Annotated in this window: 51 protein-coding genes, 21 tRNA genes and 1 riboswitch (1 of these 73 running past the window's edge); of the genes, 63 read left to right on the top strand and 9 right to left on the bottom strand. The window is 28.7% G+C overall.

Annotated features, from left to right (window positions below):
- The 9 genes from J2Z25_RS13955 to J2Z25_RS13915 form a co-directional block, all read left to right on the top strand.
- On the top strand, nucleotides 1-137 hold the 3' portion of the coding sequence (locus J2Z25_RS13955) for an amino acid ABC transporter ATP-binding protein (RefSeq protein ID WP_097033538.1). 604 nt of this gene lie to the left of the window's left edge; only the last 137 of its 741 coding nucleotides appear in the window; the start codon falls outside the window, past its left edge; it ends in the stop codon at nucleotides 135-137.
- Between the two features lie 187 nt (nucleotides 138-324).
- Nucleotides 325-2319, top strand: coding sequence for a methyl-accepting chemotaxis protein (locus J2Z25_RS13950; RefSeq protein WP_209741039.1), 1995 nt, complete (start codon nucleotides 325-327; stop codon nucleotides 2317-2319).
- A gap of 224 nt (nucleotides 2320-2543) precedes the next feature.
- Nucleotides 2544-3434 (top strand): SDR family oxidoreductase, encoded by an 891-nt coding sequence (locus tag J2Z25_RS13945; protein ID WP_209741038.1) that lies wholly within the window; start codon nucleotides 2544-2546, stop codon nucleotides 3432-3434.
- A gap of 135 nt (nucleotides 3435-3569) precedes the next feature.
- Nucleotides 3570-4136, top strand: a complete 567-nt coding sequence (gene dhaS, locus J2Z25_RS13940) for a dihydroxyacetone kinase transcriptional activator DhaS (RefSeq protein WP_097034167.1) — start codon at nucleotides 3570-3572, stop codon at nucleotides 4134-4136.
- A gap of 203 nt (nucleotides 4137-4339) precedes the next feature.
- Complete coding sequence (locus J2Z25_RS13935; protein ID WP_209741037.1) at nucleotides 4340-4711, top strand: rhodanese-like domain-containing protein; 372 nt, start codon at nucleotides 4340-4342, stop codon at nucleotides 4709-4711.
- Between the two features lie 269 nt (nucleotides 4712-4980).
- Nucleotides 4981-5769, top strand: a complete 789-nt coding sequence (locus J2Z25_RS13930; RefSeq protein WP_209741036.1) for an electron transfer flavoprotein subunit beta/FixA family protein — start codon at nucleotides 4981-4983, stop codon at nucleotides 5767-5769.
- A gap of 11 nt (nucleotides 5770-5780) precedes the next feature.
- The gene (locus tag J2Z25_RS13925) at nucleotides 5781-6983 is read left to right on the top strand and encodes an electron transfer flavoprotein subunit alpha (RefSeq protein WP_209741035.1); all 1203 of its coding nucleotides are present in this window, start codon (nucleotides 5781-5783) and stop codon (nucleotides 6981-6983) included.
- On the top strand, nucleotides 6973-8373 hold the full coding sequence (locus J2Z25_RS13920; protein WP_209741034.1) for an FAD-binding oxidoreductase: 1401 nt from the start codon (nucleotides 6973-6975) through the stop codon (nucleotides 8371-8373). Before J2Z25_RS13925 ends, J2Z25_RS13920 begins: the two co-directional genes overlap by 11 nt.
- Nucleotides 8374-8850: 477 nt before the next feature.
- Nucleotides 8851-9123 (top strand): hypothetical protein, encoded by a 273-nt coding sequence (locus J2Z25_RS13915; RefSeq protein WP_209741033.1) that lies wholly within the window; start codon nucleotides 8851-8853, stop codon nucleotides 9121-9123.
- Nucleotides 9124-9240: 117 nt separating this feature from the next.
- Here the strand turns inward: J2Z25_RS13915 and feoB are convergent, their stop codons facing one another.
- Together feoB and J2Z25_RS13905 are read right to left on the bottom strand one after the other, a co-directional pair.
- A complete protein-coding gene (gene feoB / locus J2Z25_RS13910; protein WP_209741032.1) occupies nucleotides 9241-11352 on the bottom strand; it encodes a ferrous iron transport protein B in 2112 nt (703 codons plus the stop codon).
- Between the two features lie 21 nt (nucleotides 11353-11373).
- The gene (locus tag J2Z25_RS13905; RefSeq protein ID WP_008676327.1) at nucleotides 11374-11601 is read right to left on the bottom strand and encodes a FeoA family protein; all 228 of its coding nucleotides are present in this window, start codon (nucleotides 11599-11601) and stop codon (nucleotides 11374-11376) included.
- 173 nt (nucleotides 11602-11774) lie between these two features.
- Here J2Z25_RS13905 and J2Z25_RS13900 point away from each other — a divergent pair, with 173 nt between their 5' ends.
- From J2Z25_RS13900 to J2Z25_RS13890, 3 genes are all read left to right on the top strand, one after another.
- Nucleotides 11775-12248 carry a metal-dependent transcriptional regulator gene (locus J2Z25_RS13900; RefSeq protein ID WP_209741031.1) on the top strand — a complete coding sequence of 158 codons (474 nt, stop codon included), beginning with the start codon at nucleotides 11775-11777 and terminating at the stop codon, nucleotides 12246-12248.
- 90 nt (nucleotides 12249-12338) lie between these two features.
- Nucleotides 12339-13781, top strand: coding sequence for an FAD-dependent oxidoreductase (locus tag J2Z25_RS13895; RefSeq protein WP_209741030.1), 1443 nt, complete (start codon nucleotides 12339-12341; stop codon nucleotides 13779-13781).
- Nucleotides 13771-14655, top strand: coding sequence for a tocopherol cyclase family protein (locus J2Z25_RS13890; protein WP_209741029.1), 885 nt, complete (start codon nucleotides 13771-13773; stop codon nucleotides 14653-14655). The genes J2Z25_RS13895 and J2Z25_RS13890 overlap by 11 nt, the downstream gene beginning before the upstream one ends.
- Before the next feature lie 35 nt (nucleotides 14656-14690).
- On the opposite strand, the gene pflB is transcribed toward J2Z25_RS13890, so the two are convergent.
- Nucleotides 14691-16922, bottom strand: coding sequence for a formate C-acetyltransferase (gene pflB / locus J2Z25_RS13885; RefSeq protein WP_209741028.1), 2232 nt, complete (start codon nucleotides 16920-16922; stop codon nucleotides 14691-14693).
- Nucleotides 16923-17150: 228 nt separating this feature from the next.
- On the opposite strand from pflB, the gene J2Z25_RS13880 reads away from it, so the two are divergent.
- From J2Z25_RS13880 to J2Z25_RS13815, 14 genes are all read left to right on the top strand, one after another.
- Nucleotides 17151-17471, top strand: a complete 321-nt coding sequence (locus tag J2Z25_RS13880; protein ID WP_008676339.1) for a (2Fe-2S)-binding protein — start codon at nucleotides 17151-17153, stop codon at nucleotides 17469-17471.
- A 233-nt stretch (nucleotides 17472-17704) separates the two neighbouring features.
- Complete coding sequence (locus J2Z25_RS13875; protein ID WP_111931556.1) at nucleotides 17705-18457, top strand: DeoR/GlpR family DNA-binding transcription regulator; 753 nt, start codon at nucleotides 17705-17707, stop codon at nucleotides 18455-18457.
- Complete coding sequence (gene pfkB, locus J2Z25_RS13870) at nucleotides 18454-19359, top strand: 1-phosphofructokinase (RefSeq protein WP_209741027.1); 906 nt, start codon at nucleotides 18454-18456, stop codon at nucleotides 19357-19359. Before J2Z25_RS13875 ends, pfkB begins: the two co-directional genes overlap by 4 nt.
- 14 nt (nucleotides 19360-19373) lie before the next feature.
- Nucleotides 19374-21245, top strand: a complete 1872-nt coding sequence (locus J2Z25_RS13865; RefSeq protein WP_209741026.1) for a PTS fructose transporter subunit IIABC — start codon at nucleotides 19374-19376, stop codon at nucleotides 21243-21245.
- Nucleotides 21246-21479: 234 nt separating this feature from the next.
- Nucleotides 21480-22067, top strand: coding sequence for a rubrerythrin (gene rbr / locus J2Z25_RS13860; protein ID WP_008676349.1), 588 nt, complete (start codon nucleotides 21480-21482; stop codon nucleotides 22065-22067).
- A 313-nt stretch (nucleotides 22068-22380) separates the two neighbouring features.
- Nucleotides 22381-24207, top strand: a complete 1827-nt coding sequence (locus tag J2Z25_RS13855; RefSeq protein ID WP_209741025.1) for a sensor histidine kinase — start codon at nucleotides 22381-22383, stop codon at nucleotides 24205-24207.
- Between the two features lie 23 nt (nucleotides 24208-24230).
- Nucleotides 24231-24827 (top strand): response regulator, encoded by a 597-nt coding sequence (locus J2Z25_RS13850; protein WP_209741024.1) that lies wholly within the window; start codon nucleotides 24231-24233, stop codon nucleotides 24825-24827.
- A gap of 42 nt (nucleotides 24828-24869) precedes the next feature.
- A complete protein-coding gene (locus J2Z25_RS13845; RefSeq protein WP_209741023.1) occupies nucleotides 24870-26576 on the top strand; it encodes a methyl-accepting chemotaxis protein in 1707 nt (568 codons plus the stop codon).
- A gap of 109 nt (nucleotides 26577-26685) precedes the next feature.
- Nucleotides 26686-27126 carry a hypothetical protein gene (locus tag J2Z25_RS13840; RefSeq protein ID WP_209741022.1) on the top strand — a complete coding sequence of 147 codons (441 nt, stop codon included), beginning with the start codon at nucleotides 26686-26688 and terminating at the stop codon, nucleotides 27124-27126.
- 72 nt (nucleotides 27127-27198) lie between these two features.
- Nucleotides 27199-27498 carry a DUF3892 domain-containing protein gene (locus tag J2Z25_RS13835; protein ID WP_209741021.1) on the top strand — a complete coding sequence of 100 codons (300 nt, stop codon included), beginning with the start codon at nucleotides 27199-27201 and terminating at the stop codon, nucleotides 27496-27498.
- A 209-nt stretch (nucleotides 27499-27707) separates the two neighbouring features.
- The gene (locus J2Z25_RS13830) at nucleotides 27708-27887 is read left to right on the top strand and encodes a hypothetical protein (protein WP_008676362.1); all 180 of its coding nucleotides are present in this window, start codon (nucleotides 27708-27710) and stop codon (nucleotides 27885-27887) included.
- 792 nt (nucleotides 27888-28679) lie between these two features.
- The gene (gene sfsA, locus J2Z25_RS13825) at nucleotides 28680-29375 is read left to right on the top strand and encodes a DNA/RNA nuclease SfsA (protein ID WP_209741020.1); all 696 of its coding nucleotides are present in this window, start codon (nucleotides 28680-28682) and stop codon (nucleotides 29373-29375) included.
- A gap of 163 nt (nucleotides 29376-29538) precedes the next feature.
- The gene (locus J2Z25_RS13820; protein ID WP_142419345.1) at nucleotides 29539-30042 is read left to right on the top strand and encodes an NAD(+) diphosphatase; all 504 of its coding nucleotides are present in this window, start codon (nucleotides 29539-29541) and stop codon (nucleotides 30040-30042) included.
- Between the two features lie 117 nt (nucleotides 30043-30159).
- Entirely contained in the window at nucleotides 30160-30660 is a 501-nt protein-coding gene (locus J2Z25_RS13815) for a peptidoglycan recognition protein family protein (protein ID WP_209741019.1), read from the top strand.
- Nucleotides 30661-30729: 69 nt separating this feature from the next.
- On the opposite strand, the gene J2Z25_RS13810 is transcribed toward J2Z25_RS13815, so the two are convergent.
- Both J2Z25_RS13810 and J2Z25_RS13805 read right to left on the bottom strand, forming a co-directional pair.
- Nucleotides 30730-31074: a hypothetical protein gene (locus J2Z25_RS13810; RefSeq protein ID WP_209741018.1), complete on the bottom strand. Its 345-nt coding sequence runs from the start codon at nucleotides 31072-31074 to the stop codon at nucleotides 30730-30732.
- A 3-nt stretch (nucleotides 31075-31077) separates the two neighbouring features.
- Nucleotides 31078-32274 (bottom strand): DUF1576 domain-containing protein, encoded by a 1197-nt coding sequence (locus J2Z25_RS13805; RefSeq protein ID WP_209741017.1) that lies wholly within the window; start codon nucleotides 32272-32274, stop codon nucleotides 31078-31080.
- 226 nt (nucleotides 32275-32500) lie between these two features.
- On the opposite strand from J2Z25_RS13805, the gene J2Z25_RS13800 reads away from it, so the two are divergent.
- The 8 genes from J2Z25_RS13800 to J2Z25_RS13765 all read left to right on the top strand — a co-directional run bounded on the left by J2Z25_RS13800 (nucleotide 32501) and on the right by J2Z25_RS13765 (nucleotide 41780).
- Complete coding sequence (locus J2Z25_RS13800; protein WP_008676374.1) at nucleotides 32501-33178, top strand: beta/alpha barrel domain-containing protein; 678 nt, start codon at nucleotides 32501-32503, stop codon at nucleotides 33176-33178.
- A gap of 70 nt (nucleotides 33179-33248) precedes the next feature.
- Nucleotides 33249-33417, top strand: a riboswitch (Lysine riboswitch).
- Nucleotides 33418-33550: 133 nt separating this feature from the next.
- Entirely contained in the window at nucleotides 33551-34843 is a 1293-nt protein-coding gene (gene lysA / locus J2Z25_RS13795; protein WP_209741016.1) for a diaminopimelate decarboxylase, read from the top strand.
- A gap of 136 nt (nucleotides 34844-34979) precedes the next feature.
- Nucleotides 34980-35204 (top strand): DUF3006 domain-containing protein, encoded by a 225-nt coding sequence (locus J2Z25_RS13790; protein ID WP_097034181.1) that lies wholly within the window; start codon nucleotides 34980-34982, stop codon nucleotides 35202-35204.
- The gene (lepB, locus tag J2Z25_RS13785; protein WP_209741073.1) at nucleotides 35201-35770 is read left to right on the top strand and encodes a signal peptidase I; all 570 of its coding nucleotides are present in this window, start codon (nucleotides 35201-35203) and stop codon (nucleotides 35768-35770) included. Before J2Z25_RS13790 ends, lepB begins: the two co-directional genes overlap by 4 nt.
- Nucleotides 35771-35792: 22 nt before the next feature.
- The gene (gene ftsH, locus J2Z25_RS13780) at nucleotides 35793-37709 is read left to right on the top strand and encodes an ATP-dependent zinc metalloprotease FtsH (protein ID WP_209741015.1); all 1917 of its coding nucleotides are present in this window, start codon (nucleotides 35793-35795) and stop codon (nucleotides 37707-37709) included.
- A 98-nt stretch (nucleotides 37710-37807) separates the two neighbouring features.
- A complete protein-coding gene (locus J2Z25_RS13775) occupies nucleotides 37808-39907 on the top strand; it encodes a HelD family protein (RefSeq protein WP_209741014.1) in 2100 nt (699 codons plus the stop codon).
- Between the two features lie 262 nt (nucleotides 39908-40169).
- The gene (locus J2Z25_RS13770) at nucleotides 40170-40646 is read left to right on the top strand and encodes a hypothetical protein (RefSeq protein WP_209741013.1); all 477 of its coding nucleotides are present in this window, start codon (nucleotides 40170-40172) and stop codon (nucleotides 40644-40646) included.
- 24 nt (nucleotides 40647-40670) lie between these two features.
- Nucleotides 40671-41780 (top strand): ABC transporter ATP-binding protein, encoded by a 1110-nt coding sequence (locus J2Z25_RS13765; RefSeq protein ID WP_097034185.1) that lies wholly within the window; start codon nucleotides 40671-40673, stop codon nucleotides 41778-41780.
- 542 nt (nucleotides 41781-42322) lie between these two features.
- Here the strand turns inward: J2Z25_RS13765 and J2Z25_RS13760 are convergent.
- Nucleotides 42323-43042: a superoxide dismutase gene (locus J2Z25_RS13760; RefSeq protein ID WP_245173401.1), complete on the bottom strand. Its 720-nt coding sequence runs from the start codon at nucleotides 43040-43042 to the stop codon at nucleotides 42323-42325.
- Nucleotides 43043-43157: 115 nt separating this feature from the next.
- Here J2Z25_RS13760 and J2Z25_RS13755 point away from each other — a divergent pair, with 115 nt between their 5' ends.
- The 3 genes from J2Z25_RS13755 to J2Z25_RS13745 all read left to right on the top strand — a co-directional run bounded on the left by J2Z25_RS13755 (nucleotide 43158) and on the right by J2Z25_RS13745 (nucleotide 46436).
- On the top strand, nucleotides 43158-43457 hold the full coding sequence (locus J2Z25_RS13755) for a thioredoxin family protein (RefSeq protein WP_097034187.1): 300 nt from the start codon (nucleotides 43158-43160) through the stop codon (nucleotides 43455-43457).
- A gap of 152 nt (nucleotides 43458-43609) precedes the next feature.
- Nucleotides 43610-44308: a response regulator transcription factor gene (locus tag J2Z25_RS13750; RefSeq protein WP_209741012.1), complete on the top strand. Its 699-nt coding sequence runs from the start codon at nucleotides 43610-43612 to the stop codon at nucleotides 44306-44308.
- Nucleotides 44283-46436: a sensor histidine kinase gene (locus J2Z25_RS13745; protein WP_209741011.1), complete on the top strand. Its 2154-nt coding sequence runs from the start codon at nucleotides 44283-44285 to the stop codon at nucleotides 46434-46436. The genes J2Z25_RS13750 and J2Z25_RS13745 overlap by 26 nt, the downstream gene beginning before the upstream one ends.
- 46 nt (nucleotides 46437-46482) lie before the next feature.
- Here the strand turns inward: J2Z25_RS13745 and J2Z25_RS13740 are convergent, their stop codons facing one another.
- Nucleotides 46483-46743 (bottom strand): Vpu, encoded by a 261-nt coding sequence (locus J2Z25_RS13740; RefSeq protein WP_209741010.1) that lies wholly within the window; start codon nucleotides 46741-46743, stop codon nucleotides 46483-46485.
- 159 nt (nucleotides 46744-46902) lie between these two features.
- On the opposite strand from J2Z25_RS13740, the gene J2Z25_RS13735 reads away from it, so the two are divergent.
- Nucleotides 46903-48405: an ABC transporter substrate-binding protein gene (locus J2Z25_RS13735; protein ID WP_142691429.1), complete on the top strand. Its 1503-nt coding sequence runs from the start codon at nucleotides 46903-46905 to the stop codon at nucleotides 48403-48405.
- A 41-nt stretch (nucleotides 48406-48446) separates the two neighbouring features.
- Here the strand turns inward: J2Z25_RS13735 and J2Z25_RS13730 are convergent, their stop codons facing one another.
- On the bottom strand, nucleotides 48447-49979 hold the full coding sequence (locus tag J2Z25_RS13730; protein ID WP_245173399.1) for a hypothetical protein: 1533 nt from the start codon (nucleotides 49977-49979) through the stop codon (nucleotides 48447-48449).
- Between the two features lie 124 nt (nucleotides 49980-50103).
- On the opposite strand from J2Z25_RS13730, the gene rph reads away from it, so the two are divergent.
- The 25 genes from rph (at nucleotide 50104) to pulA (ending at nucleotide 56869) form a co-directional block, all read left to right on the top strand.
- A complete protein-coding gene (rph, locus tag J2Z25_RS13725) occupies nucleotides 50104-50850 on the top strand; it encodes a ribonuclease PH (RefSeq protein ID WP_209741008.1) in 747 nt (248 codons plus the stop codon).
- A gap of 4 nt (nucleotides 50851-50854) precedes the next feature.
- Nucleotides 50855-51466, top strand: coding sequence for an XTP/dITP diphosphatase (locus J2Z25_RS13720; protein WP_209741007.1), 612 nt, complete (start codon nucleotides 50855-50857; stop codon nucleotides 51464-51466).
- Between the two features lie 9 nt (nucleotides 51467-51475).
- On the top strand, nucleotides 51476-51955 hold the full coding sequence (locus tag J2Z25_RS13715; protein ID WP_209741006.1) for a metallophosphoesterase: 480 nt from the start codon (nucleotides 51476-51478) through the stop codon (nucleotides 51953-51955).
- A 155-nt stretch (nucleotides 51956-52110) separates the two neighbouring features.
- A tRNA-Pro gene (locus J2Z25_RS13710) sits at nucleotides 52111-52186 on the top strand.
- A gap of 16 nt (nucleotides 52187-52202) precedes the next feature.
- Nucleotides 52203-52276, top strand: a tRNA-Gly gene (locus tag J2Z25_RS13705).
- Nucleotides 52277-52350: 74 nt separating this feature from the next.
- A tRNA-Arg gene (locus J2Z25_RS13700) sits at nucleotides 52351-52427 on the top strand.
- A 7-nt stretch (nucleotides 52428-52434) separates the two neighbouring features.
- Nucleotides 52435-52510, top strand: a tRNA-Pro gene (locus tag J2Z25_RS13695).
- A gap of 16 nt (nucleotides 52511-52526) precedes the next feature.
- Nucleotides 52527-52600: transfer RNA gene (locus J2Z25_RS13690), tRNA-Gly, on the top strand.
- A 27-nt stretch (nucleotides 52601-52627) separates the two neighbouring features.
- Nucleotides 52628-52704: transfer RNA gene (locus J2Z25_RS13685), tRNA-Arg, on the top strand.
- A 5-nt stretch (nucleotides 52705-52709) separates the two neighbouring features.
- Nucleotides 52710-52785: transfer RNA gene (locus J2Z25_RS13680), tRNA-Lys, on the top strand.
- Nucleotides 52786-52790: 5 nt separating this feature from the next.
- A tRNA-His gene (locus tag J2Z25_RS13675) sits at nucleotides 52791-52866 on the top strand.
- Nucleotides 52867-52871: 5 nt separating this feature from the next.
- Nucleotides 52872-52946: transfer RNA gene (locus J2Z25_RS13670), tRNA-Gln, on the top strand.
- 4 nt (nucleotides 52947-52950) lie between these two features.
- Nucleotides 52951-53026, top strand: a tRNA-Lys gene (locus J2Z25_RS13665).
- Nucleotides 53027-53034: 8 nt separating this feature from the next.
- Nucleotides 53035-53118 (top strand) — tRNA-Leu (locus J2Z25_RS13660).
- Between the two features lie 26 nt (nucleotides 53119-53144).
- Nucleotides 53145-53219 (top strand) — tRNA-Gly (locus J2Z25_RS13655).
- A gap of 6 nt (nucleotides 53220-53225) precedes the next feature.
- A tRNA-Gly gene (locus tag J2Z25_RS13650) sits at nucleotides 53226-53299 on the top strand.
- Between the two features lie 3 nt (nucleotides 53300-53302).
- Nucleotides 53303-53379: transfer RNA gene (locus tag J2Z25_RS13645), tRNA-Arg, on the top strand.
- A 6-nt stretch (nucleotides 53380-53385) separates the two neighbouring features.
- Nucleotides 53386-53461: transfer RNA gene (locus J2Z25_RS13640), tRNA-His, on the top strand.
- A 5-nt stretch (nucleotides 53462-53466) separates the two neighbouring features.
- Nucleotides 53467-53541: transfer RNA gene (locus tag J2Z25_RS13635), tRNA-Gln, on the top strand.
- A gap of 4 nt (nucleotides 53542-53545) precedes the next feature.
- Nucleotides 53546-53621, top strand: a tRNA-Lys gene (locus J2Z25_RS13630).
- An 8-nt stretch (nucleotides 53622-53629) separates the two neighbouring features.
- A tRNA-Leu gene (locus J2Z25_RS13625) sits at nucleotides 53630-53713 on the top strand.
- Nucleotides 53714-53740: 27 nt separating this feature from the next.
- Nucleotides 53741-53815 (top strand) — tRNA-Gly (locus tag J2Z25_RS13620).
- A 6-nt stretch (nucleotides 53816-53821) separates the two neighbouring features.
- Nucleotides 53822-53895, top strand: a tRNA-Gly gene (locus tag J2Z25_RS13615).
- A gap of 169 nt (nucleotides 53896-54064) precedes the next feature.
- Nucleotides 54065-54673 carry a copper homeostasis protein CutC gene (locus J2Z25_RS13610; protein WP_008676398.1) on the top strand — a complete coding sequence of 203 codons (609 nt, stop codon included), beginning with the start codon at nucleotides 54065-54067 and terminating at the stop codon, nucleotides 54671-54673.
- A 198-nt stretch (nucleotides 54674-54871) separates the two neighbouring features.
- The gene (pulA, locus tag J2Z25_RS13605; RefSeq protein WP_209741071.1) at nucleotides 54872-56869 is read left to right on the top strand and encodes a type I pullulanase; all 1998 of its coding nucleotides are present in this window, start codon (nucleotides 54872-54874) and stop codon (nucleotides 56867-56869) included.
- A gap of 185 nt (nucleotides 56870-57054) precedes the next feature.
- Here pulA and J2Z25_RS13600 read toward each other — a convergent pair.
- Nucleotides 57055-57131, bottom strand: a tRNA-Arg gene (locus tag J2Z25_RS13600).
- Nucleotides 57132-57671 lie beyond the last annotated feature (540 nt).

The following is a 57671-nucleotide window of genomic DNA, read 5'->3' as shown; positions in this document are numbered from 1 at the left end:
CAAAAGAAGTATCTGATCGTGTAGTGTTTATGAACAATGGTATTATTGAAGAAGAAGGAACTCCAGAGCAAATATTTAATAATCCAGTAAAAGAACGCACACGTGAATTTTTAAAACGTACGTTAAATAATATCTAAAGAAAACTACTATCAAAAATTTGATAGTAGTTTTCCTTATTTTTAAAATAGATTTAAAAATGCAAATAAAATACATATATTAAATGATAAAATTTATCATCTTTTATCTAAATTTAGAATAAAAAAATACGATAACTTAATTATATAGAATAAAATAAAGTTTGTGTATAAGGGGGATAAAAGGAATATGAAAAAGACAATAAAGAAGGAAATAATTCAACTTTTAATTTTCACATCAATAATACCAATAATAGTAATTTTTATAGCAAATTTTTATTCACTTAATAAAAGTATTAATGAATTTACAGATTCAGCAATTAAAAGTAGTATTAATTTATTAAATGAGGAATTAGTAAATATTCATTTAAATAGTGATAGAGATGTTGATTATTTAGCATTAGATGCTAATGCTAAAGGAATAAAAGAAAATAAAAATAATGAAGCATTATGGTTTGAAAAAACTTTACAAAATTATACTAAAGTAAATGATGATGTTGTTTCAGCATATATTGGAAGTGAGGATGGAAAGTTTTTATTATCCCCTTATGAAGATATGGGAAGTGATTATGATCCGAGAAATAGAGAATGGTACAAAAAAGCTGTAAATAACCCATCAGAAGTTATAATGTCAGAGCCTTACGAAGATGCACTTAATAAGAGGATTGTAGTTACTTATTCTAGGGCTGTATTTAATGATATAGGAGAACTCCAAGGAGTAATAGCAATAGATAAAAATTTAGAAAAATTATCTGAGATAGTTAGAAATATCGATTTAGGAGAAGGAGCATTTACGACTATATTTAGTAAGGATGGAACTATTATTGCAAATAATGATTCTAGCTTAATTGGAAAAAATGCCAAGGATATTCCTTGGATAGAAAAGGTAGTTAATATTGAAAATAACACTAGTGAATATTTGAAATTGGATGGAATAACTTATCTAAGCTATAGATCTATAGAAAGTGAGAGCGGATTAAATATGGCTGCTTTTATTCCAGTTAGTGAGCTTATAAAATCATATGTGGAGGATCTTATATTATCAATAATAGTATTTATATCTATTGTAATACTTGTAATTATATCTTCAAAAATATATACAGGTAAATTAACTAAACCAATAAGACAAGTTGTAGATGTATTAAATAAGATAAAAAATGGAGATTTTACAGAAAAGGTAGAAAGTAAGATCCATTATAATAAGGAAATAGATTCAATGATTAATGGATTAAATACTCTAATAGAGGATATGGGAGTATTATTATCTGGAGTGAAGGAAGCATCGGAAAAAGTAAATTGTGGCTCTGAAACTTTATTTGGTATTATTTCAGAATCAAGTAATGTAGGAGAAGAAGTAGCAAAATCTGTTCAACAAATAGCAGAGGGGGCTACAAATCAAGCAGCCCAATTAGATGAAGGTGTAAGAGTAGTTGGAGAATTAGAGGATGAAGTAAATAGGTCAATAGAAAGCTCAGATAGGATGCTAAATACTTCAAAGGAAGTTAAAATATCTTCTACTGAAGGAATAGTTGCAATAGAAAATTTAAGTGAGATATATGAAAAAAATAAAGAAGCAAGTGAGAATATGGCTTTAAAGGTTGATATGCTATCAACTAAATCTGAAGAAATTGGAATTATAATTGATGCAATTAAGTCAATTACTGAACAAACAAACCTTTTGGCATTAAATGCAAGCATAGAGGCTGCAAGGGCTGGTGAAGTTGGGAGAGGATTTGCTGTTGTAGCTGAAGAAGTAAGAAAGCTTGCAGAAGAATCAGCAAAGTCAGCTACAGAAATAAATAGTGTTATAGGAGAAATAAAAGGAAATATAAAAGAGATTTATGAAGACACAGTAACAACTAGAAAATTAAACGATGATACTCAAGCGAGTTTATTAAAAACAAAAGAGAAATTTGGAGTAATAGATAATAATATAAATGAATTAGAAGAAAATATAAAAGAGGTTACTTATTCTTTAGATAAGATAACACAAAGTAAGGATACTGTGGTTTATAAAATTTCAGAGGTAGCTGCTGTGTCACAGGAAACAGCAGCAATTACAGAAGAAGTGAGTGCTGCTTCAGAAGAGCAGTCATCTGGGTTGCAGGAGATGGCTGGAGAAGCAGAAACATTAAAAGATTACTCAGAAATATTAAATAATTTAATCAAGAAATTTAAAATGTAATTTAAAAAGTGGTTCACGAAACGTGAGCCACTTTTTAAGGAAATAAAGCTTACTTGAAATTGAATAAATTTTATATTAAATAGATTTCTGAGACTGTGCCTTTTTTATTTCAAAATATAGAGTAAAGACAATAATACACAATATTTACAAGAAATTTGTACATGGAACCATATTTTAAATAATTCATAGTATAAATATTGTAATAAATAAATCTGGAGGGTTGCATGAATTCATTTTATATAGGTAACATGAGAAATGATAGTGAAGTTAGAAGTTTTCCACCACAACATCAAGATGTTCAACCAGGAATAGAGTCAATAATGAATCCAAGACCCATATTTGATAATCCTAATTATATGGGTTGTGGAAAGTTGAAGGATAAGGTTGCGATAATAACAGGTGGTGATAGTGGAATTGGAAGAGCTACAGCAGTTGCTTTTGCAAAAGAAGGGGCAGAAATAGTAATAGTATATTTATATGAAAAAGAAGATGCAGAAGAAACTAAAGAATATATAGAGAAATATGGTAGTGAGTGTTTAAATTTAGAAGGAGATATTAGTGAGGAGAGTTTTTGCAAGGAAATTGTAGAAAGAACAATTGAGAGATTTGGTAAAGTGGACATATTAGTAAATAATGCTGGCGTTCAATTTCCGCAAAAAAGTATAGAGGATATAACAGCTGAGCAGTTAGAGCTAACTTTTAAAGTTAATGTTTTTCCTATGTTTTATTTAACTAAAGCGGCATTACCGTATTTAAAAAGAGGAAGCTCTATTATAAATACTACATCTGTTACAGCATATCAAGGGCATAAAGAGCTCATAGATTATTCAGCTACAAAAGGAGCAATAACAGCTTTTACTAGGTCATTATCTCAATCTCTAGTGGATAAAGGAATAAGAGTTAATGGGGTAGCTCCAGGACCAATTTGGACTCCGTTAATAGTGTCGAGCTTTTCATCAGAAGAAGTAGCTACATTTGGTTCAGATACTCCAATGAAAAGAGCTGGTGAGCCATATGAATTAGCTCCAGCGTATGTATATTTAGCATCTGACGATTCAAGTTATGTGACTGGACAAGTTATTCATGTAAATGGGGGAACGATGGTGGAAAGTTAAATTACAGCTTTACTAATAAAGTTGAAGTAGTATATAAGTGATGTTATAATTTATGATATATTACATTAAAATGCTTCGAATTATGTCGAAGCTTTTTTAATATAAATAAAGATGCATCTAGGAGGAAATGAAAAAGTGTCGAGTTCTTTACAAACTAAAAAATCATTGGCAAAATCTTTGAAAAAATTAATGAGATCAACTCCATTACATAAAATATCAGTAAAAGATGTAGTTAAAGATTGCAATTTAAATAGACAAACGTTCTATTATCATTTTCATGATATATATGAGCTTGTAGAGTGGATATATAAAACAGAAGCTATTGAAAGTATAGCTGAATATAAAAGTTATAATACATGGATTGATGGTTTTTATAAAATATTTTTATATATAGAAGGCAATAAGGAATTTTGTTATAACACATTGAATTCATTAAGTAGAACTCACCTAGATATGTATCTTTTTTCTGTAATAAATGGTTTACTTATGGGAGTTATTAATGAAATATCTAGTGATATGATCATAAAAATAGAAGACAAAAAATTCATGGCAGATTTCTATACTCATGCATTTGCAGGGTTGGTGATACAGTGGATGAAAGATGGAATGAAGGAAGACCCTAAGGTGTTAATAGAGAAACTAAAAGAGTTAATAGAGGGGAATTTTGTAATAGCACTAAAGCGATATCAACAAATGATTTAAGAACTTATAAATTATTTTGCAATAATAGTTATAGATGTATTATTTATAACGATCTATTCATAATGGATAGATCGCTTTTTTATATTTTTAAATACTTTAAATTAGTTAATTTCTAAGTATGTATTATATAGAATAATCAAAGTATAGGAACAATGAATAAAGTATTACATATTATAGAAAAAACTATTATATAGAGGAAGAGAATGTTTATAAAATTTGAGGATATTAATAATATAAAGCTTATAGACGTTAGAACAAAATCAGAATTTTTAGAGATGAATATGACTCAATATAATATTCCAGTAATAAATGAGAAACAGCATCAAAGAATAAAAAGGTTCTATCCATTAGCTATCTTCATTATAGTTAAAAGTATAATAAAAAATAGAGAAGGAATAAAAGAACTATTAATAGAAGTATCTAATAATAAAAGTGAAGAAGTTATAATTGCATGCTCAAGAGGAAGACTAAGAAGCCCTATTACTTATATATATGCAAGGCTTATTGGAATAAAATGTAGGATTTTATGGGGTGGGTTAAAGAAAAGATATTTATTAAAGAAGGGTATTAGATAAAGTATTTTTATAATTATTTCTAATACCTTTCTAATATCCTTTATATTATAATATGTTATAAAAATAACTATTATAGACAAGGTGTATTAAAAGGTTTACAATTTATTTGGGGAATATTATATAAAAAATATAAATATTATTTACTAAAAGTAAAATAAATAGTATTTATATTTCAATATACAAAAATATGTATATTGAAATTGGAAAATAGATTTTTCTTAATTTATATAGAAGAATTTAAAACATAATAAATCATGGGAGATGAATATATGAATACTATAGTTTGTATCAAGCAGGTACCAGGAACATCAAAAGTTGAAGTTGATGAAAAAACAGGAGTCTTAAAAAGAGATGGAATAGATACAAAGATGAATCCATATGATCTTTATGCATTAGAAACTGCCTTTAATATTAAAGAAAAAAAGGGTGGAAGTATAAGTGTAATAAGTATGGGGCCACCTCAAGCTATGGAGGTAATAAGAGAAGCTTTTTCAATGGGAGCTGATAATGGGGTGTTAATATCAGATAGAAAATTTGCAGGTGCAGATGTTTTAGCAACATCATATACAATATCACAAGGAATAAGAAAAACAGGGGATTTTGATTTGATTATTTGTGGTAAGCAAACAACTGATGGAGATACAGCCCAAGTTGGACCAGAGATAGCTGAGTATTTAGGGATTCCACATGTAGCTAATGTTAGAAAAATATTAGAAATAGAAAATGATTATATAACAGTTGAGATGGACATGCCAAATACAGTAGAAATTGTTGAGGTTAAATATCCTTGTTTATTAACAGTAGAAAAGGATATATTTGAGCCAAGATTGCCTTCATACAGAAAAAAAATAGAATCAAAGGATAGAGAAATTAAAGTAATATCATTAAGTGATTTTGAAGATAAAGATGAAAATAAATATGGATTGAATGGTTCGCCAACTCAAGTTGAAAGAATTTTTCCTCCTGAATCTAATTCATATCATGAAAAATGGAATGAGAATTCAGATGAAATAAGTAAAAATATATTTAATAAGCTAAAAGAATTAAAGTTTATTTAGGAGGAATATATATGTCTAAGTTAGTTGTAAATCAAGATAAAGTAATAAATATAGATGAGATTATTAAAATTTGTCCATTTGGAGCTTTAGAAAATATTAATGGAAAATTAGATATTAATTCTAATTGTAAGATGTGTAAGTTGTGTGTGAAGAAGGGACCGAAAGGTGCTGTAGAATATATAGAAGAAGAAAAAGTATTGATAGACAAGAGTAAGTGGAATGGAATAGCAGTATATGTGGATCATGTTGATGGAGATATACATCCTGTTACATTTGAACTTATAGGAAAGGCTAGGGAGTTAGCTAGTAAAGTAAAACAAGAAGTATATTGCATATTTATAGGCCATAATATATCTGGAAAAGCAAAAGAATTATTGCACTATGGGGTAGATAAGGTATATGTATATGACGATGAAAGTCTAAACAATTTTAGAATAGAACCATATACGGCAATGTTTGAGAGTTTTATAGATGAAGTTAAACCATCTGTTATATTAGTTGGAGCAACTACTGTGGGAAGGTCATTAGCACCAAGAGTAGCAGCAAGATATAGAACTGGTTTGACAGCAGATTGTACAGTTTTAGATATAAAGGAAAATACAGATTTAATACAAATAAGACCAGCTTTTGGTGGAAATATTATGGCTCAAATAATTACACCTAATTCAAGGCCACAATTAGCTACAGTTAGGTATAAGGTTATGTCTGCGCCTATTAGAAGTGAAGAATCTACAGGAAAATTAATAATTTGTGATGTTAATAAAAATAAAATATCTTCAAATATTAATGTAAAAAGTATAGTTGATAAAAAGAAAGAGCATAGCATATCAGAAGCTGATGTTTTAGTTATAGCTGGAAGAGGAATAAAGTCAGAAAAAGATATGAGTATGATAAGGGAGTTAGCAGATTTGCTTGGGGGAGAAGTTGCTGTTACAAGGCCATTAATTGAATCTGGATGGGAAGATGCTAGTAAGCAAGTTGGATTAAGTGGAAGAACTGTTAGAGCTAAACTAATAATAACATGCGGAGTGTCTGGAGCAGTTCAATTTACTGCAGGTATGAATAACTCTGATTATATATTTGCTATAAATAACGATGAAAAGGCACCAATATTTAAGGTTGCACACTATGGAATAGTAGGAGATATATATGAAATAATTCCTAAGTTAATTCAAAAGATTAAGGGAGATGGAGGGGAAGAGCATGCAATATAATAAAGTATTAGAAAAAAATATAAAAGAAATAAAAGGCTTAATAAATGATAATGATAGAATTTTTTATGGAGAAAATATAAATGAAGATTATAGTCATGATGAATTAGGATTTGTTAGAAAGTTTCCAGAGATAGTAGTTAAGGTTTCTACTACTGAAGAAGTGTCAAATATCATGAAGTATGCTTATGAAAATAATATACCAGTTACAGCAAGAGGATCTGGAACTGGGTTAGTTGGAGCGTGTGTACCTCTTAATGGCGGAATAATCATAGATTTAAGCGGAATGAATAACATATTAGAGTTAGATGAAGAAAATTTAACTTTAACAGTAGAGCCAGGAGTTTTACTAATGGAAATAGGAAAGTTCGTTCAAGAGCATGATTTATTTTACCCACCAGATCCAGGGGAAAAGACAGCCACAATAGGTGGAAATATAAGTACTAATGCAGGCGGGATGAGAGCAGTAAAGTATGGAGTAACGAGAGATTACGTTAGGGGATTAGAAGTTGTAACTCCAAAAGGAGATATTCTAAATCTAGGGGGAAAGGTTGTTAAAAATAGCTCCGGATATAGTATTAAAGATTTAATAATTGGATCAGAGGGAACATTAGGAATAATAACTAAAGCAACATTAAAGTTATTACCACTACCTAAGAAGTCCATAAGCTTGCTAGTACCATTTAAAGAATTGGAAAATGCAATTGAAACTGTACCTAAAATAATTAAATCAAAATCAGTACCAACAGCTATTGAATTTATGCAAGGAGAAGTAATACTTGCAGCGGAAGAATATCTAGGCAAGAAATTCCCAGATCATAGTTCAGATGCTTATTTATTATTAACTTTTGATGGTAACTCAAAAGAGGAAATAGAGAAGAATTATGAAAAGGTTGCAGATATATGTTTAAATGAAGGAGCTATAGATGTATTTATATCAGATACAGAAGAAAGACAAGAGGCTATTTGGTCTGCAAGAGGAGCTTTTTTAGAAGCTATAAAGTCATCTACAACTGAAATGGATGAAGTAGATGTAGTAGTTCCAAGAAATAAGGTTGCTGGTTTTGTAAAATTTACTCATAAGCTTCAAGAAGAGTATGAAATAAGAATAAAGAGCTTTGGACATGCTGGAGATGGAAACTTACACGTTTATATATTAAAAGATGATTTAAGTGAAGATGAATGGCAAACAAAACTTAACGATGTAATGAAAAGAATGTATGATAAAGCTAAAGAATTATCAGGGCAAGTATCTGGAGAGCATGGTATAGGATATGCGAAAAAGAAATATTTGAGTGACTCTTTAAGTGAGGAAAATATAGAAATTATGAGAGGAATAAAATTAGTATTTGATCCTAAGAATATATTAAATCCAGGAAAAGTATGCTATTAATATCAAATTGTCTAGTAACACTATTGTTACTAGACAATTTAATTTTAATTAGAAAATAATCCTAATTAATTTGCTGTTTTATAATTATAAGGCTTTAGCCTTAGGGGGATCAACTTAAATAACATTAGTTGCTCTATATATTTTTTTCTAGTTCAATACTATATCTATTATAATCATTTAAAACTTTTTTATAGTATGTTTTTCTGTAATTTTTACTTAATATAATTTTTAGAAAATTTATCATTAGATTTTCTCCTTAAAAAGCTCATACTGCTTAAATTTAATTGAGTTAATAAGCCGCTATTAAGTTGACATGAGAATTATATTATATAAATATGAAGAAATTATGGAGATTAAATAAATATTATTAATAAACGAATTTTATAAATATGAAGTAAATTCATAAAATCTTCATTTAAAACGATTAATATTATTATAGGAAAAAAATTTATTAATTTTTATTAAGGAGGATTAAGAATGAATCATAATAATAAAGACAAATATGATTATAAACGTAGTTGTTTTAGACATGTGTTTCATATGAGTTTATGTTGTGCCTTGCCAATAGTTATAATATTATTATCACCAATAGTTTATAAATTTTCTCCTAAAGTTAGTGGGGTATTAGGATTAATAGCACCTTTTATATGTCCTTTAATTATGATAATAATGTTACTTATGATGTTCTTAAAAAGAAAAGAAGGAGGGTGTTGTGGAAAGGTGGAGAGTAGGGAAAAGAAGAAAATGTAATAGCTTAAAATAAAGATACAGCTGTGATATTTAGTTAAAAGCCAAGCATTATAATAACTATAAATAGCTTAATGGTATTTTATCATTAAGCTATTTATAGTTATTGGATAAAAATATTTATACAACTAATCTATATACTGATGTCGTTAAAAAGCATACCAAAAAGGCTATTGCAGTAGGAATTATAAACGATAGTATTGTCCATTTAATGCTACCAGTTTCTTTCTTTATTGTCCAAAGAGTGGTTGAACAAGGCCAATGAAGTAAACTAAATAGCATAGTATTTAGAGCAGTAAGTAAAGTCCAATTATTATTTATTAAAATTTCTCTTAGAGATTCTATGCTTGAAAAGTCAGTTAATGTTCCTGTAGCTAGGTATGCCATTAATAATACAGGAAGAACTATTTCGTTTGCTGGAAGGCCGACTAAAAAAGCAAGAAGTATAAATCCATCTAGACCAATGGCGTTGCCTAAAGGTTGCAAGAAGTTGGCTATATGGCTTATTATACTTAAATCTCCTATATAGATATTGGCTAATATCCATGTAATTGCACCAGCGGGAGCGGCAACTAGAACAGCTCTGCTTAAAACGAATATTGTTCTATCTATAATTGAAGTATATAATACTCTGCCTATTTGAGGCTTCCTATATGGTGGTAGCTCAAGTGTAAATGTTGAAGGTACACCTTTTAAAAGAGTCTTAGATAAAATAAATGAAACAAATAAAGTCATAGCTATACCTAATATAACCATAAATGTAATAGATAATGATGGAATTATATTATTTATTGTGTTGTTAGATGTAACAGCAAAGAATACTGTGGCTATTGCAATCAACGTAGGGAAGCGACCATTACAAGGAACAAAGTTATTAGTTATTATTGCTATAAGGCGTTCTCTTGGGGATTCTATTATTCTACATCCTATTACTCCAGCAGCATTACATCCGAATCCCATACACATAGTTAGGCATTGTTTACCATGCGCACAACATTTTTTAAACATATGATCTAAGTTAAAGGCTATTCTAGGTAAATATCCTGAATCTTCTAGTAAAGTGAAGAGAGGGAAAAATATAGCCATAGGGGGAAGCATTACAGCTATAACCCAAGCTAAAGTTCTATATAAGCCTAAAACTAAAATTCCATGTAACCAATCTGGAGCTCCTAGAAAATTAAATAATTCAGTTAATTTATCTTGAAATGAAAACAGGATGTCAGATAAAAGCTGTGAAGGATAGTTTGCGCCTTCTATAGTTAACCAAAATACGATTCCAAGTAAAAGTAACATTAATGGGATTCCAAATACCTTTGAAGTTATTATATCGTCTATTTTTTTGTCTCTATTTATTTTTTTTACATCCTCTTTTACAAATTTATCTTTTATTGTCTTTGCTTGCTTATAATTCATTTCTGAAATATACTCTCTTAGGTTATCTTTATTTATATTTAAATTAAGTTCTTCTTGAAGTTTCTTTGCTATCATGGTGTTAAATTTATCATCAAATTCATCGAGTTTTTTAAATATATCATAGTTACTATCTATTAGCCTTAAGGCTATCCATCTTTTATTTATAATATCATAGGGTTCTAATTTTTTTTCTACTTGTTCAACGAGATTCTCAATAACATCACTATATATAGTTTTATTTGGGGTTGGAGTTTTCTTTTTTACAGCTAAATTTTCGATTTCGGTTTTAAGATTATCCATACCTATACCCTTATTTGCAGCGGTAAGCACTACGGGTATTCCTAAGGAATTTTCAAGACCATCTTTATCAATTTGTATGTTTTTCTTTTTGGCTTCATCTATCAAGTTAACGCAAGTAATAACGTTATTAGTTAGTTCAGAAATTTGGTAAACAAGATTTAGATTTCTTTCTAAGCAAGTTGCATCAGTGACTACAACTACAGCATCATAATTGCCGTAACATATAAAATCCCGTGCGACTTCTTCATCAATAGATGAGGAAAATAGTGAATAGGTTCCAGGTAAGTCCACAAGAATATACTCATTATCGTTGTAGCTAAATTCGCCACGAGTATTTACAACTGTCTTACCAGGCCAGTTTCCAGTATGCTGATGAAGTCCAGTTAAATAATTGAAAACAGTACTTTTACCGGTATTGGGATTGCCTGCCAAAGCAATTACATATTGGTTATTTTTTTTACCAATATTAAAAATGTCCTTCATAGAATTAATTTTACTAGTTTGAGCTGTTAAACCCATTTGAAAATCACCTCTTTCAATTTATAGTTCGGAAACTTCAATAAGTTCTCCTTCTTCTTTTCTTAAAGCAATCATAGCTCCTCTGATTCTATAGACTGTTAGATTATTTTTAGGGCCTTTTCTAAGCACCTCTATTATTGCACCTTGAGTTAATCCTAATGCTAATAGTCTTTCTTTAAGTGATGATTTGGAATTATTTCTTTTTACAATTACGCTACTTCCAACTTTAATTTCTGATAAGTTTTTCATAAATTACCTCCATAGTTTCGTTTATCTAATTTTTTTAGCTTAGGCTAAATTTATTTATAGTTCAATTTATGAGTTAATAATAAATATTGATACAAAAATATAAAATTTTATAAGAATTTTATATTAGGTAGTTAAATATAATATAAAGATAGGTATGGTATGGAGGGGTATATATGAAGGAGCGTGAAGAATTTTATACTTTCAATAACTATTTAAAAAACGATAGTGGATTAATTACAGCTTCAATGGAAGATTACATAGAAATGATATATAGATTATCAAAAAATAAGGGGTTTACTAGGGTTGGAGATTTATCAAAGGCATTAAATGTAAAACCAGCTTCAATAACAAAGATGATAAAAAAGTTAGATGAATTAAATTTAGCTAACTATGAGAAATATGGTTATGTAAAGTTGACTGAAAATGGAAGTAGTTATGGTGAATATTTGTTAAATAGACATAATACTATAGAAAAGTTTCTAAAGATATTGGGTGTATCAAAGTATTTATTACAAGAAACTGAAAAAATAGAGCATGTTTTAAATAAGGAAACTTTTGAGAGAATAATAAATTTCATAGAAGTGGTAGAAAAATACCCGGATATAAAAGAAAAATTAGATGATAATTTTATAAAGAGTAAAAATTAATAATAAAAAGTTGAATTTATTAATCACATTATTCTTAATTTGTTTAATTACTAAAATTAATGGAATAATAAAGGATGAGGTGATATTTTTATGAAATCCGTTTGGAGTGAAAGTTATAATATTAAGGAGAGAAAGCATTTAAAGGAAGATATAGAAGTAGAAGCAGTTGTTATTGGAGCTGGTATAACAGGGCTGCTAACAGCATATATGCTAAAAAAAAGAGGTGTAGATGTTGTTGTTATAGATAGAGGAAAAATATTAAATGGAAATACTAAAAACACGACAGCTAAAATAACAATACAACATAATATAATATATGATAAGCTTATAAAAGAATTTGGTGAAGAAAATGCAAAAAAATATGCAAAAGCAAATGAATTAGCTATGAAATCATATAAAGAAATAATTGATAGTAATAATATAGATTGTGATTTTGAAGTAGAAGATGCGTATGTATATAGTTTAGATAATCCTAAAAAGATAGAAAATGAATATGAAGCAGCAATAAAGATTGGAATAGATGCTGAATTAGTAGATGAAATTGAATTACCGTTTAAAATAGCAAAGGCTTTAAAATTCAAAAATCAAGCGCAATTCAATCCTATAAAATTTTTAAATTATATAGCGAAAGATTTAGTTATTTATGAGGATACCAAAGCTATAGACATAAAAGAAGATACTGTTATAACTAATCATGCAAATATAAAAGCTAAAAGTATTGTTGTAGCAACTCATTTTCCAATAATAAATACTCCAGGGTATTATTTTATGAGAATGCATCAAGAAAGAGAGCATTTAATTGCACTTAAAGATGCTCAGATTCTTCATGGAATGTATTTAGATGAAAAAGATGGTGGTTATACATTTAGACGATATAAGGATTTGTTAATTTTGGGGGGAATCTCTAAGAGAACTGGAGATAATGAATTAGGTGGATCTTATGATAAACTTAGAGACCTAGCCAAGAAACTATATCCTGAATCTGTAGAAAAATATAGTTGGTCAGCTCAAGATTGTATGACTTCTGATGGAATTCCTTATATAGGTATTTATTCTAAGGAAATGCCAAATGTTTATGTAGCCACTGGATTTAATAAATGGGGAATGACATCATCTATGGTTTCATCAATAATTATTAGTGATATGATAGTTGGTGTTGAGCATGATTTTAACGATATATTTTCTCCGAGTAGATTTGATATGACTGCATCTATAAAAAATCTGGCGAAAGATGGAGTAGAAACAGCATATAACTTTATTGCGCAGAAAATACATATACCAATGCAAACAATAGAACATGTAAACAATGGCGAAGGTGAAATTGTTATTTATAATGGAGAGAAGGTTGGAGTTTATAAGAATAAAGAGGGAAAAGTCTATACAGTTTCAACTAAGTGCCCGCATTTAGGATGTGAGCTAAAGTGGAATGCAGATGATTTATCTTGGGATTGCCCTTGTCATGGATCAAGATTTGATTTTAAGGGGAACTTATTAGATTCACCTTCTATAAAGGATTTAAGGTATGAAGAATAAAAATTCATATAGTAATAAGAAAAGCTTTTTTGAAGGTTGGTATTTTAAACAACAATTTGGAGATGATAGTATAGCTTTTATTCCAGGTATAAATATTGATAAGAATGGATTAAGATATGCATTTATTCAAGTGATAACTAATAAGGAATCCTATAATATAAAGTACGATTTTAAAGACTTTTCAATAAGTTATGATAAGTTAACTATTAAGATAAGAGATAATATATTTTCTAAAAAGGGATTGATATTAAATATAGTTAGCAGTGATATAAAAATAAAAGGTAAGTTAAGTTATGATAATATTATTACAATTAAAAGCAATATAATGGGGCCATTTGCTTTATTTCCCTTTATGGAATGTAGTCATGGAATAATAAGTTTACATCATATAGTTAATGGGAAATTGAATATAAATAATGAAGAGATAATAATAAAAGACGGTATAGGGTATATTGAGAAGGACTCAGGAAAGTCATTTCCTAAATCATATTTATGGATTCAATGTAATAGTTTTAAAAATACAAAGGCAAATATTATGGTTTCTATTGCAGATATTCCATTCTTAGGGTTTGAATTTAAAGGGTGTATTGCATCTATTTTATATAAAGAAAAGGAATATAGACTAGCAACTTATAATGGTGTTAAAATAATTAATTACAATGAAAATGGATTGATTATAAAAAGAGGAAAATATAAATTAGAAATAGAAATAAATGAAAATTATCCTCAAAAACTATTAGCACCAGATGGCGGAAAAATGATAAGAACAATTTATGAAAATATATCATGTAGAGCAAGATTTAAATTCTATAAGCAAGATAAGTTAATTTTTAACTTAGAAAGTGAAAAAGCAAGCTTCGAGTATGTTAAATAAAGAAGGGACTTAGTAAATACTAAGTCCCTAATAAATTACATTGATTTATGGAATGTTCTGTTTATAACATCTAATTGTTGTTCTCTTGTTAACTTAATGAAGTTTACAGCATATCCTGAAACTCTTATAGTTAATTGAGGATATAACTCTGGATGCTCCATAGCATCTAATAGAGTTTCTCTATCAAATACATTTACGTTTAAGTGGTGAGCATTTTGACCAAAATATCCATCCATTAGTGAGCTTAAGTTCCTAATTCTATCTTCAGAATTTTTTCCTAAAGCATCTGGAATTATTGAGAAGGTATTCGATATACCATCTTGTGAATGCTCATATGGTAGTTTAGCAACTGAGTTTAATGATGCTAATGAACCACTGTTATCTCTTCCATGCATTGGATTAGCTCCTGGAGCAAATGGTTCTCCAGCTTTTCTTCCATCAGGAGTAGTACCAGTCTTCTTACCATAAACAACATTTGAAGTTATTGTTAATACTGATTGAGTATGGTAAGCATTTCTGTAAGTCTTGTTTTGTCTTATTTTGTTCATCATATTTTCAACAAGGTATACAGCTATATCATCAACTCTATCATCATCATTTCCGTATTTAGGGAAATCACCTTCGATTTCAAAATCAACAGCAATTCCTTCTTCATTTCTTATTGGTTTAACTTTAGCATATTTAATAGCTGAAAGTGAATCAGCACAAACAGATAATCCAGCTATACCACAAGCCATTGTTCTAAATACGTCTCTGTCATGTAAAGCCATTTGTAATTTTTCATAAGAATACTTATCATGCATGTAGTGAATAACATTTAAAGTGTTAACATATAGGTTAGCTAACCAGTCTGTCATTATTTCAAATTTATCCATTACTTCTTCATAATTTAAATATTCACTAGTTATTGGAGCTAGTTTTGGACCAACTTGCATTCCATACTTTTCATCTCTTCCACCATTTATAGCGTAAAGTAAAGTTTTAGCTAAGTTAACTCTAGCACCGAAGAATTGCATTTGCTTACCAACTCTCATAGCAGATACACAACAAGCAATTGCATAATCATCACCCCAGTAAGGAGCCATTAAATCATCATTTTCATATTGAACAGAACTTGTATCAATAGAAACTTTTGAACAGAAGTCTTTAAATCCTTGAGGTAATCTTGTTGACCAAAGTACAGTTAAGTTAGGTTCTGGTGATGGGCCTAAAGTATATAGTGTATTAAGGATTCTGAAAGAGTTTTTAGTAACTAATGTTCTTCCATCTAGTCCCATACCACCAATTGATTCAGTAACCCAAGTTGGATCTCCAGAGAATAAGTCATTATATTCTGGAGTTCTTAAGAATTTTACAAGTCTTAATTTCATAACGAAATGATCAACTAATTCTTGAGCTTCTTCCTCAGTAATTAATCCTGCTTTTAAATCTCTTTCAATATATATATCTAAGAATGTTGAAGTTCTTCCAAGAGACATAGCAGCACCATTTTGGTCTTTTATTGCACCTAAGAATCCAAAGTATAACCATTGAATAGCTTCTTTAGCGTTTTTAGCTGGTCCAGATATATCAAGACCGTAAGTTTCAGCTAATCCTTTCAATTCTTTTAAAGCAACTATTTGATCAGAAAGTTCTTCTCTTAATCTAATAACATCTTCATCGATACATCTAACTTCTAAGCTCTTCTTTTGAGCAATTTTATCTTCTATTAATCTGTCAACTCCATATAGAGCAACTCTTCTATAGTCACCTATTATTCTTCCTCTACCATAGGCATCAGGAAGACCTGTGATAACACCAGATTTTCTTGCTAATCTCATTTCGTCAGTATAAGCATCGAAAACACCTTGATTATGAGTTTTTCTATATTTAGTAAATATTTCTGAAATTTTTGGACTTACTTCATAGCCATAAGATTTTGCAGCATTTTCAGCCATTCTGATACCGCCGAAAGGCATTACAGCTCTTTTTAATGGAGCATCAGTTTGAACACCGACTATTTTTTCGAAAGCTTTATCTATATATCCAGCGTTATATTCATTAATACCAGAAACAGTTTCAGTATCAACGTCTAAAACTCCACCGTTTTCTCTTTCCTTTTTAAATAATTCACTAACCTCATCCCATAACTTCTTTGTGGCTTCTGTAGCACCAGATAAAAAGCTATCATCCCCATTGTATGGAGTATAGTTTAATTGTATAAAGTTTCTTACATCAACAGATTTAGTCCATTGACCTTCTTTAAAATTGATCCATTCTTGCTTCATATAATGCACCCCTTTTTCTAACATTTATAAATACTGACTTATATTGGAAATAGTTCTCAGTAAATAATATTTATCAAGTAAATTTTAACATTAATGTGCTCTTATTGCAATAAATTAATACTTAAATAATGTAATAATAATATAAAAAATTAATTAATAAAATATATTGAATAATAAGTACTATCGATATATAATATTAAAGAAATAAATATAATCTTGGAGGATCTTATGGCTGGAGATAGAGTGATTTGTAGATGTAGGAACGTAAGTTATTTAGATATAAGAAAAGCAATGAAAGGTGGAGCTAGAACTTTAGATGAAATAATGGATCAAACTGGTGCTGCAACTTGTTGTGGGGGATGTACAAGCCAAGTTCAAGCAATTTTAGATTCTGTATGTGGCTGTAATAATGTGTCTTTAAAAGATGTGGTGAATGCAGTTAATAATGGGGCAGATACAGTTGAAAAAGTTGGAGAGCTAACTAAAGCAGGAAGTACTTGCGGAAGATGTAAGGGGTTAATCGAAAATATTATTGAATTAAAGAGATAAAGTATATTTTGCTATTAATTACACGAAAATAAACCTTAAGGAATAAAAACCTTGAGGTTTTTATTTTTATAAAAAGAAAATAATAATATTTATGGGTTAAATGGTAATAAGTATTAATAAAATTGATTGATATGAATGTAAATGGTTGAAAGTGATTGAAAATGAATGAAAATGATTGAAGATGGTTGAATTTGATTTTGAAAAGTTGTATTATTTAGTTGGGAGTGATTTTAGTGTTAACTGAAGAAAGACATAAGCTTATATTAGAAGAACTTAGAAATAATTCTGTAGTATATGTAAATGAACTTGTAAAGATGTTAGATACTTCAGAATCTACAATAAGAAGAGATTTGAATTATTTAGATGAAGTAGGAAAGCTTAAAAAAGTTCATGGGGGAGCGACTCTATTAGAAAAAGAATTTCATACTAAAGATGACTTAGTATCAATAAGAGAAACATTAAATATTAATGATAAATCTATTATTGCAAAACATGCAGCAAGTCTTATAAAAAAAGATGATTTTGTATATATAGATTCAGGAACAACAACAAATTTAATGATTGATTTTCTAGAAGAAAAAGAAGCTATATATGTTACTAATGGAATAAATCAAGCAAAAAAGCTAATAAGTAATGGATTTAGAACTTATATACTTGGCGGAGAGATAAAAGACTCAACAGAAGCTATAGTTGGAGTGGAAGCTATAAATAGTTTGAAAAGATATAATTTCACTAAAGGTTTCTTTGGAACAAATGGGATATCTGACTACAGAGGATATACTACTCCTGATATGAAGGAAGCATTAGTTAAGGAAGAAGCACTAAAAAGGACAAGGAACCCATATATTTTAGCAGATAAAACTAAATTTAATGAAATTAGTTGTATAACTTTTGGAGAAATAGACGAAGCAGTGATAATAACAACAATATTAGAGAATACTAGTTATTGTAATAAAGCAGAAATAGTGGAGGTTTTAAAGCTATGATTTATACTATAACTTTTAATCCGGCATTAGATTATATAGTAAGAGTTCAAGACTTTAAATTAGGTCAAGTAAATAGAACGTCTTATGAAGAAGTTTATGCTGGAGGCAAGGGGATAAACGTTTCTATAGTGTTAAAGAACTTAGATGTAGAAAATGTAGCACTTGGATATATAGCAGGTTTTACTGGAGAGGAAATAGAGAATAAAATAAAAGCTTTTGGATGTAATACCGATTTTATAAAGCTTAATAATGGGATGTCTAGAATAAATGTTAAGTTAAAATCTAATGAAGAATCGGAAATAAATGGTCAAGGCCCTAGTATTTCAGATCAAGATCTAGAAGAATTATATAGAAAGCTAGAATTATTAAGAGAAGGCGATATTTTAGTTTTAGCAGGTAGTATTCCAGCAACTCTTCCTAAAAATATATATGAAATAATAATGGAAAGGTTATCTGGTAAAGGGATTAGATTCATTGTTGATGCAACAGGAGAACTTTTATTAAATGTATTAAAATACAAACCATTTTTAATTAAGCCTAATCATCATGAATTAGCAGAATTATTTAATGCCACTATAGAAAATGAAGATGATATAGTGATTTATGCAAAAAAGCTTAGAGAAATGGGAGCACAAAATGTTTTAATTTCAAGAGCTGGTGATGGGGCTATATTTGTAACAGAAAAGGATGAAATAATTAAATCGGATGTACCTAAAGGAACTTTAATTAATTCAGTTGGAGCTGGTGATTCAATGGTAGGAGGCTTTATAGCTGGATATTTAAAAAATAAAAATTTAGAAGAAGCTTTTAAGATGGGTGTTGCTACTGGAAGTGCAAGTGCATTTTCTGAAGGATTAGCAACAAAAGAAAAAGTTTATGAGTTATTGAATCAAATATTATAATTTGGAGGATTAAAATGAAAATTACAGATTTATTAAACAAAAAATCTATAGCAATAAATCCTAAAGTTACTTCTAAGGAAGGGGCTATTGATAAATTAGTTGATTTAATGAATTTATCAGGAAACTTAAACAATAAAGAGGAATATAAGAAAGCTGTTTTAGCGAGAGAAGAACTTAGTACAACTGGTATAGGTGATGGAATTGCTATACCACATGCTAAAACAAGTGCTGTTAAGGATGCGGGTTTAGCAGCAATGGTAGTTAATGATGGAGTTGATTATGATTCTTTAGATGGTCAACCAGCAAAATTATTTTTTATGATTGCAGCTCCAGATGGAGAAAATAATCTTCATTTAGAGGTTTTGGCAAGGCTATCTACTATGTTAATGGATGAAAATTTTAGAAGTGGATTATTAAATGCAAAGTCAGCAGATCAATTTATAAAATTAATAGATGATTTTGAAAATGAAAAGTTGAATAAAGATAAAGCAGAAAGTAAAGAAGGATATAAAATTTTAGCTGTAACAGCATGCCCTACTGGAATAGCTCATACTTATATGGCAGCGGAAAGCTTAGAGGGAAAAGCTAAAGAAATGGGAGTTTCAATAAAAGTAGAGACTGACGGTTCAGGTGGAGCTAAAAATGTATTAACAGCAAAAGAAATAGAAGAAGCAGAATGTATTATAATTGCAGCTGATAAAAAAGTGGAAATGGCAAGATTTGATGGAAAGAAAGTAATTCAAACTAAAGTTGCAAATGGGATACATAAAGCAGAAGAATTGATAAATAGAGCTATTTCAGGAGAGGCACCAGTTTATCACCACAATGGAGCAAAAACTTCAGAAGAAGAATCATCAGGAGAAAAAGATAGTATAGGACACCAAATATACAAACACCTTATGAATGGTGTATCTCATATGTTACCATTCGTTATAGGTGGAGGGATTTTAATAGCTTTAGCATTCTTATTTGATGATTATAGCATTGATCCTGCAAACTTTGGTATGAATACTCCATTTGCTGCCTTCTTAAAAACTGTAGGTGGAACAGCATTCGATTTCATGTTACCTATACTAGCTGGATATATAGCAATGAGCATAGGCGATAGGCCAGCACTAGCAGTAGGATTTGTTGGGGGTATGCTTGCAAATAAAGGCGGTTCAGGTTTCCTAGGGGCTTTAATTGCAGGTTTTGTAGCAGGATATTTAATAGTTGGATTAAAGAAGTTGTTTGAAAAATTACCAAATAGCTTAGAAGGATTAAAGCCAGTTTTACTATATCCGTTCTTAGGAATTTTATTAATAGGTGCAATAATAATGTTTGTAATTAATCCACCAGTAGCAGCATTAAATACTGGTATTACAAATGTTCTAAACAATATGGGGGAAAGTAGCAAAATATTGCTGGGCGCAGTTCTAGGTGGAATGATGGCATTTGATATGGGAGGTCCTTTAAATAAGGCAGCATATGTATTTGGAACAGCATCATTAGCTAGTGGGCAATTTGAATTTATGGCAGCAGTAATGATTGGTGGTATGGTACCTCCACTTGCAATAGCATTATGTACAACTTTCTTTAAAAAGAAATTTACAGCTAAAGAAAGACAATCAGCAGTAACAAACTATATTATGGGATTATCATTTATAACAGAAGGCGCAATACCTTTTGCTGCAGCTGATCCATTAAGAGTAATACCAGCATGTGTAGTTGGTTCTGCAACTGCAGGAGCTTTATCAATGGCATTTGGTTGTGCTTTAAGAGCACCACATGGTGGAATATTTGTTCTTCCAGTTATAACCAATCCACTAGGTTATTTTGGAGCTCTAGTTATTGGATCTTTAGTAGGGATGATAGTACTAGCAATATTAAAGAAAAATAAAAAATAATTATAAAAAATAGTTATAAGTGCAAACTTATAACTATTTTTTATATATATTCAATAAAAATATTCTTTTTGGTTATAATAGTGGGTTAAATTAGAAAAGAATAAAAATAAAGGAATATTTAGAAAAAACAAAAATAAGTTGTTTATTAATTACCAAATTTGCCAATTTTCTATATATGCAATATAATGTAAGTATGGTTGAATAACTAAATTTATAAGATAGGGAGTAGATAGTATGAAGAGTTTAAATGGAACTAAAACAGCAGAAAACTTAATGAAATCGTTCGCTGGAGAATCGCAAGCAAGAACTAGATATACGTATTATGCAAGCGTAGCAAGAAAACAAGGATACGTTCAAATTGCAAACATATTTATGGAAACTGCAGAGCAAGAAAAAGAACATGCAAAAAGATTTTATAAATTTTTAAAGGATGATTTTGCTGGAGAAGCTATAGAAATTAATGCTGCTTACCCAGTAGATTTATATGATGATACAGCAAAAAATTTAAGAGCAGCAGCAAAAGGTGAACATGAAGAATGGTCTCATGATTATCCTGAATTTGCAAGAGTAGCAAGGGAAGAAGGTTTCCCAGCTATAGCAGTAGCATATGAAAGAATAACAGAAGTAGAAAATAGACATGAAAGAAGATACAATAAGTTATTAAAGAATATTGAAGAAGGAAAAGTATTCAAGAAGGACGAGCCAGTTTTATGGAAATGTAATAACTGTGGATATATCTTTGAAGGTGAAGAAGCTCCACAGGTATGTCCAGCATGTTTACATCCGCAAGGATACTTTGAAGTATTTGTAGAAAACTATTAAAAGTATTATGTAAGAGCTTAGGAATTAATATTCCTAAGCTTTTTATGTATAAAAAATAAAATCTTAAAAGTGTAATTATATATGCTATTTAATAGCTAAGTTTTTAAAAAATCGGGTTCATTTTATACATTCTTTAATTAAGACTGTTAGGTGGCACTTATAAGTTTTTATTCACAATAATAGGGTAATAGAATAATTAGATTATATGCATCAATTTTTGTAAAAGAAAAAATAATTGTGGAATATATATTTATGTATTATGTATAATTGATATAATCAAAGAACAATATTTTTGAATTGGAAGGTTGAAATTATGATGAACTCTTTAAAGAAAAGATTTTCAATTATATACATTATCCTTGTAGTAATAATTATTTTGGTTGGATTTTCTTCGGCTATCAATATGTATAATATTAATAACTCTATAAATGGATTAATTACTAATAATTATAAAAGCATTAATACAAGTAATAAAATGATTGATTGTATTAATAATCAGGATAGGGCAATATTAATATACTTACAAGGAAATAAAGATCAAGCCTTAAATTTATTTCATACAAATGATGATGAATTTTATAAATGGTTTTATATTGAAAAAAGTAATATAACAGAGCCTGGAGAGTTGGAATTAGTAGATAGAATAAATTCTCAATATATAGAATTTAGTAAGTTATTTTCAGGATTACAGGATTATAATAATGGTCAAAATCATGATGAATTAGTTGAAATTTATTATCAAAAAATATCCCCACAAATAGATTTGTTAAATGAAAGCTTGAAAAGTTTATTTGAATTAAATGAAGATATTATGCTTAATAAAGAAGGAGATCTTAGAAGTAGTTCAGAATCATCAATATATTTTATTATATTTATATCACTTGGAGGAGCAATAATTGGTGGAGCTATAGCTATGTTCTTTACAAATAGATACTTTAATCCAATACATCTTTTAATAAATGCGATAAAGTCTGTAAAAGAAGGAAATTTAAATAAGCAGGCACCTGTAATTTATGATGACGAAATAGGGCTTTTAGCAAAAGAATTTAATAATATGACAAATAGATTATATGATTTTGAAAAGAGCACAGAAGGTAATCTAGTTGCTGAGAAAAATAGATCTTTAAGTATAATTAAAAGTATATCAGACCCGATAATATTACTGGATGATGCGTTTAGAATTAAATTTATAAATGATGAAGGAAAGATTTTCTTTAATATTGATGAAGAGAGCTGTATTGATAAAAGTTTCTTTGAAGTTATAAATTTATCTAAGGTTTACAAATATATAACGGAATCTGTTAATAAGGATAATGAAAATAGAGAGGAATTAATTGAAATAAAAAGAAATAATAAAAAATATTTTTTCAATATAACTTCAACTATAATTAAAGGATCAGAAGAAAAAATTGATGGGGTAGTAGTATTATTTAAGAATATAACTGGATTAAAGGAATTAGAAATTATAAAAGCAGACTTTATTGGAACAATATCTCATGAATTAAAAACACCATTGACATCAATAATGATGGGAGTTGGACTTATAAATGATAAAAATATAGGCTCTTTAAATGATAAGCAAAGAGATATTGTAGAAACTATAAAGGAGGATGTACAAAAATTAAATGATCTAGTATCAAATTTATTAAAGATATCCCATATTCAATCAAATAAGACTTCTTTTAATATCAAGAAAAGTGACATTAAAGAATTAATAAAAAGTTGCTTGTATAATTTTATTCCTCTGGCAAAAGAAAAGGAAATAGAATTAAAATTAAGTTTAGAAGAACAATTGCCAGAGGTTATGATGGATGAAGAAAAAATAAAGTGGGTATTGAATAACTTACTATCCAATGCTGTTAGATATACAGAACGGGGTTCTATAAAAATAGATGGATATATTAAAGAAAATAATATATTGGTATCTGTGACAGATACAGGAAGAGGAATTCCAAGTAATTATTTAGAAAAGGTATTTGAGAGATTTGTTAGAGTAGAAGGATTTGAAATACCAGAAGAGAGCACAGGATTAGGGCTATCTATAGCAAAAGAGATTGTAGAGATACATGGGGGAAAAATATGGTGTGAGAGCGAGGTTGGGTATGGAAGTAAATTTATATTTACTATTCCACTATCTTAGAGAAGTAATTTAGGAGTGATCATATGAAAAGAGTTTTGGTAATTGATGATACAAAGAATATAAGAATATTATTAAGTACTTGTTTAGAATTAAGAGGTTACGAGGTAATCACAGCGGATAATGGATTAGAAGCATTAAATATAATAAATAATACAAATGAAGCAATAGACTTAATATTTTTAGATATTAGAATGCCAGGAATAAGTGGAACTGAGGTATTAAAGAATATTAAAGAGGCAAGAATGAGTTGCCCTGTTGTTATAATGACAGCTTTTGCAACAGTAAAGAATGCAATAGAATGCACTAAGTTAGGTGCGGTAGTATATCTTCAAAAGCCTTTTTCACCTGACAGAATAAATATTGTGTTAGATGAAATAGAAAGCAAAAGTATACCTAACAAGACTGAAAGTAATATAGATTTAATTATGGCTGAAGCGAGACGGCTTTTAAATCAAAATGATATGGATAAATACAATAAAATACATGAATTATTAAAGAAAGTAATAGGAATGGATCCATATAATAAGGAAGTATATTTAATGATAAGTCAATTTAACGGATTAATTGGAAATAAAGTAGAAGAGCGAAGATTTCAAGATATATATAAATTATTTAATTAAAGAATTGAAGATTGAAATAGGAAATGGACATGGAGGAGTGAAATGTTAAAGAGATTAAAGATATCTCACAAGGTAGTTTTGGGATTTACCTTTATGCTAATAATGATGAGTGTTATATGGTTTATCGGATATACTAATATGACTAAGATAAAAGATAATTTAAAAGTGATTGCGGAAGATGATTTTAAAGGTGCTAATGATCTACTTTTAATAAATAACAATCTTTTAGAAATCAAAGCAGATATACTAATGCTGCTAGACGTAAGTAATAAAGAAGAGATAATTTTAACTGAAAATGAGATTCATAAAAATAATGAAGAAATTAAAAATTTAGTTAAAGATTATAAAACAACAATAACATTAGAAGAAGATAAAGATAACTTTGAAAAATTTGAAAAATATTTATCTGAATATGAAGCTAAGAGAGAGAATGTAATAAATTTAGTAAAGAATAATGATTATGATATAGCAAAAGATGTAATTATTGAAGTGAATTCTATAAGAGAACAAATGGAATTGATTTTAAAGAAAAGTATATCAATAAAGAATAAACTTGTTGAAGAAGATTATTATGAAAGTATGAATACATATAACTCTTCTAATAGATTATTAATTACTATAATAATAATAAATTTAGTAATAGCAATTTTATTAATATGGATTATAACAAATACTTTAGTTAAGCAATTAAAAAAGATATTATTATTATCTAATGAATTAAGTAAAGGAAATCTTAATTACTCAATAGAGAGTAATAAGAATGATGAAATAGGAACAGCGATAAAATCATTAAACTCTTCAAAAGAAGCAATAAGAGAATTAGTCTATGAAATTAATGAGGAATCAAAAAATATAACTTCTTCAAGCGAAGAGTTATCTACAGTAACTGAAGAAGCTATGGCAAAAATGATGAATATAAATGAAGCTGCAGAACAGATATCACAAGGAATAGAGCAATTAAGTTCAACTACAGAAGAGATAAATGCATCCACTCAAGAAATTACTATAACTGCTGAAGAACTATATAATAAAGCTAAAAAATCAGATATTTCTGTAAAAGAAATAAAAAGTCGTGCAATGCAAGTTAAGGAAAAAGGTTTGAAATCTGTAGATAATGCAAAATCAATTTATAATGATAAATTAAGCAGTATAACAGAGGCTATGAGGGCAGGAGAAGTTGTAAAGGAAATAAAAGTGATGGCAGAAGCAATAGCTAATATAACTGAACAAACTAACTTATTAGCACTTAATGCAAGTATAGAAGCTGTTAGGGCTGGCGAACAGGGAAGAGGATTTGCAGTAGTAGCTGATGAAGTTAGAAAGCTTGCAGAAGAATCAGCTTTAACTGTATCTAAAATACAGTCTATTATTGTACAAGTTCAAAATGCATTTACTAACATTGCCACTAATGCAAATGATATTTTAGATTTTATAGAATATAATGTGTATCCTGATTATGAATTATTAATAGATACAGCTGAAAATTATGAAAAAGATACTTATTTAATAAGTAATATGGCAAGTGATATTGCAGAAGCTACAAAATTTATGTTGGAGAATTTAAATCAGGTAAGTAATGCAATAGAAACAGTATCAGCTACAGCAGAAGAATCATCAGCTACTTCTCAAGAAATAGTTATTAATATAAATGATTCTACATCAGCAATAGATGAAGTAACAAAATTGGCTCAAAATCAATCAGAATTAGCTGAGGTATTAAATGTAATGATACAAAAATTTAAAATATAATAATAGATAATTAGATGTAATATATTTTAAATATATTAAAAGTTATATATAATTTAATAAAGGATAATTTTGTTAAATGGAAAGTGTAATTTAGGGAGGGAACAATAAGATGTTTTTAAAAGAGTTAAATAAAGAAGAGTCTATAGCTTTTATAAATTTAGTTTCTATTTTTGCTGATGTAGACAATAAATTTGCTAAAGAAGAAAAAGTTTTATTAGAAGAGTATAAGGAAGAATTAGAATTAAGTGGTTCAGAAGTACATCATATGAAGTATGGTGAAGTTTTAGAGTTAATAAAGAAATCGAATGATAGGGCAAAAGTAATTGTATATTTTGAATTAGTTGGATTAGCGTTGGTTGATGGTGAGTATGAAGATGAAGAGGTGGATTTCTTGGATAATCTAGCTTCTGAATTAAGTATTCCTAGATCTAAGAGAATTGCAATTGCAAATTATTTTTATAGATTTAAAGATGTATATGATTTTACAACTGTGGATGCAGATAATAATATAGAATTATTAAAGGAACAGGCAGAGAATATTTTAAAATAAAAATGCAAATAGATTTGTATTAAAGAATTTCTAATGGATAAAATAACACTATAACCAATTGGAGGTGTTATTATGAATGAAGAAAATGATGGAATGATTGGAAGATTGCCAATAAATATTAATAAAGAAGTACCAACACCAAATAGTGATGCAGAATCAATCAAGGCTTTGATTAAGAAATCTGGAGAAGTAGTAGGGTATGAGCTTTCAAATGGTGAACGAGTATCAAAAGAAGAAGGTGTTCAAATGGCTAAAAATGGTCAAATATCTGGGGTAGGGGTTGGAGTTTCCAAAAAAGGTGAAGAATACTTAAGAAGTCTTCCAGATCAAAGTGAAAATAACAATTTAAGTTCATTACCAACAGTAGAGTAATTTAAAGTAAGATATAAGAATTTTATATATTTTTATATCTTACTTTATTTTTATTTAATTAATAAATAAAATGATTAATATTAAAAATGAATATTAAGTTACTTATTCACAAAGAGTTTACCTTTTGCAAATATAGTTTTATTGAAAATAATATATTAATTATGTAGAATTAAATTGAGTAAGGAAAGTAATTAATTATAGGGGAGAAAATGAATAAAATTATGGTTATTTTATTATTAATAGCATCAGTATTTGCATCATATAAACTGGCAGAAGAAAAAGGTCAAAATAAATTAATTTGGGCTGTAATAACAGCATTAGTTGGACCATTTGTATTGGCAATTCAATATTTGGTGTCATATTATAAAAATGGTTATGTTACAAAATAAGTAATTTAAAGTATAAAAATAATAAGTTAGATAAGAATGACAGTAGGGAGACGTGTCTTATACAAATCTTCCTACTGTCATTTTATTTATATTAATTTCAGTAATAATATTTAATATGATAAGTTTAAATCTTCATTAATAGTCTTTATACTAGCTTTTATTGATCCATTTACAAATGGTAAAGAAATATTTTTTGTTTTAATGTATCTATAAATGTATCTTGAGTACTAATAAGAAACTCTCTAACTAACAATATCAATGATTTAACTAAAAAAAGTTCAATTAATTTTTTATATGTTATTTTATACATTAAGTCTAAGGTATATAAATATACAATACAGTGAGCTTAAAAAACTTTAAGAAGAATTTAAGGTGTTGATAAGTACATATTAATAAGTGGAAAAGTGTTAAAACTGTGGAAAGTTATCCACAAAATGTGGACAACTTGGAAAAACTGTTGAAAACTTTTTAAAAAGGTATTGACACAATATATATGTAAAGAATATATGTTTGTAACAATATGATGATTTTTGATGAAGAACACTAATATATGTAGTAGAATGTAATAGGTAATATTTTTAAGATTTGGATAATAAAATATAGTTATGCACAGTTTGTACAAAATGTGGATAAAAACTGTGGATAATGTTAAAATAATACTATAAATATAGGAAAAATAGGTGTTTTTAAAATTTAGCCTGTGGACAACTTATGATTTTATGAGAACTGTGGATAAAATATATGAAAAAAATGTTGAAAAAATTGGTTATAATTTTATTTAAGGAGAAAAATATGAAATACAATAAAAATATATATGAAGCAATATTTAAAAGTAGACCCAATAGATTTAATGCAAATGTTATATTAAATGGAGAAGAGATAGTAGTTCATGTTCCTAATACAGGGAGATGCAGAGAGATATTGAAGGAAGGAACAAAAGTATTTTTAAGAGAAGAATTAAATCCGAGCAGAAAAACAAAATATGATTTAATTGCAGCAATGAAAGATGACATATTAATTAGTATAGATTCCCAAGTACCTAATAAGGTTGTTAATGAAGCTTTAAATAATAAAAAGATTGATACTTTACATAAATATACTAAAATTAATAGAGAGAAAACTTTTGGAAAAAGCAGATTTGATTTTAAGTTGTCCACAGAGGGCGAGAGTGAAGTATATTATTTAGAAGTAAAAGGTGTAACTTTAGAAGATAGTGGACATTGTAGATTTCCAGACGCTCCTACAGAAAGAGGTGCAAGACATATATTAGAGCTTATAGAAGCGAAAAGACAAGGATTTGGTGCTGGTATTTTATTTTTGATTCAATTAGATAATGTTAAGACATTTTCACCTAATGACATAACTGACCCAGAATTTGGAAATACATTAAGATTAGCAAAAGAAAATAATGTTGATATAATGGCATATAATTGTAAAGTTGAAAAAGATGGAATTGAAATAAATAAAAAAGTTGATATAATATTATAATCACTATATAAGATATAAGATATAAGATATAAGATATAAGATATAAGATATAAGATATAAGTTAAAAAATCATATATTTAATTCAAATATATGATTAATGAATAATATTTAAAGAAAGTTGTTATTTAGAGAAATAGTTATTTAGTTAATTAAGAGGTGTATTATGAAGTACAAGTTTTGTCCTTTATGTGGTAGAGGATTAGAGGAAAAGTATAGTTGGGATGAAGGTGGGGTACCATATTGTTCCCATGATGATGTGATGTTTTTTGATACTCCAAAGCCATGTATAATGGTAGCAATAATTAAAGACGATGAAATATTATTATTAAAGCAAAGTTATATATATAAAAATTCTAAGGTATTGTTAACGGGATACGTAGATAATAATGAGACAGCAGAGGAAGCAGTTTATAGGGAAGTGAAAGAAGAGGCTGGAATTGATATAAATAATATTACATATGTAGGTTCTGATTATGTTAAAGATAAAGAAATTTTAATGATAACATTCATGGCTGACTTTGTTTCTGGTAAAATTAATAAATCAGATGAAGTAGAAGGCATGGGATGGAGTAAGTTAGCAGATGCATTAGATGAAATGAAAGAGGATATAATTGGAACCAAAGTTGTAAAAAGGGTATTGGAGATAAGAAAATCTAAAGGTATATAAATGATTATGGAAATAGTAGATAGATTTATTAAGTTAAAATTTATCTACTATTTGTTTATTAACAAAATAAAAATAGTTAACATACAATTTAAATATAGCAATAAATTAGGAGAAGTAATGAAGTTTAAAGCAAATAAGTTAAAGGGGTTTGAAAATAAAGCTTTATATAGAGAATTTAAAATCAATGAAGTAGAATACAAATGGGCTTTACCTCTAAACTTTGATTTTAATCCTAGCACAATAGTTTATCATCATACTGCGGATAATAATATGACACCTCAAAAGATAGATGAAATCCATAAAGGAAGAGGATGGTCTGGAATAGGATATCACTTTTATATAAGAAAAGATGGCGTGATATACAGAGGAAGACCAGAAAATTCAGTAGGTGCACATGCGCCAGGCGTAAATAGTAGAGCATTTGGAATAGCTGTGGAAGGTAATTTAAATAGCGAAAATTTAACTCAGAGTCAAATGAGCAGTATCATTGAGTTATCAAAATACCTAATGGAAAAATATAATATTAAAGATTTAAAAAGGCACAAAGATGTAAGAAATACAGAGTGTCCAGGAAAAAACTTTCCTTTTGAGGAGATTAAAACGAATTTAGGTATTTAAAAAGACAGTAAACAGTAAATAGATTTATATACTTATAAGTCTATTTACTGTCTTTTATTTATAAAATGTTTAATAATCAGCTCTATATATTTTAATCGATAAAATACTATCATTATAACTTATTTCAGCTTTATCTATCATCATTCCAACTAAGGAAAGTTCCCCTTCTAGTTCACATTCGCCACCTAAGTTCCAATAATATTCTTCAACTTCATGTTGACGATTAGTATTTAGTATCTTTTTTAAATTATATAATTCAATATCATCAATTTCTTTAATATGCCCCCAAATAAGGAATGAACTAGAATTATCTTCTGTATGAAATGTTACATTAATATCATTAGATCCTAATTTGTGAAGATAAGTCATTATTTCATTAATTATTCTCAGGTTTTTCTCAAATTTAAACTTCATGTTTTAAATATTCTCCTTTTTAAAGGTAGTAACAACTGGAATTAAAAGCATTGCAACGAATCCAGCAGCTAAACCATTATTATATAAATTAAGACCACCATGAAGGTATCCTATATTAGTAACCATATTTACATGTAAGAATCCAGCTAATATACCTATATTAAACCCAAATTTCCCTGCTATAGGTGCAAGTGCTGTTGAAAATAAAATAGATAATATTAATGACGGGGAATTAATAGGATTAATATTTATTAAGGCTCCTAGTAGAGCACCTAATATAATAGGAATTACATTTCTTATGTGCTTACCAAAGGCTCCGAATCCAATTATAGTGAAAATACCAGAAATAGTTGGTCCGTTTAAATCACCATTTAGAAGTATTACAAGGAAGGTTGATAAAAATCCAAGAATACCCATATTAATATAACAAGTATCTCCAAATAGTAAATAAAAATCGCTAACTAACCTACCTGGTTGTTTAAATAATATACCTAGTTTTTCTTTAGGGTCAGGATTGTGAATCAAGCCAAGTATAATCAAATATAGAGAAATTATAAATAAAAAGATGGATAAAATATAATTTGATTCAGTATTCCAGACCATTCTAGTTTCAAACTCTATTCCTACAGCCCGTAATATAGACATTAAGAGTGTAGCAAATAATCCGGCAGCGAAACCTACATTATATAAATTATATCCATTATGAGATTTAATACAGTGAGAAGCTATGGGGGCCAACACAAATCCAGTAAGTATACCTATTCCATGGCCTAGCAATATTCCAGATAAAGTTGAAAAGTTATCTGTAAAACTAAGTTGACTTACAGTTGGAGCTAATGTGGTTGAAAGTAGTGCCACTAAGCTATAATTAAGAAAAGGTTCTTTTTGATATTTTGAATAAAGATAAACACCTATTATTATTGGCCATATATTTAATAAATTTTTGCCGAAGAAGGAAAAACCAGTCATTAGCCATAATGACATGATAGTTGATCCATTAGGCTTTACACCTATAAATATCAAAATTAACATAGATAGAATACTGGTCAAAGCAGAATTAAATAAAGATGCACCAATTCCACCAATTTCAACATAATCAGTTATTAAAATATCTGGACTTAAAATTATTTTTTTTAATCCATGAAATATTTCAATGGGGGAATCTAATATTAGTGCGACAAAGATAAAAAATAAATACATTATTAATAAAACTACATAGGGGGGATAAAATCTCCTCTTTTTTATATAAATCACCTCTCAAAAATTATTATTTATATTATAAATTTTAAAAAAAATATATTGATAAAAATAATTTAATCTAATAAAATTATTTAGTTATGTATATCTTAATATATGTTTAAGGTAGTATAATATAATTATAGCTTAAAAATAATTAGAGTTAAATATAATATAGGAGGAGTTTGGTATGGATGGGAAAAAAATTAAACAGGTACCAGAGATAAAAGGATTATTAAGAAGTCATGTAATAGAAGTTCCTTCTTGCATAAGAGATTGCAGTGGAATAAAAATATTTGGAAAAAGAATAAAATCTTTATTATTTACTACAGATGTTGCCATTATAAGAAATACCAATGCCGATGCTATAATAGCAGTATATCCCTTTACTCCTCAACCACTTATAACACAAGCCTTAGTTATGGCAGCAGATGTACCTGTATTTTGTGGGGTAGGTGGAGGAATAACTCAAGGGAAAAGAGTAGTTAATTTGGCTTTGGATGCAGAATTTAAAGGGGCAATGGGAGTAGTTGTGAATGCTCCTACGGCAAATGATATTATAAGAAAAATACGAGAAACGATAGATATACCGGTAATAGTTACTGTAGTTTCAGAATGTGAAAATGTTGCTGAAAGAATTGAAGCTGGAGCAACAATACTAAATGTTTCTGGAGGTAAAAATACACCAAACATTGTAAGGAAGATAAGAGAGCAATTTCCGGCTTTTCCTATAATAGCTACAGGTGGACCGACAGAGGAAACTATAATGAGAACTATAGAGGCAGGAGCTAATGCGATAACATATACTCCACCACCATCTGGTGATGTGATGGGAAGTCTAATGGACAAATATAGAGATCTAAACTAAGTTAAAATATTTAATTAATAAAAATATAGAATAATAAGAGAAAAGGTGTATAATAATATATAAGACTAATGACCAAGGTAGAGGTGCTGTTATTAATAGTATTTATAATGAGCTTTGCAAAGTGATGAATTATAAAGAAAGGATTAACAGCCGAAGAAATATATCATTGCAATGATTTATTTCTGGGGATGCATATAATATATGTATCACTGTCACGTAAGTGGAGGGCTACAAGGCAATAATTATAAATTTTATTATTATATGCTAAATATACCTATAGCCTTTAATTTCACTTAAGGAAATCTACCACTATGGAAAAGCCATAGTGGTTTTGTTTTATAATTCATACAAGTATATTTTGGAGGAGATTATATGATACTTTTTGGGGCAAGTAAAATAGAAGGAAATAATTTAATTATTGGGGGCATAAAGGCAAAGGATTTAGCAAAAGATTATGGGACTCCGTTATATGTAATGGATGAACAGCTTCTAATAGATAATTGTAGAGATTATGTAAAATACTTTAAAGTTAATTCTGAAAATAATAGAGTAGCTTTTGCAGGGAAAGCTTTTTTGACATTAGAAATGTGTAGACTTATAGATCGCGAAGGACTTTATTTAGATGTTGTTTCTGGTGGTGAACTATATACAGCATATAAGGCTAACTTTCCTATGGAGAAAATATATTTTCATGGAAACAATAAAACTTTAGAAGAAATAGAGTTTGGAATTAAACTAGGAGTAGGAAGGTTTATAGTAGATAATCTATGGGAAATGATAAAGATAAATGAGATATCTGAAAAGTATAATAAGGTTCAAAAGGTTTATTTAAGGCTTACACCAGGAATAGAAGCTCATACTCATGAGTATATTAAAACTGGTCAGATAGATTCAAAGTTTGGGTTTGCACCAGTAGGTAATATAATCATGGATGCTATAAAAAAAGCTTTAGAATTAGAAAATATAGAATTAGTAGGTCTTCATTGTCATATAGGATCACAAATATTTGAAACAGAGCCATTTGCTGATGCTGCTGAAGTAATGATAAACTTTATAAATAATATAAGACAAGAAACAGGTCATATGATTGAAGAGTTAGATTTAGGTGGAGGCTTTGGTATTTATTATTCAGAAGGAGATAAACCAAAAGAAACAAAAGAATATTGTGATATTATATTAAATAGAGTTAATGAAGTATGTAATAAATTATCACTTAAAAAACCTATCTTAACAATAGAGCCAGGAAGGTCAATTGTAGCTAATGCAGGAACAACATTATATACTATAGGGTCAATAAAGGAGATACCGGGTGTTAGAAAATATTTAGCTATAGATGGTGGCATGACAGATAATATAAGACCAGCTTTATATGAAGCAAAATATGAGGCCTTAATAGCTAATAAGGCGAGCAGAAATATAGAGAGTAAGGTTACAGTAGCTGGCAAGTGCTGTGAATCAGGAGATATTTTATTACAAGATATAAATCTTCAAGAAGCAGAAAGTGGAGATATACTTGCAGTTCTATCAACTGGAGCTTATGGATTTTCTATGTCTAGTGGATATAATAAAAATTTAAGACCAGCAGTAGTATTTGTAAGGAATGGTGAAGCAAAGGTTGTATGTAAAAGACAAAGTTATGAAGAATTATTAATTAATGAAATATGATTTTAGAATAAAGAATAGGGTAAATGAAATTCATTTGCCCTATTTTTAATAATATATACTCTATTTAAATTTTCAATAAATATGATATACTAGAATATAAGCTAAAAAAAGAGAGGTGAGTAATAACAGTATTATTATGGAGAAAAGAGAATACATAGTAGATAGATTCGAGAGAGATTATGCTATATTGGAAATTGAATCCAATGAATTAATTAGTGTTAAAAGAAGTGATATAATAGGGAATGCAAAAGAAGGAGATATTTTATTTAAGAAAGATAACTTTTATTTTATAGATGAAGAAGCTACCAAATTAAGACGTGAAAACATTAATACTATTATGAAAGGATTATGGGAAGAATGAGTGAGAGTAATAATGTAAATGAAGGAATTGATATAGAAGAAGGTAAGAAAGATAGTAATTCTAAGAAAAGTTTTATTACTGAATGGGGAATTCCAATAATCTCAGCGATAATATTAGCTTTCCTTATAAATAAGTTCTTATTATTCAAAGTTTTAATTCCATCAGAATCAATGGTACCTACATTAAATGTTGGAGATAGACTTTTTGTTACAAGAATATATAATTTAGAAAAGCTTAAACGAGGGGATATTATAGTATTCCACTCAGAAGAACTTCAAGATTCATTAATTAAAAGATTAATAGGATTACCAGGAGATAAAATAAAGATAGAAAATGGTAAAGTATTTGTAAATGGAGAAGAATTACAAGAAAATTATATAGGTGCTGAAGACAATTTTAATGGAGAGTATGAAGTACCAGAAGGAAAGTACTTCTTTTTAGGAGATAATAGACTTTGGTCAAAGGACTCAAGATATTGGATTAATCCATATATTGATGGTGAAGACATAAGTGGTAAGGCTCAAATAAAAGTGTATCCATTTGATCAAATTGGTAAAATAAAATAAAGATACAAAGAAAGGAAGAGCTATGGGAAATAAAAATACAGAAGAAAATAATAATAATAGAAAGCAGCATACTTTATTCTATGCAGTAATGGCATTTCTATTTTTATACGCTTTTACTTCAACTAAAAATTTTATGACTACCCAAGAAATAAGTTATAATGAATTTTTAAATATGGTAGAAGATAAGAAAGTAGAAAGTGTTATAATTTCATCTACAGAGATAAAAATATTACCTAAAAGCGATGAGAATAATAAGAGTACAGGAAAGGTATTGTTTACTGGTAATGTTGATGATCCTAATTTAATAAATATTTTAAATGAATCAGGAGTAGAGTTTAAAGGAGAACCAGTACAAAATAATTTTATAGCAGAATTTATTTTTAGCTGGATAATAATGCCGCTAATACTTTTCTCTATATTTAGATTTTTAGCCGGAAGAATTGGTAAGAAAATGGGGTCATCTCCTATGATGGGGATGGGAATGGGAAAAAGTAATGCTAAAATATATAAAGAAAATGATATAAAAATAACTTTTGATGATGTTGCAGGTCAAGATGAAGCTAAAGAATCATTAAAAGAAATAATAGATTATTTAAATAATGCTAGTAAGTACACAGAAATAGGTGCTAAGCTTCCTAAAGGAGCACTTTTAGTTGGTCCACCAGGAACAGGAAAGACATTATTAGCAAAAGCAGTTGCTGGTGAAGCAAATGTTCCATTTCTATCAATATCAGGTTCAAACTTTGTAGAGATGTTTGCAGGAATGGGAGCAGCAAAAGTAAGAGATCTTTTCCAAGAGGCAGAAAAAAATGCTCCATGTATAATATTTATTGATGAAGTAGATTCTATAGGTAAAAGTAGAGATTCTCAGATTCAAACTAATGATGAAAGAGAACAAACACTAAATCAATTATTAACACAAATGGATGGATTTGATTCAACTAAAGCAATAGTTGTTTTAGCAGCTACAAATAGACCAGAAATATTAGATAAAGCATTATTAAGACCTGGAAGATTTGATAGAAGAGTAATAGTAGATAGACCGGATTTAAAAGGAAGAATAGACATATTAAAAGTTCACTCTAAAGGAGTAAAACTTGGAGATGATGTAAATCTAGAAGAAATTGCAAAAAGTACTCCTGGAGCAGTAGGAGCAGATCTTGCTAATATAGTAAATGAAGCAGCTTTAAGAGCTGTAAAGCATGGTAGAGAATTTGTAATGCAGGAAGATTTAAGGGAAGCTGTAGAAGTTATAATAGCAGGTAAGGAAAAGAAGGATAGAATCCTATCTCCTATGGAAAAGAGAGTAGTTGCATTCCATGAAGTAGGTCATGCACTTGTTGCTGCATTATTAGATAAAACAGATCCAGTTCATAAGATAACTATTGTTCCTAGAACTATGGGAGCGTTAGGATATACAATGCAATTACCAGAAGAAGAAAAATACTTAGTATCAAGAGATGAATTGACAAGTCAAATAATGGTTATGCTAGGTGGTAGATCGGCGGAAGAGGAAGTATTTAACTTGGTTTCAACAGGTGCTTCTAATGATATAGAGAGAGCTACACAAACAGCTAGAAGTATGGTTACTATTTATGGAATGACAGATAAATTTGATATGATGGCTTTAGAGTCTGTTCAAAATAGATATTTAGATGGAAGAGCTGTAAGAGAATGTAGTGATGAAACCTCAACTTTAGTAGATGAAGAAATATTAAAAATAATAAAAACTTGTCATGAAAATACTAGAAAGTTATTAAGTGAAAATAGAGATTTACTTGATAAAATTTCAGAATATTTATTAGAAAAAGAAACGATATTCGGTGATGAATTCATGGAATTTGTTTATGATAAATATCCAGAACTAAGAGATAAGAAAAAGAAAAAGATTGAAGATTCAAGTGAAGTTATAGAAGTAGAAGAAATAACAGAAGTTTAAAATAACGAAAAATGGATAAATTAGTGAGAGGGTGTACATGATTTATTGTTACACTCTTTCTTAATAATATAAATTTAAAATCAAAGGGGGATCAGCTCTTGGATAAAATAGAATTGTTAAAAGAAGATGAAAACTTAAAAAATACGTTAAATATTCTTAATGAAGAAACTTTAAAATATATAGATAAGAGAAAAAGCATTTCAGAATATATACTTGATTATAGAAAAAAATATATAGAAGAATATAGAGATGATGAAGATAAGTTGATGGAATACTTTGATCATGAAAGATATATTAAAGAAGAGTCATATAAAATGATAGATAAAAAGTTAGGTGAATTTGTTAAACTTAAAGAGTCGCCATACTTTGGGAAAATTGGATTTATAGATGATGGATATTCAGAAGAGTTGTATATAGGTAGATATGGATTAACTCCAGAAGGAAGTTATGATCCAGTGATAGTTGATTGGAGAGCACCTGTTTCATCTTTATTTTATAAAGGAATGCTTGGAGAAACTACTTATAAAAGTCCACAAGGAGAAATACCAGTAGATATATTATCAAGAAGACAATTAATTATAAAAAAGGCTAAATTAGAAGGGTACTTTGATTCAGATATAAATATACAAGATGAAATATTACAAATGGTTCTATCATCTAATTCAGGAGAGAAACTTAAGGATATTGTAAATACGATACAAAGAGAACAAGATGAAATAATAAGAGCTGATAGAAATAAAGTTGTGGTTGTAAATGGAGTTGCAGGTTCAGGAAAAACTACTATAGCTCTTCATAGAATTGCATATCTTTTATATAATTTTAGAGAACAATTAACAGATAAAGTTCTTATTTTAGGACCAAATGACATATTCATGGATTACATTTCAGAGGTGTTACCTAATTTAGGAGAAACAGCAGTTATTAATGAAACATTTTTATCTTTTGCATATAAAGAAATAGGCTTAAATGAACCTGTAAGAGATATAACATCTTATTTAGAAGAAGTACTAAAAGGTAATGAAGATGTAATTTCAGATATAAAATATAAGTCATCAAATAAATTTATAGAAGCGTTAGATAAAAAAATAGAAGATATAGAAGATAATTATTTTAAAATAGAATCAGTAAGATTTTTAAATGAAGAAATTGTATCTATAGATGAAATAGAAGAGCTTTTTGAGAAGCACTATAAATATATGCCTATATTTAGAAGAAGTCAAAAGATAAAGAGAATATTATTTTCAAAAATAAAAGATAAAAGAGATGAAAAAGTAAGGGAAATTAATCTAAAGGCACAAGAAGAAAAATCAAAGCTATCTGCAGATGAATTGGTAATTGAAGAAAACAATATTGAATTTAGAAGAAGAATTGCTATAAGAGATATAGTAAAAGAAGTTATGAAATCTAAATCCGAAATAGAAAAATGGATAGAAAATGAAGGAATCATAGATATATATAAAGAATTTATGAATATCGAAACTCTTTCATATTTAGATTTAGCGGGTATTTTATACTTAATGATAAAATTAGATGGAAAGAAAGCTAATACAGAAATAAAGCATATAGTTATTGACGAAGCTCAAGATTACAACATGTTACAGTTCTTAGTTTTGAAGGAGTTAACAGGATGTAGAAGTTATACTATAGTTGGAGACTCAAACCAAAGACTTATAAAGGCAGAAGAGGTACCAGCTATGCTTAAGCTAAAAGAAGTTTTTGGTGGATTTTTTAGTTTATTTGAACTGAAGAAGAGTTACAGATCAACTTATCAAATAATGGAATATGCAAGTAAGCTTTTAGACGAAAATGCAGTTGTTCCATTTGTAAGAAAAGGTGAATTTGATGTATTAGAAACAATAGTACCAAAAGATGATAAGGACGATTTAATAGATGTAATATTAAATTTATTAGAAGACTATCAAGAAGAAAAGTATGAAAATATAGCCATAATAACAAAGGATAAGGAAGAATTAAATCTTATATCTCCAGAACTTAAAAAGTATACAAATATATTGGCATTCAGTGGTGAAGAGGTAGTGTATAAGGGGGGAAAGGTATTAATACCATCTTATTATGCTAAGGGATTAGAATTTGATGCCGTAATAATTGTTGATTTTGATGAAAATACTGATAATTTAATTAAATATATAATGTGTACTAGAGCATTGCATAGATTGTCAGTTGTTAAAGTAAGATAAAGTTTATATAACTAATATGAATATAATTTAAAAAAGGAGCTATCGTAGAAAGCTATCGAGCTTATGCGACAGTCCCTTTTTTCTTTTTTAAGCTTTAGATTAAAAAAGTTTATTTGTGAAATTTCACAATATATTTAATTTTTTATTAGTCATAATTTAAGAAAAGTGTATATTGAAGTTAATAACATTGAAATAAAAAAAAAAGATACTATAATAAAATCATAAGATCTTTGTAAACGATATTCAACAAGGGGGTTAGGGTGTGGAGTGCTTTTATGAACAGTTTCAGACTAAAGATTACGGAAGTTTAGAAAAGATACTAAATATTTTATCTAAGGTTTCACTAGTTATTGCAATATTGTTTGCAGTAATGTTAAATTTAGTATTTGCAGCAGCTTTTGGTCTAATATACTTAGTAATCTTTATTTTATCTAGAAATCTTATAGTTGAGTATGAATATGAGCTTACAGCAGATGAGCTAGTTATATTCAAAATAATGAATAAGAGTAAAAGAAAACAAATAGGAAGCTTTAATATCAGAGAAATATCAAGTGTTAAAAGTCCAGAAAGACTTGGAAAGAGTAATAGTAAAATCATAAAAGCCTATTTAGAAGAGGCTGGATTAAAAGACATGGTTTATATGACAAAAACATCGCAAGGTGTTGTGGGGTTTCAATTGGCAATGGATGAAAATTTAACAAATTTAATTAAAAGAGTTAATCCATTAGCATTTTATTAATATATAAATTTGGAGGAGAAAGTTATGGCAGGTTTAAGTTTAAAAAATATTCAAAAAGTATATGAAAATGGATTTAAGGCAGTTCAAGATTTTAATTTAGACATTGAGGACAGAGAATTTATAGTATTCGTTGGACCATCAGGATGTGGTAAGTCAACTACATTAAGAATGATTGCTGGATTGGAAGAAATATCTGGAGGAGAATTATACATTGACGATAAGTTAGTAAATGATGTAGCTCCAAAAGATAGAGATATAGCGATGGTTTTCCAAAACTATGCATTATATCCTCATATGACAGTATATGAGAATATGGCATTTGGACTAAAACTTAGAAAATTACCAAAGCAAGAAATAGATGATAAAGTTAGAGAAGCAGCAAAGATATTAGATATAGAACATCTTTTAGATAGAAAGCCAAAAGCTTTATCAGGTGGACAAAGACAAAGAGTTGCTATGGGAAGAGCTATAGTTAGAAGTCCTAAAGTATTCTTAATGGACGAACCTTTATCAAACCTTGATGCTAAGTTAAGAGTTCAAATGAGAATAGAAATTTCAAAATTATATAATAAATTAAATACTACATTTATATATGTAACACATGATCAAACAGAAGCTATGACTTTAGGAACAAGAATAGTTGTTATGAAGGATGGAGTTATTCAACAAGTTGCTTCACCAACTGAAATTTATAACCATCCAGCTAATCTTTTCGTTGCAGGATTTATAGGAAGTCCTCAAATGAATATGACATATGGACAAAACCTTGTTAAAGATGGAAAAAACTATGTTAAGGTATTTGATAAGTTAATTGAAATTCCAGCTGAAAAAGCTAAGATAGTAAAAGAAAAGAATGCTGAAAACATAGAAGTTATAGTTGGTGTAAGACCTGAAAATATCTATCATTCAAAAGAAGAGTTAGCTGCTTCAGGAGTAGTTACTTTTAAAGGTGAAGTTGATTTAAAAGAAAATCTAGGTGCAGAAACATATATCCACGTTAAAAAGGATGGAGCAAACTTTATAATAAAATCTAGAACAGGTGCTGATTATAAGATTGGAGATCCAATAGAATTTGGATTTGATTCTAATAAGATACACATTTTTGATAAAGAAGAACAAAATACAATATTCTAGTACAAATTATTAAGTATAAAATATTATATAGTGATTAGAAATAACAGGCTTAAGGACAATAAAATCCTTAAGCCTGTTAAATAATTTATAAAGATAAATGGGAGGAGTTTAGTGAAGATAATAAAATTGAAAATAAAGTAATAGCCTCAATAATTATCATATAATTATATTAACTATTATATATAGTTTATCTATTATACACATAAAAATACTAGTATTTTTTCTTTAAGTACAAAAGTAATAAAATATAAGAACTTAGATAATTTGTATAAAGTCATTAAGGCTTTAAAGATATCTACATTACGATTAAGAATGAAAAAATAAAAAGGATATAACGAAACGTGATATACTTCTAAATTATTGATTTTACTAGCTTAAAGTGATTTTTAATTAACTATTTCAATCTTTCGCTCATTAACTTTTCCTATAACTCAACTCACATGAATTATAATATTAATTATCTATTGTCTATTATTAACTATCAATTAAAAAGAGGATATTGCACTAAAATTACGGCAATATCCTCTTTTAAATTCAAGAATCTATTTATTATTAGTATAATTTTTTTCAGCTTGCTCCCAGTTAACTACATTCCACCAATTATCTATGTATTCAGCACGTCTATTTTGATATTTAAGATAATATGCATGTTCCCAAACATCAATACCTATAATAGGAGTTAACCCTGAAGATATAGGACTATCTTGATTTGCTGTAGATATAATTGATAATTTACCATCCTTATCAGAGACTAACCAAGCCCATCCAGAGCCAAATCTGCCTAATGCAGCTTCTTTAAATTTATCTTTAAAGTTATCATAAGATTCAAAATCTCTATTAATTGCATTTAATAAATCTCCTTTAGGACTTTGATTCTTAGTAGGAGACATTATAGACCAAAAGAATTCGTGGTTATATACTCCGCCTGCATTATTTTTAACAGCTTCTCTAATATCATCTGGTACTGATTCTAAATCTTTTAAAAGTCCTTCCAATCCTTTAGAGAATAATTCAGGATGTTTAGCAATGGCTTTATTTAGATTATCGACATAAGCTTTTTCATGCTTATCATGATGAAGCATCATTGTTTCTTTATCAATATAAGGCTCCAATGCGTCATAATCATATGGCAATGGCTTAAGTTCAAATTGACCATCACCTAATTTATTACTTTTTGCTGAAGCTGTAGGAATTATTGTTACAAGGGAAACAAAAGATAAAGCTATTAAAAATAATAAACTAAATTTCTTTTTAATTTTCATTATTATTCACCTCCTGTTCTATTATGTGCCTAAAGAGATTATTTTATAAATAAATTATGGAAGTGATATAATAAATATATTAAAGTTTAAGAAGTAAATGGAAGTTGGAGGAATTATGGAAGAATTAATAAACAATAATCCAATAAGTATAGTATATTTCAGTGGATCAGAATGTGGGGCATGTGATGCAATAAAAGAAAAAATTTTGCATATTATTAAAGATTACAATGAGATTAAATTTCTTGAGATTAATGCTATAGAAAATAAAGAATTAGCAGCACAACATGATATATTTTCTTTGCCCATTTTATTATTATTTATTAATGGGAAAGAGGCACTAAGGGTTGGAAGATATTTTGATATATTAGATTTTAAGAATTCAATAAATAGATATTATAATTTAATTTATAAATAAGGATACAGTTAATAACTGTATCCTTATTTTTAAGAATTTCTTAATAAATATGATACTAACCTTGTAACTTTTACAAATTAACATTATTAATATGAAGGTTACTTAATATCTACATTATGATAAAATATTAATAAAAAATATTCGGGGGAGTTATGAGTAAATTAAACATTTTAGTAGTAGATGATGATAAAGAAATTACAGAAGCAATAGAAATTTATCTTATTAATGAAGGGTATAATGTCTTGGTTGCTTATGATGGAGTACAAGCTTTGAAGATAGCTCGAGAAGAAGATATACATTTAATAATAATGGATTTAATGATGCCTAATCTTGATGGAACTAGAGCAACTATTGAATTAAGAAAGGAAAAAGAGATACCAATAATAATGCTTTCAGCGAAATCAGAGGACTCTGATAAAATATTAGGACTTAATTTAGGAGCTGATGATTACTTAACTAAACCATTCAATCCTTTAGAACTTATAGCAAGAGTAAACTCACAAATAAGAAGATATACTAGATTTTCATCAATGATTAATGATAAAAATAAAGAAGTAATTGCAGTGGGTGGATTAGAGTTAAATAGGCTTAATAAGGAAGTAAATGTTAATGGTAAGGAAGCAAAGTTAACTCCATTAGAATTTAAAATATTAAGCCTTCTTATGAGTAATTTAGGAAGGGTGTTTTCAATAGAAGAAATTTATGAAAGAGTCTGGAATGAAGCCCCTTATAATGTAGATACAGTAACTGTCCATATAAGGAGGATAAGGGAAAAGATAGAGATTGATCCTAGAAATCCTCAGTATTTAAAGGTGGTGTGGGGAGTTGGATACAAAGTTGACAAAAAATAAAATTTTAAAGGATTTAGAAAAGTATATAATATTTATCTTAGTAATATTTTTCGCTATTTCTTTAATAGGAACATTACGAGAGTATAAAAATTTTAACTTATATTTTGGTGATAGTATTTATAATAATTCTTTAGTAAAAAACAAAATTGTAGTTTTAGATAGTAACCTAAATGATTATACAAAGCTCTTTTTAGATTTAGATGGAAAGAAAAAAGAAGATATTTATAATAAGAAAGTAGAAGAATTTAAGCTAGAAAAGGAGAACCGTCTAAAAGAAGCTGAAGAAAATATAAGAGAAAAAGCTAAAGATATGAATGTAGCAGAAGCGGAAATTAAAAAACAAATAGAAGAGGCAAAGAAAATAATTATGGAAGAAGATAACTCTGTAGATGATTATTTTAAGTATGTTCGAGAATTCACCAATAATATTCTTTATGATAATGAAAATATACAGTTTTTCTTTAAAGATAGCTCAGGTGCTAAAATTACAAACATAGAAGACAGTAATATTGAAAAGCAAATAGAAGAAAAAGAATTTGCAAATAATGAACAATATTATTACATGTATTTTGCAAACTCTAAAGTAAATGAAGATGGAAAGAATTATTCAGAAGAATTATCAAGTATATATGATTTATTAAAGTATAGTAGTGAGGATTTAATTAGGTTTTATAGAATACCTAAAGAATTGAAACAAGGAGATCTTCTATATGATGCGTTTAAAGAAAGAAAAGAAGCTTCGTCAATTTTAAATAGAAAAATTGCTATATCAGCTATATTAGGAGTTTTTATTTTAGTATTTGCTTTTATAATTTATAAGAGAAGAAAAAATAACTACACTAATTATATAGAAGATTTGTTAATCAAAATCCCCATAGATATAAGAGCAATAATTTTTCTATATAGTCTTAATATATTAAATTCATTAATATTTAATGTGATACCTTATTATGGAAATAACAGTTATTCTAATGGAGTTATTTTAAGAGCTTATATTTTAATTATTATAGATTATTATTTCTTAAAAGATTTAATTTTGATATTAGAAAATAAGAGAAAAAAGGGAAAAGTATTAACATTAAAGATATATAAATATCTTTCCAAAATCATAAAAGATAGTGAATTTATAAAAACTAATAAATTTAAGTTTATATCTATTATATTTTTATCTGCATTAGCTCTATTTTGTTTATGGTTAGAATCATTTGTATTTTTGTCATATGAGTTTATGGTATTTTCTAGAGCTTATATATGTATATATTTAATATTTACCTCAATTTTATCTGTAATGATATTTAGAGAAATTACTATATTAGAATCTCAAACATTAAGAATAGCTAAAGGAAATTATAAGGTTGATTTAAAAGCAGATAAGATATTAGTTTTAAAAAAAATAGAAAACAATCTTATTACTATTGAAGATGGTCTAAAAGAAGCTTTGGGTAAAGCAATAACTAGTGAAAAAATGAAGAGTGAATTAATTACTAATGTTTCTCATGATTTAAAAACACCGCTAACTTCTATTATTAATTATATTGGTTTCCTTAAAGAAGAAAATATAACTGATGAAAAAAGAAGTAAGTATTTAGAAGTATTGGATATGAAATCTAAAAGACTAAAAATATTAATAGAAGACTTATTTGAGGCTTCAAAAGCAGTTTCTGGTAATATGACCTTTGAGAAAGAAGATTTAAATATAGTTTCATTATTACGACAAGTTATTGGGGAATTAGAGGAAAAGATTACTCAAGCTAATTTAGATATAATAACTAAGTGGCCAGAAGATAAAGCAATAGTATATATAGATGGACGAAAAACTTTTAGGGTTTATGAAAATTTGGTAAATAATATAATTAAATATTCTATGAAAAACTCAAGAGTATATATAGATGTAATTAATAGTGAAAATGAAGTGAGAGTAATAATGAAAAATATTTCTGCTTATCAAATTGATTTTACTTCAGAGGAAATTATTGAAAGGTTTAAAAGAGGAGATAAATCAAGAAGTACTGAAGGTTCAGGATTAGGACTTTCTATAGCAAAAAGTATAGTTGAGCTTCAAGGTGGAAATTTTGATATAGAAATTGATGGCGATTTATTTAAAGTAATTACAACATTTAGAAAGTAAAGATAGAGAAGGCATTTAACCTTCTCTATCTTTTTTTAGTAATTTACTAATTTTCATCTTCATCAATTAAATCATCAAGGCTAAGCAATTCCTCTTCTGAATTTTCATTAAGTGAGCTATTATTTCTATAAGTTATTTGATTAATAGCTTGATATATTTTTTCTAAAAGATAATTTTGTATTCTTCTAGCTTTGTAAGTTTTATTAAAAATAATAAAACTCCATACTCCTATGATAGAAAAAGTTATCATGAATAAAGCACCAATGCTATAAAAAACTATTTGAAAAATTTGAACAGCTAAATCCATATAATATTACCTCCAAATTTTATATAAAAATATTATAGCATACAAAATAAAATAGTTTAGCACAAAGTTAAATAAATGTATAAATTTTCATGATAGTGTTTACTATTAGCATTAGATGTCTATAATTTAGAAAGATAATAATCATAAGGAGAAGCATGTATGAAGAAAATAATAATATTAGTAGCAACGACTGCATTATTGATAGGTTTTTTGCTAGGATTTATAGAAGTTGTAAATCAAGAGCCAACTCAAAATAAAGAAGTATTTACATATTCAGTATCTACTGTACCAACAGATTTTAAATCTGTAGGAAGTCTAGATAAGAGAATACAAGATATAGTATGTGCAACTAGTAGGGGATTAGTTGAATTAGATGCTTCTAAAAATATAGTTCCTTCATTATCAGAAGGAGTTGAAGTAAGAGATGATGGATTAGAATATGATTTTAAGATAAGATCAGATATATATTGGAGTGATGGAACTCAAATAACACCTAAGGATATAGTAACTTTTTTTAGGGAGATATTAACAGAGGAAAAAGAAGAAAATATAGGCGCATTGTTAAATGTGTACGGAGCAAAAGCATTTAGGGATGGATCAGGGTCTTTTACAGAAAATGTTGGAATAACTTCAGGGGAAGATAATGTTATTTTTAGGTTAAACTCAAAAGATGATAAGTTTATTGAAGAATTAACAACACCACAATATAGGCTTAGAAAGAATGTTTTATTATGGGAAAATATAAGACAAAACTATGATGAATTAATTTATTCAGGATACTATAATATTTCAGAGATGACAATGAGTGAGCTAACCCTTAATAGAAACAGTAGTACAAATGCGGATATGGTAGCAACAATTAAGATAGTTGCAGATGAAGGTGAAGAATTAGCTATGGCAGCTTTTGAGGTAGGGGGAAGAGATATAGTGATAAATCCACCTAAGAGCCAATTAAGTAGACTAAGTAACGAAGAGAGATTACTAACATTAGAATCAAATAAAGCTATGTATTTAACATTTAATCCTAATGGTGATTCTATACCGGTAGAGGGTAAAAAAGATATATATGGGTTATTAAATGAGGCTATAGGGCAGTATCAACTAGAAAATAGCATGTTTATAGAATTAGCTGAGGGAAGTTATTTTAGAGAAGATAAAGGCGATTTAGCTAAGCTTCAAGCTAGAAAAGTTATGAGCAATAATACAGCTGAATGGAGTAAACCAGATAAAATTTCTTTAGTTGCTGAAGAAAGTACTCAAAATAAAGAAATTTGTGAATATATAGCAAAGTGGTTTGAAAACAATACAGATATGTATTTAAGTTATAAATTAATTACTAAAGATGAAATGAATTCTATTAAAGATGTTAATTATTATGATATAGCATTAATTCATGGTGATTCAAATTTTTCAGGAGATAGTTCTATATATAACACATTAGTAAACTTTCTTCCAGATAAGTATAAAGATCAATTGTTGCTAGCAAAAACAGAAGGGGAGAGAGTAGAATTATTTTCAAAATTAGAAGATGATTTATTTAACACATATCAAGTTTTACCATTAGCATTTTACAATGATAATATAGCTATAAATAGTAAAATAAAAAATATGCTATTAGATGGCAATGGCAATATAGATTACAGTAAAATAGAAAAATCATAAAGACTGAGCTTTGCTCAGTCTTTATGATTTAGTTTGATTATTTAATCACCGTCTTGATTATTAGAATCAGCTATCAATTCATTATTTTCAATATTCTCAAACTCTTCATCTTCAACTTCTGATATATCTTTTTCTGATAGAGTGTCTTCATTATTTTCGTCTTCTATAATAGGAGTATTAGAATCATTCCTATATGAAGGATCTGGATCTAGTAGATTTATTTCACGCATAAAATCATCTTTAAATAGAAAAATTATTAACTGATATATATACATGTTTTTAAAACTATCAAAGGATGATCCTGATGTTGAGAATGAATCTCTTTTTTTAGAGTAAGAAATACTTTTGTTAAAAATTGGAGCTATTCCTAAACTTGTAGGTGTTGAAGTTGTAGGCATTCTAAAAAAGTTTTCTTCCAACATATCAGCTGAATTTAGGGTTAATCCCCTATATCTTTCTGCATCATCTAGAGTAGGTGCTTCAGGCCAAGAAGTTATTAAACCAGAATTTATGAAATATTTTCTGTATAATGATGAAATCATATTCTTATATTCATTGAACTCTTTTGAGTACATAACAATAGCTAAGAAATAGAAGGTAATATCAAAACAGGAATATTTCAAGTCTTTTTTACCAGAAAGTTTAAGGAAAATCCCTTTTTCATCATCATATAAAGATACTAATTTATTAATAATTTCTTTGGCTTTTTCATTAAATGTGATCATTTGAGTATGTTTAAATGATAACATTAAGTTTATTGAGAATAAGCATGTAAAATCTAAAGAATTGATGTAATAGTCCTTTTCATCAAATTTATTAATAAGAAAGTCTGTTAAATCTATTATTAATACTTGAGCATCAGAATTTTTTGAATGACTATAAAAAATATTTATTGCAGTAAGGATTTTACATATTTCTTCAAATGAACATTCATATATTTTCTCTTTAAACTCATTAAGCATTTGTAATATTTCTAGTGAAAACTTATTATAGTCTTCTGAAATTTCATCTTCTGGATATAATATTGAATATAAGTTATAAGCAACCATCATAAAAGCTTGGTCAGAAAATTTAAATTTATTATTTTTATCTGTAAGGTTAAATCCTTTATGGTTGTTTTCTGATAGGTTTTTTTTCTCAGTAAAAATTCCTTCATTATTTCTTAAGTTCACTGAATAAAAATCAAGTTGTTCTTTAGATAATTTTTTGTATATCTTAGAATAAGAATATAATTTTTCATCGGCATCTTTAAATCTTGAGTAATAAGTAGTTAAATCTAGTATGCTTGTAGTCATTAATGCATTAGTTATTGGAGATATATCCTTTTTAAAGGAAGATTCATCAAATCCATTATAATTTTTACTATGAATATAATTTGGAGAAGATTTCCTATATATACATAGTAGTGGAGAAAAATTACCAGATGTGGTAATATCAATGGAGGATGATGTTTTTTTATAGTTTTTAATTGAATCAACTAATCCACATTTTGACTCAAGAACTAATGTCCTTATGGCCTCCTTAGACAAGTGAAAAAGTTGGCCGCTAATTTCTTTTTGAGATAGTTTATTCATTCTAAAAAATGGTCCTATATATCGCAATTTCTTCACCTCTTCATTAATCCTTATATTAATAATATGAGGCTAATGCTGAAATAGTGCATAAATTTTAATAATATTAAGAATTGGAGGTAAAATCATGAGAATAGATGGAAGAAAAAATGAACAAGTGAGAACAGCTAAGATAACTAGAGGATATACAAAGTATGCAGAGGGATCTGTATTAATAGAAGTTGGAGATACAAAAGTAATTTGTACAGCATCTATAGAAGATAAAGTTCCACCATTTTTAAAGGGTCAAGGAGAAGGGTGGATAACGGCTGAATATAATATGCTTCCAAGATCGACTGGAACAAGAAAGGTTAGAGATATAGCTAGATTAAAGGTTGATGGAAGAACTATGGAAATACAAAGGTTAATAGGAAGGGCTTTAAGATCAGTAATGGATTTAAAAGCACTTGGTGAAAAAACAATATGGATAGATTGTGATGTTATTCAAGCTGATGGTGGAACAAGAACTACATCTATTACAGGAGCCTTTGTAGCTTTAGTAGATGCAGTAAATAAACTACATAAAGAAAAGCCTTTTGAAGTTTATCCAATAAGAAAGTTCGTAAGTGCAACTAGTGTTGGTATATTAAATGACCAAAAGATTTTAGATTTATGTTATGAAGAGGATTCTAATGCTAAGGTAGATATGAATGTTATTGCTACCGATGAAGGTGAATTTATAGAAATTCAAGGAACTGGAGAGGAATCACCATTTAGTAGAGATGACTTAAATGATTTATTAGATTTAGCCCAAAAAGGTATAAAACAAATGGTACAAATACAAAAGGATGCTTTAAAAATGGATGCCCTTTGGATTGGTACTGGAGGGAAATAAGTCTATGAAAAAATTAATAATAGCAAGTAATAATCAAGGGAAGATAAATGAGATAAAGAAGGTTCTAAATGATATGCCTATTAATGTTTTTTCATTAAAGGATATCGGATTAGATATAGATGTAGAAGAAGATGGAATAACATTTGAAGAAAATGCAAAAAAGAAAAGTGAAGAGATATATAAGGAGTTAATAAAAAGAGGAGAAAACAATTTTATAGTAATGTCAGATGATTCTGGCTTAGAAGTTGAATATTTAAATGGTGAGCCAGGAGTGTATTCAGCGAGATATGCAGGAGAGCATGGAAATGATAAAAAGAATAATGAAAAATTGCTTCTTAATTTAAAGGGCGTTAGTTATGATAATAGAAGTGCTAGATTTGTATGTCAATTAGCATTAATAAATGATAAGAATATATACAAATCAGTAACCGGAACGGTAAATGGCTATATATTAGAAGAAGAAAGAGGTTATGATGGATTTGGATATGATCCATTATTCTTATATGAACCTCTTAATAAGACTTTTGCAGAACTTACAATAGATGAAAAAAATGATATATCTCATAGAGGAATTGCGCTTAAAAAAATAAGTGCAGTTATAAAGGAGTTTCTATAGGAGGAAATTATGAAGATTGCTGTATTAAGTGATTCTCATTATGAAGCTTCATCTATAAATGCTATAAAAAAGTATTTAGTAGATGTCGATGTTATCTTACATTGTGGAGATGGAGCTCCAGATACAAAAATATTATTAAATGATTTTAATGGTGAAGTATATGCAGTTAAGGGAAATTGTGATGTTTCTAATGAGTATCCTATTGAAAGAATAATAGATATAATGGGATTAAAAATATATATGACTCATGGGCATATGTATAATGTAAAGAATGAATACAATACTATATTCTATAAGGGTAAAGAAGTAGGTGCAGATATAGTGCTTTTTGGACATTCTCATAAAGCTTTAATAAATGAACATGATGGATTGACTATGATGAATCCAGGAAGTATAACATTGCCTTATGGTAGAGCAAAAAAGACGTTAGGATTTATAGAAATATTAGAAAATAAAAAAAATAATATATACTTAAAAGAAATAGAATAAATTTTTTATGCAATCCGTTATTAGTTTACAATATTATTAAATATCTAGTTAAATCTCCAAAATTCTCTTATATAGATTATTTTTTAAAAAATGTATTGACGGATTGCTAATCCTATTGTAGAATAAACATTGTCGCTGACAGATATTAAAGATATCGGGGTGTGGCGCAGATGGGAGCGCGCGTGGTTTGGGACCATGAGGTCGCAGGTTCAATCCCTGTCACCCCGACCACTTTAAAATTTAATATGCGGGTGTAGCTCAATGGTAGAGCCCTTGCCTTCCAAGCAAGTTACGTGAGTTCGATTCTCATCACCCGCTCCATAAAAGTGGTTAAAAAAAATGTTGACAAGTGACTAAGGATGATATAAAATAATTAATGTTCTTTGTGAGAATAAGCGTGTTTAGCTCAGCTGGATAGAGCAACGCCCTTCTAAGGCGTGGGCCAGGAGTTCGAATCTCTTAACACGCACCATCAACACCGGGGTGTGGCGCAGATGGGAGCGCGCGTGGTTTGGGACCATGAGGTCGCAGGTTCAATCCCTGTCACCCCGACCACTTTAAAATTTAATATGCGGGTGTAGCTCAATGGTAGAGCCCTTGCCTTCCAAGCAAGTTACGTGAGTTCGATTCTCATCACCCGCTCCATTAAACATAATATAATAATGGTAATATGCGTGTTTAGCTCAGCTGGATAGAGCAACGCCCTTCTAAGGCGTGGGCCAGGAGTTCGAATCTCTTAACACGCACCAGATATGCGTTATTAGCTCAGTTGGTAGAGCACCTGACTCTTAATCAGGGTGTCCCGGGTTCGATCCCCTGATAACGCACCATTATGGTGAACGTAGTTCAGTTGGTAGAGCGCCAGTTTGTGGCACTGGTTGTCGTGGGTTCGAGTCCCATCGTTCACCCCATACGCTGGGATATCGCCAAGCGGTAAGGCACCGCACTTTGACTGCGGTATTCGTAGGTTCAAATCCTGCTATCCCAGCCAACTTGGTTTACTAGCTCAATCGGTAGAGCACTTGACTTTTAATCAAGGTGTACCGGGTTCGATTCCCGGGTAAGCCACCAATATATATGCAGATGTGGCGGAATTGGCAGACGCACTAGACTTAGGATCTAGCGCCATTGGCGTGGGGGTTCGACTCCCTTCATCTGCACCATATATATTGAATTAATATAAAAATAAGCGGAAGTGGCTCAATGGTAGAGCGTCACCTTGCCAAGGTGAATGTTGCGGGTTCGAGTCCCGTCTTTCGCTCCATAATATGCGGGTGTAGCTCAATGGTAGAGCCCTTGCCTTCCAAGCAAGTTACGTGAGTTCGATTCTCATCACCCGCTCCATATGCGTGTTTAGCTCAGCTGGATAGAGCAACGCCCTTCTAAGGCGTGGGCCAGGAGTTCGAATCTCTTAACACGCACCATAAATGGTGAACGTAGTTCAGTTGGTAGAGCGCCAGTTTGTGGCACTGGTTGTCGTGGGTTCGAGTCCCATCGTTCACCCCATACGCTGGGATATCGCCAAGCGGTAAGGCACCGCACTTTGACTGCGGTATTCGTAGGTTCAAATCCTGCTATCCCAGCCAACTTGGTTTACTAGCTCAATCGGTAGAGCACTTGACTTTTAATCAAGGTGTACCGGGTTCGATTCCCGGGTAAGCCACCAATATATATGCAGATGTGGCGGAATTGGCAGACGCACTAGACTTAGGATCTAGCGCCATTGGCGTGGGGGTTCGACTCCCTTCATCTGCACCATATATATTGAATTAATATAAAAAATAAGCGGAAGTGGCTCAATGGTAGAGCGTCACCTTGCCAAGGTGAATGTTGCGGGTTCGAGTCCCGTCTTTCGCTCCATAATATGCGGGTGTAGCTCAATGGTAGAGCCCTTGCCTTCCAAGCAAGTTACGTGAGTTCGATTCTCATCACCCGCTCCAAAAGAAAAGACAACTGATTTAAGTTGTCTTTATTTTTTTCTTAAGTGAAGCATAATAATATATAAAATCCACAAAGATATTACAAAGTATGTTTAAATATGTGGATAAATTTAAATATCTTGTGGATAAATTTTTTGTTAGTTTTTATGTAATGATAAGGGAGGGTTTTATGGTATTTGAAGCATGTACAGGTTGTTATGAAGATGTAGTGAGAGCTGAAGCAAATGGAGCAAATAGAATAGAGTTATGCGATAATTTAATGGAAGGTGGAACAACTCCTAGTTATGGAACTATAAAGAAGACAATAGAAAATATAAATTTACCTATAAATGTGATAATTAGACCAAGGGGAGGTAATTTTATATATAGTAATGTAGAAAAAGAAATAATGTATATTGATATAGAAATGTGCAAGAATTTAGGAGTAAATGCTATTGTAATAGGCGCATTAACGAAAAGTGGGAAAATTGATAGTGATTTTATAAAGAAAGTAAAAGAAGTTAGTGGAGATTTAAATATAACTTTTCACATGGCATTTGATGAAGTAATGGATAAAAAATCAGCGATTGATGAATTAGTTGAATTAGGTATTGATAGAATACTAACTAAAGGTGGAGATATATCTGCATTAAATAATTTAGATACTTTAAAAGAGCTAATTGAGTATGCTGGTGATAGAATAATTATAATTCCAGGAGCTGGAATTAATAAGGGAAATAGAGACTTAGTAATAGAAAAAACTAAAGCTAAAGAAATTCATGGAACAAAAATTGTATAGTATTTATAAAACAAGCCTTATATCATGTAAATGTGATGTAAGGCTTATTTTTGTATAAGGATTTAAAATTCAAATTATATAATATAAGACAAATTCATAATAAATTAATATTAAGTTTGTATTTAAATACAAAGATACTTGTAAAAATAAAAAAGCATATTACTTTGTAATATAATTAGTTAATAAGGAGGCGATATGATGTATTTTAACTATAAAAATTATGATTCTAAGGAATTTGAAGACTTATATAGATATGATGATGAACTTGGGGCTATATATTCATATACAAAAACAAAGTTTAGATTATGGTCACCTTTAGCGGTGAGTGTGAAAATAAATTTATATGGAAAAGATGGCTATGATTATGAATCACAGGCAAGTAAAACCGTTAATATGGAATATAGGGAAAAGGGAATTTGGGAGATTGAAATTGGTGGGAATCTAGATGGTGAATTCTATAACTATTTAGTAAATATAGATGGAAAAGAGCATGAAGTCGTAGATCCATATGCCAAGGCAGTAGGCGTTAATGGAAAAAGAGGCATGATTATAGACTTAAACAAAACAAATCCTGATGGATGGGAAAATCATAAAAAGCCAATTTTAGAAACTTCATTAGATGCAATAATTTATGAGATGCATGTTAGGGATTTTACTATAGATAGTAATTCTGGGATAGATAATGAGTTAAAAGGTAAGTTTGAAGGGATATGTCAGGACGGGTCTGTAATAAAAGGAACTAAAGTTAAAACAGGATTAAGCCATTTAAAAGAACTAGGAGTGAATGTTATTCAATTACTACCTAGCTTTGATTATAAAACAGTAGATGAAAGAAGATTTAATGAAAATGAATATAATTGGGGTTATGATCCATTAAATTATAATGTCCCGGAAGGATCATATTCAACTAATCCTTATTTAGGTGAGGTTAGAATAAAGGAATTTAAAAAGTTAATAATGAAGTTACATGAATCTGGATTTAAAGTAGTTATGGATGTAGTTTATAATCATACAGCAGATACAGAAAATTCTAATTTTAACTGTATAGTTCCTAAGTACTATTATCGTCAAAATAATGATGGCAGTTTTTCAAATGGGTCAGGATGTGGAAATGAAATTGCATCGGAAAGGATTATGGTAAGAAAATTTATTGTTGATTCGTTAAAATATTGGGTGAATGAATATAAAGTAGATGGATTTAGGTTTGATTTAATGGGGCTTCATGATATAGAGACAGTAAAGATAATTAGGGAAGAGCTTAATAAAATAGATAAAGATATACTTGTGTATGGGGAAGGGTGGAAGGCTAGCGATTCACCATTATCTGATGAAAGGCTAACTCTAAAGAAAAATATAAGAAAATTTGGTGATTTGCAAATAGGGGCTTTTAGTGATGATATAAGGGATGCAATAAAAGGTGATGTTTTTGAAAAGGAAAAAGGCGGATTTATAAATGGTGAAATGGATCTTGAAGAAAGCTTAAAGTTTGGAATAGTAGCTTCAATAAAACATAAAGATATAGAATATGATAAAGTTATTTATACGGATGATTATTGGGCTAATGAGCCATATCAAACTATAACATATACATCAGCTCATGATAATTATACTTTGTGGGATAAGTTATCTTTAGGTATGCCTTTATCAAGCGAAAAAGAAAAAATTGATATGAATAAAATGGCGGCAGCAATAATATTAACATCGCAAGGAATTCCATTTATTCATTCGGGGGATGAAATATTAAGAACTAAAACAGACATTAATGGAGATTTAATAGAAAATAGTTATAAATCATCAGATGTTGTTAATAAATTTGAGTGGAGTAGAAAAGAGAAGTATATAGATATATTTGAGTATTATAAAAAATTAATTAAATTAAGAAAAAATCATAGAGTATTCAAAATGAATTCATCGAAGGATATAGAAAAGAATATCGTGTTTTTAAAAATTGGAGAAAACTTTATGGAGAAAAATATAGTAGGTTATATATCTGATGGAAATGAAGTAGGAGATTCCCTAGGTAAAATAGTAGTTATATTTAATTCTAATAAGTATCCAGTGGAAGTTACGTTAAATCATAATAAGTTTAAGGTGATATTAGATAAAAATAACATAAATGAGGATGGGCTGTATAATATAGAAGGAAATATAATTAAGGTTGATCCAATTTCTACAATGATAATGAAATATTTATAAGCTGTGAAAGAATATGATAACTGTAGATGTTTCAGAGGCTAGGTAGCCTAGTAATTTATTATTAGTAAAAAAAATAATAGTGAAAGAGTGAAAAGTTAAGGATGTTTTGCTATGAAAAGTTTAAATTAAGATTAAACAAATTCTTTCACTTTTTCATTTTTCACTATTTTGCTTACAAAATATAGTGGTGCACCTAGAGGGGCTCGAACCCCCGACGCTTGGATTCGAAGTCCAACGCTCTATCCAACTGAGCTATAGATGCATAAATGAATTTATTTTGCTAGTATATTATAATACTAATATTTTAAAATTTCTATAGTTAAGTTGCTTTGAAATTTAAATATAATGAATATTGTATAATAAAATAATATTTATGAATACATAAAATATATTATAGAAATAATAAAGTTATTGGAATTAAAATACTAATATGTATTATAATGTGGTGAATATATTCTTAAACTTATCCTGGAGTATCAATATATATAAATTAAAGAAAAAATTAAAAAAAATAAGGAAATAATGAATAATTTTAAATATATAGCACATATTTATATTTGTATATGTAAAGCTGTGATAGAATAGTCAATGTCCTTCGGGGAAAGAAAGTATTGATAACAACAGAAAAAATATGTTGACAATAACTCCTAAGGATGTTAATATGTAGAAGTCGCTTGTGCGACAAGATCTTTGAAAATTGAACAGAAAAGTTAAGTAAACAAACCAGCAATTCTTTTAGACGTCTTAACATTAAGACTCAAAGTAATTTGAGCAAAGATTAAACTTTTTATTGAGAGTTTGA

The sequence above is a fragment of the Clostridium tertium genome, from assembly GCF_017873245.1.
In the GTDB taxonomy this organism is placed as follows: domain Bacteria; phylum Bacillota; class Clostridia; order Clostridiales; family Clostridiaceae; genus Clostridium; species Clostridium tertium.
This window is presented reverse-complemented; position numbering and strand designations above follow the sequence as displayed.

Excerpts from the sequence above, each read along its gene's own strand:
- J2Z25_RS13735 (WP_142691429.1), top strand. The coding sequence starts at position 46,903 with ATGAAGAAAATAATAATATTAGTAGCAACGACTGCATTATTGATAGGT.
- J2Z25_RS13715 (WP_209741006.1), top strand. The coding sequence starts at position 51,476 with ATGAAGATTGCTGTATTAAGTGATTCTCATTATGAAGCTTCATCTATA.
- J2Z25_RS13915 (WP_209741033.1), top strand. The coding sequence starts at position 8,851 with ATGAATCATAATAATAAAGACAAATATGATTATAAACGTAGTTGTTTT.
- lepB (WP_209741073.1), top strand. The coding sequence starts at position 35,201 with ATGAGTGAGAGTAATAATGTAAATGAAGGAATTGATATAGAAGAAGGT.
- pulA (WP_209741071.1), top strand. The coding sequence starts at position 54,872 with ATGTATTTTAACTATAAAAATTATGATTCTAAGGAATTTGAAGACTTA.
- J2Z25_RS13740 (WP_209741010.1), bottom strand. The coding sequence starts at position 46,743 with ATGGATTTAGCTGTTCAAATTTTTCAAATAGTTTTTTATAGCATTGGT.
- pfkB (WP_209741027.1), top strand. The coding sequence starts at position 18,454 with ATGATTTATACTATAACTTTTAATCCGGCATTAGATTATATAGTAAGA.
- J2Z25_RS13790 (WP_097034181.1), top strand. The coding sequence starts at position 34,980 with ATGGAGAAAAGAGAATACATAGTAGATAGATTCGAGAGAGATTATGCT.
- J2Z25_RS13905 (WP_008676327.1), bottom strand. The coding sequence starts at position 11,601 with ATGAAAAACTTATCAGAAATTAAAGTTGGAAGTAGCGTAATTGTAAAA.
- sfsA (WP_209741020.1), top strand. The coding sequence starts at position 28,680 with ATGAAATACAATAAAAATATATATGAAGCAATATTTAAAAGTAGACCC.
- J2Z25_RS13800 (WP_008676374.1), top strand. The coding sequence starts at position 32,501 with ATGGATGGGAAAAAAATTAAACAGGTACCAGAGATAAAAGGATTATTA.
- J2Z25_RS13840 (WP_209741022.1), top strand. The coding sequence starts at position 26,686 with ATGTTTTTAAAAGAGTTAAATAAAGAAGAGTCTATAGCTTTTATAAAT.
- J2Z25_RS13720 (WP_209741007.1), top strand. The coding sequence starts at position 50,855 with ATGAAAAAATTAATAATAGCAAGTAATAATCAAGGGAAGATAAATGAG.
- J2Z25_RS13845 (WP_209741023.1), top strand. The coding sequence starts at position 24,870 with ATGTTAAAGAGATTAAAGATATCTCACAAGGTAGTTTTGGGATTTACC.
- J2Z25_RS13835 (WP_209741021.1), top strand. The coding sequence starts at position 27,199 with ATGAATGAAGAAAATGATGGAATGATTGGAAGATTGCCAATAAATATT.
- J2Z25_RS13750 (WP_209741012.1), top strand. The coding sequence starts at position 43,610 with ATGAGTAAATTAAACATTTTAGTAGTAGATGATGATAAAGAAATTACA.
- pflB (WP_209741028.1), bottom strand. The coding sequence starts at position 16,922 with ATGAAGCAAGAATGGATCAATTTTAAAGAAGGTCAATGGACTAAATCT.
- feoB (WP_209741032.1), bottom strand. The coding sequence starts at position 11,352 with ATGGGTTTAACAGCTCAAACTAGTAAAATTAATTCTATGAAGGACATT.
- J2Z25_RS13765 (WP_097034185.1), top strand. The coding sequence starts at position 40,671 with ATGGCAGGTTTAAGTTTAAAAAATATTCAAAAAGTATATGAAAATGGA.
- ftsH (WP_209741015.1), top strand. The coding sequence starts at position 35,793 with ATGGGAAATAAAAATACAGAAGAAAATAATAATAATAGAAAGCAGCAT.
- J2Z25_RS13935 (WP_209741037.1), top strand. The coding sequence starts at position 4,340 with ATGTTTATAAAATTTGAGGATATTAATAATATAAAGCTTATAGACGTT.
- J2Z25_RS13880 (WP_008676339.1), top strand. The coding sequence starts at position 17,151 with ATGGCTGGAGATAGAGTGATTTGTAGATGTAGGAACGTAAGTTATTTA.
- J2Z25_RS13610 (WP_008676398.1), top strand. The coding sequence starts at position 54,065 with ATGGTATTTGAAGCATGTACAGGTTGTTATGAAGATGTAGTGAGAGCT.
- J2Z25_RS13895 (WP_209741030.1), top strand. The coding sequence starts at position 12,339 with ATGAAATCCGTTTGGAGTGAAAGTTATAATATTAAGGAGAGAAAGCAT.
- J2Z25_RS13805 (WP_209741017.1), bottom strand. The coding sequence starts at position 32,274 with ATGTATTTATTTTTTATCTTTGTCGCACTAATATTAGATTCCCCCATT.
- J2Z25_RS13865 (WP_209741026.1), top strand. The coding sequence starts at position 19,374 with ATGAAAATTACAGATTTATTAAACAAAAAATCTATAGCAATAAATCCT.
- J2Z25_RS13945 (WP_209741038.1), top strand. The coding sequence starts at position 2,544 with ATGAATTCATTTTATATAGGTAACATGAGAAATGATAGTGAAGTTAGA.
- J2Z25_RS13815 (WP_209741019.1), top strand. The coding sequence starts at position 30,160 with ATGAAGTTTAAAGCAAATAAGTTAAAGGGGTTTGAAAATAAAGCTTTA.
- J2Z25_RS13830 (WP_008676362.1), top strand. The coding sequence starts at position 27,708 with ATGAATAAAATTATGGTTATTTTATTATTAATAGCATCAGTATTTGCA.
- J2Z25_RS13730 (WP_245173399.1), bottom strand. The coding sequence starts at position 49,979 with ATGAATAAACTATCTCAAAAAGAAATTAGCGGCCAACTTTTTCACTTG.
- lysA (WP_209741016.1), top strand. The coding sequence starts at position 33,551 with ATGATACTTTTTGGGGCAAGTAAAATAGAAGGAAATAATTTAATTATT.
- J2Z25_RS13850 (WP_209741024.1), top strand. The coding sequence starts at position 24,231 with ATGAAAAGAGTTTTGGTAATTGATGATACAAAGAATATAAGAATATTA.
- J2Z25_RS13760 (WP_245173401.1), bottom strand. The coding sequence starts at position 43,042 with ATGAAAATTAAAAAGAAATTTAGTTTATTATTTTTAATAGCTTTATCT.
- J2Z25_RS13855 (WP_209741025.1), top strand. The coding sequence starts at position 22,381 with ATGATGAACTCTTTAAAGAAAAGATTTTCAATTATATACATTATCCTT.
- J2Z25_RS13950 (WP_209741039.1), top strand. The coding sequence starts at position 325 with ATGAAAAAGACAATAAAGAAGGAAATAATTCAACTTTTAATTTTCACA.
- J2Z25_RS13820 (WP_142419345.1), top strand. The coding sequence starts at position 29,539 with ATGAAGTACAAGTTTTGTCCTTTATGTGGTAGAGGATTAGAGGAAAAG.
- J2Z25_RS13810 (WP_209741018.1), bottom strand. The coding sequence starts at position 31,074 with ATGAAGTTTAAATTTGAGAAAAACCTGAGAATAATTAATGAAATAATG.
- rph (WP_209741008.1), top strand. The coding sequence starts at position 50,104 with ATGAGAATAGATGGAAGAAAAAATGAACAAGTGAGAACAGCTAAGATA.
- J2Z25_RS13900 (WP_209741031.1), top strand. The coding sequence starts at position 11,775 with ATGAAGGAGCGTGAAGAATTTTATACTTTCAATAACTATTTAAAAAAC.
- J2Z25_RS13930 (WP_209741036.1), top strand. The coding sequence starts at position 4,981 with ATGAATACTATAGTTTGTATCAAGCAGGTACCAGGAACATCAAAAGTT.
- J2Z25_RS13920 (WP_209741034.1), top strand. The coding sequence starts at position 6,973 with ATGCAATATAATAAAGTATTAGAAAAAAATATAAAAGAAATAAAAGGC.
- rbr (WP_008676349.1), top strand. The coding sequence starts at position 21,480 with ATGAAGAGTTTAAATGGAACTAAAACAGCAGAAAACTTAATGAAATCG.
- J2Z25_RS13890 (WP_209741029.1), top strand. The coding sequence starts at position 13,771 with ATGAAGAATAAAAATTCATATAGTAATAAGAAAAGCTTTTTTGAAGGT.
- J2Z25_RS13925 (WP_209741035.1), top strand. The coding sequence starts at position 5,781 with ATGTCTAAGTTAGTTGTAAATCAAGATAAAGTAATAAATATAGATGAG.
- J2Z25_RS13755 (WP_097034187.1), top strand. The coding sequence starts at position 43,158 with ATGGAAGAATTAATAAACAATAATCCAATAAGTATAGTATATTTCAGT.